Source organism: Streptomyces spinoverrucosus (assembly GCF_015712165.1).
Lineage (GTDB): Bacteria > Actinomycetota > Actinomycetes > Streptomycetales > Streptomycetaceae > Streptomyces > Streptomyces spinoverrucosus_A.
This window is the reverse complement of sequence record NZ_JADPZX010000001.1, coordinates 7772400-7827506: the sequence shown is the minus strand read 5'-3', so window position 1 is coordinate 7827506 and position 55107 is coordinate 7772400. Positions and strand designations below refer to the sequence as shown.

General features: G+C 72.8%; 44 protein-coding genes and 4 pseudogenes (1 of these 48 cut by a window edge). 33 read left to right on the top strand and 15 right to left on the bottom strand.

The window, feature by feature from the left end:
- Positions 1-90: 90 nt before the first annotated feature.
- On the bottom strand, positions 91-549 hold the full coding sequence (locus I2W78_RS35460; RefSeq protein ID WP_196464324.1) for an ATP-binding protein: 459 nt from the start codon (positions 547-549) through the stop codon (positions 91-93).
- Between the two features lie 212 nt (positions 550-761).
- Between I2W78_RS35460 and I2W78_RS35455 the strand changes: the two genes are divergently transcribed.
- Positions 762-1622: a helix-turn-helix domain-containing protein gene (locus tag I2W78_RS35455; RefSeq protein WP_196464323.1), complete on the top strand. Its 861-nt coding sequence runs from the start codon at positions 762-764 to the stop codon at positions 1620-1622.
- A gap of 9 nt (positions 1623-1631) precedes the next feature.
- On the top strand, positions 1632-1853 hold the full coding sequence (locus tag I2W78_RS35450; protein ID WP_196464322.1) for a DUF397 domain-containing protein: 222 nt from the start codon (positions 1632-1634) through the stop codon (positions 1851-1853).
- 52 nt (positions 1854-1905) lie between these two features.
- Here the strand turns inward: I2W78_RS35450 and I2W78_RS35445 are convergent, their stop codons facing one another.
- Positions 1906-3033: an 8-amino-7-oxononanoate synthase gene (locus tag I2W78_RS35445; RefSeq protein ID WP_196464321.1), complete on the bottom strand. Its 1128-nt coding sequence runs from the start codon at positions 3031-3033 to the stop codon at positions 1906-1908.
- Positions 3034-3189: 156 nt separating this feature from the next.
- Here I2W78_RS35445 and bioB point away from each other — a divergent pair, with 156 nt between their 5' ends.
- The 3 genes from bioB to bioD are packed head-to-tail and all read left to right on the top strand — an operon-like array spanning position 3190 to position 6419.
- Positions 3190-4413 carry a biotin synthase BioB gene (bioB, locus tag I2W78_RS35440; protein WP_196464320.1) on the top strand — a complete coding sequence of 408 codons (1224 nt, stop codon included), beginning with the start codon at positions 3190-3192 and terminating at the stop codon, positions 4411-4413.
- Entirely contained in the window at positions 4406-5686 is a 1281-nt protein-coding gene (locus tag I2W78_RS35435) for an adenosylmethionine--8-amino-7-oxononanoate transaminase (RefSeq protein WP_196464319.1), read from the top strand. Before bioB ends, I2W78_RS35435 begins: the two co-directional genes overlap by 8 nt.
- A 1-nt stretch (position 5687) precedes the next feature.
- The gene (bioD, locus tag I2W78_RS35430; RefSeq protein ID WP_196464318.1) at positions 5688-6419 is read left to right on the top strand and encodes a dethiobiotin synthase; all 732 of its coding nucleotides are present in this window, start codon (positions 5688-5690) and stop codon (positions 6417-6419) included.
- Positions 6420-6434: 15 nt separating this feature from the next.
- Here the strand turns inward: bioD and I2W78_RS35425 are convergent.
- A pseudogene (locus I2W78_RS35425) lies at positions 6435-6692 on the bottom strand (helix-turn-helix domain-containing protein); the annotation flags it as partial.
- A 28-nt stretch (positions 6693-6720) separates the two neighbouring features.
- On the opposite strand from I2W78_RS35425, the pseudogene I2W78_RS40875 reads away from it, so the two are divergent.
- Positions 6721-6974 (top strand): annotated as a pseudogene (locus tag I2W78_RS40875) (esterase/lipase family protein); the annotation flags it as partial.
- Positions 6975-7047: 73 nt separating this feature from the next.
- Complete coding sequence (locus tag I2W78_RS35420; RefSeq protein WP_196464317.1) at positions 7048-7728, top strand: class I SAM-dependent methyltransferase; 681 nt, start codon at positions 7048-7050, stop codon at positions 7726-7728.
- Positions 7729-7737: 9 nt separating this feature from the next.
- Here the strand turns inward: I2W78_RS35420 and I2W78_RS35415 are convergent, their stop codons facing one another.
- Both I2W78_RS35415 and I2W78_RS35410 read right to left on the bottom strand, forming a co-directional pair.
- Positions 7738-8112 carry a fic family toxin-antitoxin system, toxin component gene (locus I2W78_RS35415; RefSeq protein WP_196464316.1) on the bottom strand — a complete coding sequence of 125 codons (375 nt, stop codon included), beginning with the start codon at positions 8110-8112 and terminating at the stop codon, positions 7738-7740.
- Between the two features lie 5 nt (positions 8113-8117).
- Positions 8118-8375 (bottom strand): antitoxin, encoded by a 258-nt coding sequence (locus I2W78_RS35410; RefSeq protein ID WP_196464315.1) that lies wholly within the window; start codon positions 8373-8375, stop codon positions 8118-8120.
- A 230-nt stretch (positions 8376-8605) separates the two neighbouring features.
- On the opposite strand from I2W78_RS35410, the gene I2W78_RS35405 reads away from it, so the two are divergent.
- The 13 genes from I2W78_RS35405 (at position 8606) to mug (ending at position 25932) form a co-directional block, all read left to right on the top strand.
- Positions 8606-9418 (top strand): ABC transporter ATP-binding protein, encoded by an 813-nt coding sequence (locus tag I2W78_RS35405; RefSeq protein WP_196464314.1) that lies wholly within the window; start codon positions 8606-8608, stop codon positions 9416-9418.
- Positions 9419-9422: 4 nt separating this feature from the next.
- Complete coding sequence (locus I2W78_RS35400) at positions 9423-11990, top strand: ABC transporter permease (protein WP_196464313.1); 2568 nt, start codon at positions 9423-9425, stop codon at positions 11988-11990.
- A gap of 61 nt (positions 11991-12051) precedes the next feature.
- Entirely contained in the window at positions 12052-12942 is an 891-nt protein-coding gene (locus I2W78_RS35395) for an LLM class F420-dependent oxidoreductase (RefSeq protein ID WP_196464834.1), read from the top strand.
- Positions 12943-13085: 143 nt separating this feature from the next.
- Positions 13086-15941 (top strand): SpoIIE family protein phosphatase, encoded by a 2856-nt coding sequence (locus tag I2W78_RS35390; protein ID WP_196464312.1) that lies wholly within the window; start codon positions 13086-13088, stop codon positions 15939-15941.
- Positions 15942-16109: 168 nt separating this feature from the next.
- Complete coding sequence (locus I2W78_RS35385) at positions 16110-17657, top strand: sugar ABC transporter ATP-binding protein (protein ID WP_196464311.1); 1548 nt, start codon at positions 16110-16112, stop codon at positions 17655-17657.
- Positions 17654-18766, top strand: coding sequence for an ABC transporter permease (locus I2W78_RS35380; protein ID WP_196464310.1), 1113 nt, complete (start codon positions 17654-17656; stop codon positions 18764-18766). Before I2W78_RS35385 ends, I2W78_RS35380 begins: the two co-directional genes overlap by 4 nt.
- Positions 18767-18836: 70 nt before the next feature.
- Positions 18837-20003 carry a substrate-binding domain-containing protein gene (locus tag I2W78_RS35375; RefSeq protein ID WP_196464309.1) on the top strand — a complete coding sequence of 389 codons (1167 nt, stop codon included), beginning with the start codon at positions 18837-18839 and terminating at the stop codon, positions 20001-20003.
- A gap of 76 nt (positions 20004-20079) precedes the next feature.
- Positions 20080-20514, top strand: coding sequence for a GNAT family N-acetyltransferase (locus I2W78_RS35370; protein ID WP_196464308.1), 435 nt, complete (start codon positions 20080-20082; stop codon positions 20512-20514).
- A gap of 172 nt (positions 20515-20686) precedes the next feature.
- Positions 20687-22015, top strand: coding sequence for a hemolysin family protein (locus tag I2W78_RS35365; RefSeq protein WP_196464307.1), 1329 nt, complete (start codon positions 20687-20689; stop codon positions 22013-22015).
- Positions 22012-23025 carry a hemolysin family protein gene (locus I2W78_RS35360; protein WP_196464306.1) on the top strand — a complete coding sequence of 338 codons (1014 nt, stop codon included), beginning with the start codon at positions 22012-22014 and terminating at the stop codon, positions 23023-23025. Before I2W78_RS35365 ends, I2W78_RS35360 begins: the two co-directional genes overlap by 4 nt.
- 68 nt (positions 23026-23093) lie before the next feature.
- Positions 23094-23879, top strand: coding sequence for an SGNH/GDSL hydrolase family protein (locus I2W78_RS35355; protein ID WP_196464305.1), 786 nt, complete (start codon positions 23094-23096; stop codon positions 23877-23879).
- Positions 23880-23947: 68 nt separating this feature from the next.
- Positions 23948-25390, top strand: coding sequence for an adenylosuccinate lyase (purB, locus tag I2W78_RS35350; RefSeq protein ID WP_196464304.1), 1443 nt, complete (start codon positions 23948-23950; stop codon positions 25388-25390).
- A gap of 44 nt (positions 25391-25434) precedes the next feature.
- Positions 25435-25932 (top strand): G/U mismatch-specific DNA glycosylase, encoded by a 498-nt coding sequence (gene mug, locus I2W78_RS35345; protein WP_307783926.1) that lies wholly within the window; start codon positions 25435-25437, stop codon positions 25930-25932.
- 603 nt (positions 25933-26535) lie between these two features.
- Here mug and I2W78_RS35340 read toward each other — a convergent pair.
- Genes I2W78_RS35340 through I2W78_RS35330 form a run of 3 tightly spaced genes read right to left on the bottom strand, consistent with a single transcriptional unit; the run spans position 26536 to position 28656 of the window.
- Positions 26536-26967, bottom strand: coding sequence for a hypothetical protein (locus I2W78_RS35340; protein ID WP_196464303.1), 432 nt, complete (start codon positions 26965-26967; stop codon positions 26536-26538).
- 40 nt (positions 26968-27007) lie between these two features.
- On the bottom strand, positions 27008-27733 hold the full coding sequence (locus I2W78_RS35335) for an ABC transporter permease (protein ID WP_196464302.1): 726 nt from the start codon (positions 27731-27733) through the stop codon (positions 27008-27010).
- A gap of 2 nt (positions 27734-27735) precedes the next feature.
- Complete coding sequence (locus tag I2W78_RS35330) at positions 27736-28656, bottom strand: ABC transporter ATP-binding protein (RefSeq protein ID WP_196464301.1); 921 nt, start codon at positions 28654-28656, stop codon at positions 27736-27738.
- Positions 28657-28764: 108 nt separating this feature from the next.
- Here I2W78_RS35330 and I2W78_RS35325 point away from each other — a divergent pair, with 108 nt between their 5' ends.
- The 3 genes from I2W78_RS35325 to I2W78_RS35315 all read left to right on the top strand — a co-directional run bounded on the left by I2W78_RS35325 (position 28765) and on the right by I2W78_RS35315 (position 31856).
- Positions 28765-29919, top strand: coding sequence for a sensor histidine kinase (locus tag I2W78_RS35325; protein ID WP_196464300.1), 1155 nt, complete (start codon positions 28765-28767; stop codon positions 29917-29919).
- Between the two features lie 14 nt (positions 29920-29933).
- Positions 29934-30599, top strand: coding sequence for a response regulator transcription factor (locus I2W78_RS35320; protein WP_196464299.1), 666 nt, complete (start codon positions 29934-29936; stop codon positions 30597-30599).
- 99 nt (positions 30600-30698) lie between these two features.
- Positions 30699-31856, top strand: a complete 1158-nt coding sequence (locus I2W78_RS35315; RefSeq protein WP_196464298.1) for an ROK family transcriptional regulator — start codon at positions 30699-30701, stop codon at positions 31854-31856.
- Positions 31857-31973: 117 nt separating this feature from the next.
- Here I2W78_RS35315 and I2W78_RS35310 read toward each other — a convergent pair whose 3' ends face one another.
- Positions 31974-32735, bottom strand: a complete 762-nt coding sequence (locus tag I2W78_RS35310; RefSeq protein ID WP_196464297.1) for a GntR family transcriptional regulator — start codon at positions 32733-32735, stop codon at positions 31974-31976.
- Positions 32736-32935: 200 nt separating this feature from the next.
- On the bottom strand, positions 32936-33820 hold the full coding sequence (locus I2W78_RS35305) for an RNA polymerase sigma-70 factor (RefSeq protein WP_196464832.1): 885 nt from the start codon (positions 33818-33820) through the stop codon (positions 32936-32938).
- A 177-nt stretch (positions 33821-33997) separates the two neighbouring features.
- Between I2W78_RS35305 and I2W78_RS35300 the strand changes: the two genes are divergently transcribed.
- The 7 genes and pseudogenes from I2W78_RS35300 (at position 33998) to I2W78_RS35270 (ending at position 45624) form a co-directional block, all read left to right on the top strand.
- Complete coding sequence (locus I2W78_RS35300) at positions 33998-34849, top strand: alpha/beta fold hydrolase (RefSeq protein WP_196464296.1); 852 nt, start codon at positions 33998-34000, stop codon at positions 34847-34849.
- A gap of 64 nt (positions 34850-34913) precedes the next feature.
- Positions 34914-36362, top strand: a complete 1449-nt coding sequence (gene pdxR / locus I2W78_RS35295) for a MocR-like pyridoxine biosynthesis transcription factor PdxR (RefSeq protein WP_196464295.1) — start codon at positions 34914-34916, stop codon at positions 36360-36362.
- Positions 36363-36602: 240 nt separating this feature from the next.
- Positions 36603-38177 (top strand): alkaline phosphatase D family protein, encoded by a 1575-nt coding sequence (locus I2W78_RS35290; protein ID WP_196464294.1) that lies wholly within the window; start codon positions 36603-36605, stop codon positions 38175-38177.
- 400 nt (positions 38178-38577) lie between these two features.
- Positions 38578-39820: pseudogene (locus I2W78_RS35285) on the top strand (IS110 family transposase).
- Between the two features lie 124 nt (positions 39821-39944).
- Positions 39945-41357 carry an SWIM zinc finger family protein gene (locus I2W78_RS35280; RefSeq protein ID WP_196464293.1) on the top strand — a complete coding sequence of 471 codons (1413 nt, stop codon included), beginning with the start codon at positions 39945-39947 and terminating at the stop codon, positions 41355-41357.
- Complete coding sequence (locus I2W78_RS35275; protein WP_196464292.1) at positions 41354-44011, top strand: DUF7824 domain-containing protein; 2658 nt, start codon at positions 41354-41356, stop codon at positions 44009-44011. Before I2W78_RS35280 ends, I2W78_RS35275 begins: the two co-directional genes overlap by 4 nt.
- Before the next feature lie 215 nt (positions 44012-44226).
- On the top strand, positions 44227-45624 hold the full coding sequence (locus tag I2W78_RS35270; protein ID WP_196464831.1) for a GNAT family N-acetyltransferase: 1398 nt from the start codon (positions 44227-44229) through the stop codon (positions 45622-45624).
- Positions 45625-45865: 241 nt separating this feature from the next.
- Here the strand turns inward: I2W78_RS35270 and I2W78_RS35265 are convergent, their stop codons facing one another.
- A complete protein-coding gene (locus I2W78_RS35265; RefSeq protein WP_196464291.1) occupies positions 45866-47074 on the bottom strand; it encodes a trans-sulfuration enzyme family protein in 1209 nt (402 codons plus the stop codon).
- Between the two features lie 60 nt (positions 47075-47134).
- Here I2W78_RS35265 and I2W78_RS35260 point away from each other — a divergent pair, with 60 nt between their 5' ends.
- Positions 47135-47626 carry an Lrp/AsnC family transcriptional regulator gene (locus tag I2W78_RS35260; protein ID WP_196464290.1) on the top strand — a complete coding sequence of 164 codons (492 nt, stop codon included), beginning with the start codon at positions 47135-47137 and terminating at the stop codon, positions 47624-47626.
- Positions 47627-47659: 33 nt separating this feature from the next.
- A pseudogene (locus I2W78_RS35255) lies at positions 47660-49350 on the top strand (DUF885 domain-containing protein).
- Positions 49351-49367: 17 nt separating this feature from the next.
- On the opposite strand, the gene I2W78_RS35250 reads toward I2W78_RS35255, so the two are convergent.
- Positions 49368-50201 carry an SDR family oxidoreductase gene (locus tag I2W78_RS35250; RefSeq protein ID WP_196464289.1) on the bottom strand — a complete coding sequence of 278 codons (834 nt, stop codon included), beginning with the start codon at positions 50199-50201 and terminating at the stop codon, positions 49368-49370.
- 67 nt (positions 50202-50268) lie between these two features.
- On the bottom strand, positions 50269-50748 hold the full coding sequence (locus I2W78_RS35245; RefSeq protein ID WP_196464288.1) for a rhodanese-like domain-containing protein: 480 nt from the start codon (positions 50746-50748) through the stop codon (positions 50269-50271).
- 93 nt (positions 50749-50841) lie between these two features.
- Between I2W78_RS35245 and I2W78_RS35240 the strand changes: the two genes are divergently transcribed.
- Complete coding sequence (locus I2W78_RS35240; RefSeq protein WP_196464287.1) at positions 50842-51288, top strand: Lrp/AsnC family transcriptional regulator; 447 nt, start codon at positions 50842-50844, stop codon at positions 51286-51288.
- Here the strand turns inward: I2W78_RS35240 and I2W78_RS35235 are convergent.
- Both I2W78_RS35235 and I2W78_RS35230 read right to left on the bottom strand, forming a co-directional pair.
- The gene (locus I2W78_RS35235) at positions 51282-54272 is read right to left on the bottom strand and encodes an AAA family ATPase (RefSeq protein ID WP_196464286.1); all 2991 of its coding nucleotides are present in this window, start codon (positions 54270-54272) and stop codon (positions 51282-51284) included. The genes I2W78_RS35240 and I2W78_RS35235 overlap by 7 nt on opposite strands.
- Positions 54269-55107, bottom strand: the 3' portion of a protein-coding gene (locus I2W78_RS35230; RefSeq protein ID WP_196464285.1) for an exonuclease SbcCD subunit D. The gene runs 325 nt beyond the window's last position; the window shows 839 of its 1164 coding nt (coding positions 326-1164); its start codon lies off the right edge, out of view; its stop codon occupies positions 54269-54271. The genes I2W78_RS35235 and I2W78_RS35230 overlap by 4 nt, the downstream gene beginning before the upstream one ends.

Genomic DNA, 55107 nt, shown 5'->3' with positions numbered 1-55107 from the left:
CCCCCTCCGACTCGCGCAGTGTGACGCCCCGAGCGGCCCTCGGAACGGGTCTGCGCGTGGGCCGCGCGGCGCGACACGCCCGGCCTCGGACTACGGCTCGTGCGGGCCCGTCGCCCATGCCGGGCGTGCCGGGGCCGTCCACGGCAGTTCGATGGAGACCGTCTTGCCCCCCTCGCGGGTCGGGCGGACTCTCAGGCGGCCGCCGCACTCGGCGGTGAGCCAGCGGATGATGACCAGGCCACGGCCGTTGTCCTGCTGGACGGCGGCCGGGAGCCGCTTGGGGAGCCGCGGGTGACTGTCGGTCACCCCGATGCGGAGCCGCTCGTCGCGGTCGAGCTCCATCGCGACCGTGAAGGTGGGCGACTGACCGAACGTGTGCTGAACGGCGTTGGTGGCGAGTTCGGAGACGATGAGCCGGATGGTGTCGGCCACATCCGTCTCCGGTGGCAGGCCCCATTCCGCCAGGGTGCTGACCACGTAGGTGCGGGCGGTGGAGACCGAGGCGGGATCGCTCGGCAGAGTGACGGAGGCTTCCAGATGGTCTGCCATGGCGACGTCGTCCCTTTCCCACGGGACCGGAGTCCGACACGGAGCGGATGGTTCGAGTACGGTCCCGGACTGGTGCTTCGTCGCCAGACTGCCACTCATGGGCCGGTAGCGGTGGCGATCCACCAAGATATGCATATATCTGTCGCTCGAAGCGGTGAACTCTGCGACGGCAGAGCGTATTTGGGCGGCTCGGAAGGAGTAAGGAGTAGCCCATGCAGCACGGTCCCGCGGTGCGCCGCCGGAAACTGGGCGCCGAATTACGCACACTGCGAGGCCGCGCGGGCCTCACAAGCGGTGAGGCGGCCCGGCTGGTGGGCTGGCACCAGTCGAAAGTGAGCCGGATCGAGACCGGCGCCAGCGGCGTGAAACCGGCCGATGTGCGGTTACTCCTGGATGCCTACGGGGTTGACGACGCCCAACTCCGGGACCTCCTCCTGGCGTTGGCGGGCTCTGGCGGCGGCCACGGCCGGGACCACTGGTGGCACGCCTACAAGGGTGTGCTGCCGCCCACCTACCGGGACTTCATCAGCCTGGAGTCGCAGGCCGGCGCCATGCGCACCCTGGAGACCTCCGTCGTCCCGGGCCTGCTCCAGACCCCCGAGTACGCCCGCGCCGTGACCCGCGCCGCGGTGGAGGGCGTGACCGAGGACCGCCTGGACGCCCTGGTGGAGGTACGTCTGGCCAGGCAGGACGTGCTGCGGTCGCACCCCCCGCTGGCGCTCAGCGCGGTGCTCGACGAGGCGGTGCTGCGCCGGGAGGTCGGCGGCCCGGAGGTGATGGCGCGGCAGCTGGAACGGCTGGTGGACGCGGCCCGGCTGCCCCAAGTGCGCCTCCAGGTGCTGCCCTTCGCGGCAGGGGCGCACATCGGCATCACCGGGCCTTTCGTTATTTTCTCATTTTCGAGCACATCTGATCTGGACGTTGTTGTTCTCGACCACTTGACGAGTAGCCTCTACCTCGAACGGAAAGAAGACGTAGAGGCCTACACCGAGGCCTTCAACGCCCTTCAGTTCTACGCCCTTTCGCCCGAGGAATCGTTGGACTACATCGCCGGGATAGGTGACGGCGCGTAAGGAGGCACCATGACCGCTCTGCCTCGGAACGTACCTTCCAGCACTCAACTGCTCGGTGTGCACTGGCTGCGCAGCAGCTACAGCACCGGCGCCAACAACTGCGTCGAGACGGCCCGGCCGGCCCTTGGCCCGTGGGCCGGACTGCTCGCCGTACGCGACTCCAAGGACCCGGCCGGACCCGCGCTGCTCTTCTCCCCCGAGAGCTGGGCGGGGTTCACGGCTCACCTCTGACGGGTCCTGACTGCCCCTTCCGTAGCGCGGTGCACGGCCGTGGTTCGCCGACTCATGGTCGCGTGTCGCCAATGACACGTACAGCGCGTTCGATCTGGTCCCCGGAGAGGTCCGCGCGGGCCGTCAGCCGCAGCCGGGAGATGCCGTCGGGTACGGAAGGAGGTCGGAAGCAGCCCACGGCGAGCCCCCCGGCGCGGCAGTCGGCCGCCCAGCGCACGGCGCTCTCCGGGGACGGCGCGCGCACGGAGACGACCGCGGCGTCCGGCCGTACCGCCTCAAGACCCAGGGCCGTCAGCCGGGCGTGCAACTCGCCCGCCACCGCACGCGCCCGCGCCGCCCGCTCCGGCTCACCCCGCAGCAGCCGCAGGGCCGCGAGCGCCGCGCCCGCGGCGGCCGGAGCCAGTCCGGTGTCGAAGATGAACGTCCGGGCCGCGTTGACCAGATGGTCGATCACCCGTGCCGGCCCGAGCACGGCGCCGCCCTGGCTGCCCAGCGACTTGGACAGCGTGACCGTGACGACCACGTCGTCCGCGCCCGCGAGCCCCGTCGCGTACGCGGCTCCCCGGCCGCCGTCGCCGAGCACGCCGAGCCCGTGGGCGTCGTCCACGACCAGCCCCGCGCCACGCTCGCGGCACACCTGGGCCAGTTCGGTGAGCGGGGCCGCGTCGCCGTCGACCGAGAAGACCGTGTCGGACACGGCGACGGCCGGCCCGTCATGCGTGTGCAGGGCCTTGCGCACGGCGTCCGGGTCGGCGTGCGCGACGACCTGCGTGGTGCCGCGGGCCAGTCGGCAGCCGTCGATCAGCGAGGCGTGGTTGCCCGCGTCGGAGACGATCAGCGAGCCGTGCGGCGCCAGCGCGGTGACCGCGGCGAGGTTGGCGGCGTAACCGGAGGAGAAGACGAGCGCCGCCTCGAAGCCGCAGAAGGCGGCCAGCTCGCGTTCGAGTTCCGCGTGCAGTTCCGTGGTGCCGGTGACGAGGCGGGAGCCGGTCGACCCGCCGCCCCACCTCCGCGCGGCCCGCGCGGCGCCCTCGGTGACCTCGGGGTGCCGGGCGAGCCCCAGGTAGTCGTTGCTCGCCAGGTCCAGCAGCGGCGAGTCGGCCGGGCGGGGCCGCAGGGTCCGTACGAGTCCGGCGCGGCGGCGCAGCTGCGCCTGCTCGTCGATCCAGCCGAACGCCATGGGCTCCGCCCTCCGGGTGTTTTTTGTAGGCAGTGCACAGACCCTAGCGGCACCCAACGCAGCTCACGGTGTGGCAATACCCACACATCGAAGGGACCGTGTTGTGTGAAGTCTCCCCTTGGCCGGAGGCGGTGCGTTAGGACAGGATCATCTTCCATGGACCTGCTGAACACGCTGGTGGACAAGGGGCTGCGGCGCGAGACGCCGACCCGCGAGGAAGCACTGGCCGTCCTCGCCACTTCCGACGACGACGTGCTCGATGTGGTGGCCGCGGCCGGAAAGGTGCGCCGCCACTGGTTCGGCCGACGGGTGAAGCTCAACTACCTCGTCAACCTCAAGTCGGGCCTGTGCCCGGAGGACTGCTCGTACTGCTCCCAACGGCTCGGCTCCCAGGCCGGCATCCTCAAGTACACCTGGCTGAAGCCCGACGAGGCCTCGCAGGCCGCGGCCGCGGGGCTCGCGGGCGGTGCCAAGCGGGTTTGCCTGGTGGCCAGCGGGCGCGGGCCGACCGACCGCGACGTCGACCGGGTCTCCGAGACGATCCGGGCGATCAAGGAGCAGAACGAGGGCGTCGAGGTGTGCGCCTGCCTCGGGCTGCTCTCCGACGGCCAGGCGGAGCGGCTGCGCGAGGCCGGCGCGGACGCCTACAACCACAACCTCAACACGTCCGAGGCGACCTACGCGGACATCACGACCACCCACACCTACGCCGACCGCGTCGACACCGTGCAGAAGGCGCACGCCGCCGGGCTGTCGGCCTGCTCCGGGCTGATCGCGGGGATGGGCGAGTCGGACGAGGACCTGGTCGACGTCGTGTTCGCGCTGCGCGAGCTGGACCCGGACTCGGTGCCGGTCAACTTCCTGATCCCGTTCGAGGGCACCCCGCTCGCCAAGGAGTGGCACCTCACCCCGCAGCGCTGTCTGCGGATCCTGGCGATGGTGCGGTTCGTGTGCCCGGACGTCGAGGTGCGCATCGCCGGCGGCCGTGAGGTCCATCTGCGCTCGATGCAGCCCCTCGCCCTGCACCTGGCCAACTCCGTCTTCCTCGGCGACTACCTCACCAGCGAGGGCCAGGCGGGCAGGGCCGACCTGGAGATGATCGCCGACGCCGGATTCGAGGTGGAGGGCACCGACCAGGTGACGCTGCCGGAGCACCGGGCGGGCGGCGGATGCGGGTCGCACCAGGGCGCCGAGACCGGCGGGGCCGCCGGGTGCGGGTCGCACCAGGGCGCGGAAGGTGCCGGGTGCGGCTCGCACCAGGGCGCCGAGGGGGGCGGAATCTGCGGTTCCGCGTCCGTCCCGCAGGCCGCCGAGCCGCGCACGGACCTGGTCGCCGTACGCCGCCGGGGTGCCGGAACGGACCTCGCGCCCAATGCCTGAACTGCCCCTGCCCGAGCTGCTGGACCTCGACCGGCGGCACGTCTGGCACCCGTACGGCCCCATGCCCGGCCGGCGGGAACCGCTCGTCGTGGAGTCGGCGAGCGGGGTCCGGCTGCGACTCGCGGACGGCTCGGGCGAGCTGGTCGACGGGATGTCGTCCTGGTGGTCGGCGATCCACGGCTACAACCACCCGGTGCTGAACGAGGCCGCGCACGAGCAGTTGTCGCGGATGAGCCACGTGATGTTCGGCGGGCTCACGCACGAGCCCGCCGTACGGCTCGCGAAGCTCCTTGTCGACATGTCGCCCGACGGTCTGGAGCATGTGTTCCTCGCCGACTCCGGGTCGGTGTCGGTCGAGGTCGCGATCAAGATGTGCCTGCAGTACTGGCGTTCGCTCGGCCGCCCGGAGAAACAGCGCCTGTTCACCTGGCGGGGTGGCTACCACGGCGACACCTGGCAGCCCATGTCGGTGTGCGACCCCGAGGGCGGCATGCACGAGCTGTGGACCGGGGTGCTCCAGCGCCAGGTGTTCGCCGAACCGCCGCCGACCGAGTACGAGGAGCCGTACGCCGACCAGCTGCGGTCGCTGATCGAGCGGCATGCGCACGAGCTGGCCGCCGTCATCGTCGAGCCGGTGGTGCAGGGCGCGGGCGGGATGCGGTTCCACTCCCCCGCGTATCTGCGGGTGCTGCGCGAGGCGTGCGACGCGCACGACGTGCTGCTGGTGTTCGACGAGATCGCGACCGGGTTCGGCCGTACGGGCGCGCTGTTCGCGGCGGAGCACGCGGCCGTCACGCCGGACGTGATGTGCGTGGGCAAGGCGCTGACCGGCGGCTACCTGACGATGGCGGCGACGCTGTGCACCGCGCGGGTGGCCGACGGGATTTCCCGGGGCGAGGTGCCGGTGCTCGCGCACGGGCCGACGTTCATGGGCAATCCGCTGGCGGCGGCAGTGGCCTGCGCCTCGATCGGGCTGCTGCTCGGCCAGGACTGGCACGCGGAGGTCAAGCGGATCGAGGCGGGCCTGCGGGAGGGGCTGGCACCGGCCGCGGACCTCCCGGGGGTTCGGGACGTACGGGTCCTGGGCGCCATCGGGGTCGTCCAGCTCGACCACGAGGTGGACATGGCGGCGGCGACGCGGGCCGCCGTGCGCGAGGGCGTGTGGCTGCGGCCGTTCCGCGACCTCGTCTACACCATGCCGCCGTACATCACGGGCGACGCGGACCTGGCACGGATCGGACGCGCGGTGCGCGCGGCCGCGCGGGAGGGATGACATGCCGATCCTGGTGATCACGGGGACGGGTACGGAGGTCGGCAAGACGGTCACGACGGCCGCGGTCGCCGCGTCGGCGGTGGCGGCGGGGCGCTCGGTCGCCGTGTTGAAGGCCGCGCAGACGGGCGTACGGCCCGATGAGCGCGGGGACGCCGAGGAGGTCGCGCGGCTGGCGGGACCGGTCGCGGCTCGCGAACTCGCCCGTTATCCGGAGCCGTTGGCACCGGGTACCGCGGCGCGGCGCGCCGGGCGGGCGCCCGTGCATCCGCACGAGATCGCCGAGGCCGCGGCCAAGCTGTCCACCGAGCACGATCTGGTGCTGGTGGAGGGCGCGGGCGGGCTGCTGGTGCGGTTCGACCCGGCGGGCGGGACGCTGGCGGACGCGGCCGAGCTGCTGGCGGCGCCGGTGCTCGTGGTGGCCCCGGCGGGGCTGGGGACGCTGAACTCCACGGAGCTGACGGCGCGTGAAGTACGCCGCCGGGGGCTCGACTTGGTGGGAGTGGTCATCGGCAGCTGGCCCACCGAGCCGGACCTGGCCGCGCGCTGCAATCTGGCGGATCTGCCGGAGGTGGCGTGCGCGCCGCTGCTCGGGGCCCTGCCGGCGGGGGCGGGGGCGTTCGCGCCGGAGGTCTTCCGGAGGACGGCGCCGGGGTGGCTGGCGCCGCGGCTGGACGGGACGTGGGACGCGGAGGCGTTCCGGGTGCGGCAGCGGCCGCGGGCGTTGGAGCACTGACCGCGCGTCGTGAGCTCATGGATCGCCGGTGTCGGCCAGGAGGCGTACGAGGTCGATGCGGGAGGGGATGCCCAGGCGGGCGAAGACCCCGCGCAGGTGGTGGTCGATGGTGCGCGGGCCGAGGGCGAGGCGGGCGGCGATCTCGCGGTTGGTCGCGCCCTCGGCCGCCATGCGGGCCACCACCAGTTGCTGGGCGGTGAGGCGCGCGGTGGGGGTGTCGGGGGCGTGGGCCGGTTCCGTGGGTGCGCCGAGCGCACGTAGTTCGGCTCGCCACCGTGATCCGCGACGTGCTGAACCGGACGGCGCGTCCAAGGTCGACCTGGTCGTGCACTCGATGGGCGCGCTCAACTCCCGCTGCTACCTCAAGAATCTCGGCGGAACGTCTTACGTCGACGACTTCGTCTCGACCGCCGGCGTCAACCACGGGACGTCCTCGACCCTGACAGCACCGCCCCGTTGAACGGCGCGGCCAACGTCGGGGTGGGCTGCGTTTCGCACACCGACATGAACAACGACCACGGTGTCTACGAGCAGGTGCGCGACTTCGTGGCGTGAGCCGCGAGCGGGGGTGCACGGGGCGCTTCCGGGGGACAATCCCGGTATGGCCCGTCCTGCCCGGGAGGTTTCCATGCCGCTACGGTCCGTCGGCACCGGCAAGGTGACGCGGGATCCCGTGCACCACCCGCTGTTCGCCCGTTACTACGCCCGCCTCAGCGTGGCCGCCGAGACCCGGATGGGCATGGCCGGGGTACGCGACCGGCTGCTCGCCGGGCTGTCCGGGCGGGTGCTCGAAATCGGCGCCGGCAACGGTCTGAACTTCGCGCACTATCCGCGTGCGGTCGCGGAGGTCGTCGCCATCGAACCCGAGCGGAGTCTGCGGCAGCTGGCGGTGGAGGCCGCCCTGCGCGCCGAGGTGCCCGTCGACGTGGTGCCTGGCGCGGCGGAGGCACTGCCCGTCAAGAGCGAGGGTTTCGACGCGGTCGTGCTGTCGCTGGTGCTGTGCAGTGTGCGGGACGTGCCGCGCGCGCTCGGTGAGGTACGGCGGGTGCTGCGGCCGGACGGGCAGGTGCGGTTCTTCGAGCACGGCCGGGGCGGCGGGCGCGCCATGGGCTTCACGCAGCGGGCGCTGGACCGCACGGTGTGGCCGGTGCTGAGCGGCGGCTGCCATCTGTCCCGGGATCCGGTCGGCGCGCTCCGGGACGCCGGTTTCGAACTGGGCCCGTACCGGCGGATGCTGATGCCGGAGAAGGGGCCGGTGCTGCCGACGTCGTTCTGCGTGCTCGGCACCGCGTGGCGGTCGCAGCAGTAGGCAGGCGCCTCACAGGCTCCACAGGCGCAGCTCGCGCGCGATGTCGTGCACCGACGCCTCGCCGCTCTTGACCAGCCGGGCCAGGTCACGCACCTGCTCGGGCGAGGTGACGACCTTGGCACCGCTCGCGACGAGATAGGCGTACGCCACGGCGGAGGCGAACAGGGCGTTGGACCGCTCCAGCGCGGGGACGTGGATCAGCAGCTGGAGCAGGGCCGCGGCGCGGGCGTGCGGGGTGTCGTAGACGGGGACGTCGAAGATCTCGGCCTGGTGGCGCGCGACGGCGGCGACGAGGGCTCCCCAGTCGGTGACCTGGGGGTCTCCCGGCGTCTTCTGTTCGGCGAGCATGAGGAGCCAGGCGAGGTCGATGGTGAGGTCGCTCAAGGGGATCAGCGGCGACCTTCGCTCGCGTGGCTTCGGCTGACGCGGCCTTCATGCTCGGCGCCGAACTCCTCGGCGAAGACCGACTCGTACTGCTTCATGAAGTCGGCGGCGGCCTCCACGAAGGTGTGGCCGACCTCGCCGGTGTCCTGCTTGACGAGTTCCTCGATGTAGCGGTTGACGCTCATCCCGCGCGCGAGGGCGCGTTCGCGGGCCGCGCGTGCGGTGTCCTCGTCGACGCGGACGTTCAACTGGGTCTTGGCCATACCTCGAAGCTAGCGCCGGGGCGCTAGCACGGCAAGGGCGCCTGCGCGGCCGGGCGCGTGCCCCTTACACCCGGATCCGGCGCCCGACCTGGGCAGGAGACCGACCGGGACCTCCGGGGGATACCGTGTGTGCCGCACATCACATTACTGTCGGCCCCGCAAGGAGCGGCTGTCGGCCACGGCGAGGAACCCGGGACGTCCACGAGCGAGCTGCGACCAAGGAGGCACCTTTGTCCACACCTGCTGCGGAGCACGCCCCGGGGCTCGCCTCGGCCGACGGGGTCGCGGCCCGCGCCCGCGGTCTGACCAAGGCCTACGGCTCGGGCGAGACGACGGTGCTCGCCCTGGACTCGGTGGACGTCGACATCGCGCGCGGGCGGTTCACCGCCGTGATGGGCCCGTCGGGTTCCGGCAAGTCCACCCTCATGCACCTTCTGGCCGGGCTCGACACCGTCTCGTCGGGTCAGGTGTGGCTCGGCGACACCGAGATCACCGGACTGCGGGAGCGCGAGCTGACCCGGCTGCGCCGGGACCGGATCGGGTTCATGTTCCAGTCGTTCAACCTGATCCCGACGCTGAACGCGCTGGAGAACATCACCCTGCCCATGGACATCGCGGGTCAGAAACCCGACCAGAAGTGGCTGGACCAGGTCATCGACACCCTCGGGCTGCGGGACCGGCTCGGGCACCGCCCCGCGCAGCTGTCGGGCGGTCAGCAGCAGCGCGTGGCCTGTGCCCGCGCCCTCGCCTCGCGGCCGGAGCTGATCTTCGCGGACGAGCCGACCGGCAACCTCGACTCGCGCGCGGGCCTGGAGGTGCTCGGCTTCCTGCGCGAGGCCGTCGACGGACTCGGGCAGACCGTCGTCATGGTCACTCACGACCCGGGCGCCGCCGCCCATTCCGACCTGGTGCTGTTCCTCGGCGACGGACGGATCGTCGACGAGATGGCGCGGCCGACGGCGGAGGCGGTACTGGAGCGAATGAAACGGTTCGACGTGATCCGCCGTCAGTACGACGACGGCGCCCCCGCCGGGGAAGACTGAACCCGTGCTGAAGGCGACGCTCAGAAGCTTCCTCGCCCACAAGGGGCGGCTGCTCCTCTCTGCGCTTGCGGTGCTGTTGTCCGTCGCGTTCGTCGCGGGCAGCCTGATCTTCTCCGACACCGTCAGCCGCACGTTCGACCGGCTCTTCGCCTCGACCGCGGCCGACGTCACCGTCAGTCCCCGGGAGACCCTCGACGAGGCGGTGCCGTCCGGCGCGACGGCCACCCTGGCGGCGGACCTCGCCGAGCGGGTCGCCCGGGTCGACGGCGTGGCCGCCGCCCGCGCGGAGGTCGAGGTCCAGAACATCACCGTCGTCGACGACCGCAACGAGCCGGTCAGCCCGACGACCGGCGCGCCCACGCTCGGCAACAACTGGAACCCGACCGAGCGCAGCCCCGTGGAGCTGACCTCGGGTCACGCCCCGCGCGGGCCCACCGAGGCACTGCTCGACTCCGAGACGGCCGAGCGTGCGAACGTACAAGTCGGCGACACCCTGACGGTGATCGCGGCACCGGGCTCGTTCAAGGTCCAGGTCGTCGGCATCGTCACCTTCACCACCACCAACCCCGGTGCCGCGCTGCTGTTCGTGGACACGCCGACCGCGCAGACCAAGCTCCTCGCAGACCCTGAGGGCGCCACCGCCATCACCGTGGACGCGGCGCCGGGCGTCAGCGACGAAACGCTCAAGGAGCGCGTGGCGGCCACGCTCGGCACCGGCCGCTACGACTTCCGCACCGCCGGCGAACAGGCCCAGTCGGACGTCGAACAGCTCGGCGGCTTCCTCGACATCATCAAGTGGGTGATGCTCGGCTTCGCCGGGATCGCCGTGCTGGTGGGCGTGTTCCTGATCGTCAACACCTTCTCCATGCTGATCGCGCAGCGCACCCGCGAACTGGGCCTGCTGCGCGCGCTGGGCGCCGACCGCCGCCAGGTCCGCCGCTCGGTCCTCACCGAGGCGCTGCTGCTCGGCCTGGTCGGCTCGACGCTGGGCCTGGCCGCCGGGATCGCGCTCGCCGCCGGGCTGATCGAGCTGATGGGCGCGCTCGGCATGAACATCAAGTCCACCGAGATGGTCATCGCCTGGGTGACACCCGTGACGGCGTACGTCGTCGGAGTCGGCGTCACCTTCGTCGCCGCGTACCTCCCGGCCCGCCGCGCCGCCGCCGTCTCGCCGATGGCGGCGCTCGCGGACGCGGAGGTCGCCGGGGTGGGCCGGCCGCTCAAGGTGCGCGCGATCGTGGGCGCGCTCGTCGGTGCGGCCGGGGTGGCCGCGCTGGCGGGTTGTGTCGTGGCGTCCGACACCGGGTCGGCCGCGTCCCTGCTCGGCCTCGGGGTCGTCCTGACGCTGGTCGCGACCGTGATCGCCGGGCCGTTGCTGGTACGGCCGGTGATCCGGGTGCTGGGCGGGTGGTTCCCGGCGTTGTTCCGTTCGATCGGGCGGATGAGCCAGCGCAACGCCCTGCGCAACCCCCGTCGTACCGGCGCCACCGCTGCCGCGCTCATGGTGGGGCTCGCGCTGGTCGGCGGGATGTCGGTGGCGAGCGCCTCGATGACGAAGTCGTTCGACGAGCAGATCGACCGGACGCTGGGCGCGGACTTCGTGCTCCAGAACGCCAACTTCGTGCCCTTCCCGCAGGAGGTCACCCAGCGGGTGCTCGAGACCGAGGGCGTCGGCCTGGTGGTGCGCTCGCGGTTCGCGCCGATCGCCATGGCCCTCCCCGACGGCGACCGCGTCCGGACGACGGCCGCCGGCTACGACCCGGAGCTCGACGAGGTTGCCAACGTCACCTACGCCCAAGGCGACAGCGCCGCCGCGCTGGCCCCCGGGCGGATGGCGATGGACCGGGACTTCGCGCGGGACCACGGTGTGCGGGTCGGCAGCACGATCCCCGTCGAGTTCCAGGGCGGACGCACGGCGGAACTGACCGTCGGCGCGCTGACCGACCAGGCGTCCGGCGAGGGCTTCGGCATGCAGGGCGGGATCTACTTCGGGCTCGCCACCCTGGAGCGCCATGCCCCGGGCGCACAGGACTCCGCGCTGTACGTCAACGGCTCGCCCGGCACCGCCGCGGACGATCTGCGCGGCGGCCTGGAGTCGACGCTGGACGCGTATCCGCAGGTGCAGGTGCGGGACCTGGCCGACTACAAGCAGCTGGTCCACGACCAGATCGCGGTACTGCTCTACCTCGTGTACGCCCTGCTCGGGCTGGCGATCATCATCGCCGTGCTGGGTGTGGTCAACACCCTCGCCCTGTCCGTCGTCGAGCGCACCCGGGAGATCGGACTGCTGCGGGCCATCGGCCTCGCCCGACGGCAGCTGCGCCGGATGATCCGGCTGGAGTCGGTGGTGATCGCGGTGTTCGGCGCGGTGCTCGGGCTCGCCCTTGGGCTGGTGTGGGGTCTGTGCACCCAGCAGGTGCTGGCGCTGGAGGGCATGACGGCGCTCGCGATCCCGTGGGGCACGATCGTCGCGGTCGTGATCGGCTCGGCGGTGGTCGGGGTCGTGGCGGCGCTGCTGCCGGCGTTGCGGGCGTCGCGGATGAACGTGCTGGCAGCGATCGCGCACGAGTGATGGAATGGCGGCACATGCTCAAGTCGCTTGATCCCGAGGAGAGTTCATGCCGCGAGAGTTCATGCCGCGTCCGTTCCGCTTCGGCGTCAACCTCGTCAGTCCCGCGCCCGCCGGGGAGTGGCGCGCCAAGTGCCGCCGGGCCGAGGAACTCGGCTACGACGTCCTCCTCGTCCCCGACCACCTGGGCATGCCCGCCCCCTTCCCGGCCCTGGCGGCCGCCGCCGCGGCGACCGAGCGGCCGCGCCTCGGCACGTTCGTGCTCAACGCCGGCTTCTGGAACCCCGCCCTGCTGGCCCGCGAAGTGGCCACCACGGACGCCCTCACCGGCGGCCGCCTCGAACTGGGCCTCGGCACCGGCTACGTACAGGCGGAGCACGAGACGGCCGGGCTGCCCTGGGGCTCCCCCGGCGAACGGGTGGACCATCTGCGGCGCACCGTCGAGGAGCTGGAGCGGCTGCTCGGCTCGCAGGAGCACCAGCCTCGGCCCGTGCAGCGGCCGCGCGTACCGCTGCTGATCGGCGCGGGCGGCGACCGGATGCTGAAGCTGACCGCCGAGCACGCCGACATCGCGGCGTTCACCGGAGCGCGCTCCGTGCCCGGCAGTACGACGGGGGCGCTGGCGCCGGTCACGGCCGAGGAGCTCGACGAGCGCGTCGCCACGTACCGGCGGCTGGCCGAGGGGCGCAAGGAGCCCGCCGAGCTGAACGTGCTCATCCAGATGGTGGTCGTCACCGAGGACCGCGAGGGGGCGATCCGGCCGATGCTGCCCCATGTGCCGCACCTGAGCCCGGAGCAGGCACTGGAGCTGCCCATCGTCCTGATCGGGACGCTGGACGAGATCGTCGACCAGGTGCGGCGGCAGCGGGAGCGGTACGGGTTCTCGTATCTGACCGTGCTGGGGCCCTACATGGAGACGTTCTCGCCGGTGATCGAGGCGCTGCGCGGCGAGTGAGTGCCCCTTGCGACGACCGGACAGCCGGGTCACTGCGCCTGAGCAAGCTCTCGATCAATGACTCACGCCCCTAATGCCCGTATCCTCATGGTTGCCGGATATTTCCGAAAAGCGGATTGTGTAAGACGCGAGTGAGGCGAAGCGTGGTTCGGTTCGGCGGGGCACCGATACCGACGGGGCGTGCGGCAGGCGGCGCAGGGCCCGCCGGTTTCCGTGAGCGGTTTCTGCAGGGTGAGCCGATCGTCGGGGGTGTGCGCACGCCGATCCTGAGTTCCTGGCAGCGCTGCCGGTCCCTGGGGCTGTCGCCGGACCAGGCCGACCTGCCCTTCCGGGAGGACTTCGACGCGGACGACCGCATCGTCAGAGCGGCCCTCCCCGTGCTCGACCGGCTGCAGGCCAGGTTCGCCGGCAGCGCGATGAACATCTCCCTCGCCGACCCGAACGGTACGGTCCTCCTGCGCCGTTTCGGAGACGCGTCCCTGGCCAGAAGCCTCCCGGCGATCCAGCGCGTGCCGGGATTCGTGTTCGCCGAGCAGGTCGCCGGCACCAACGGCATCGGTCTCGCCCTGGTGGAACGGCAACTCATCCGGGTCTACGGCGCCGAGCACTTCGCCGAGCGCTCCCAGGCCAGCGCCTGCCGTGCGCTGCCCGTCCGTGACCCGCTCAGCGGCCACATCGAGGGCGTGCTGTGCTTCGGCTATCCGCGCACCGCCGAGGACCCGGCGCTGGCCGACCTGATACGCAAGGCGGCCGACGCCATCGAGCGGCGGCTGCTGGAGCAGAGTTCCCGGCGTGAGCGAGCTCTGCTGCGGGCGTATCTGGACACCGAGGCCCAGTCCGCCGACGGTCTGCGCCACAGCGTCGGGGTGGACGAACTGGCCCTCGGGCTGCACCCCCGTGACTGGGCGATCCTCATGGAGAGGGCCGCCGAGCTGATCTCCTGTGCGCAGCGCGCCGCCGTCGACGTGTCCCTGCCGGGCGGCCGACGGGTCACGCTGGTGAGCCGCCCGATGACGAGTGCCTCCGGAGTGGAGGGCATCGCGATCGAGGCCGTTGTCGCGGGCCCCTCACCGCGTGGGCCCCTCACCGTCCCACGCATGGTCGAGAAGCTGCCGGTCCTCCCCGCCGAGGCTGCCGTCCCCACCGCCGGCTCGCCGTCCGGGACGACCGCTCCCGCCGGGCGGCTCTTCATCTCCCAGGTGTCCGGTGCGCTCCCCGACGCCGTACCCGACGGGGTCGCCGCGGGCGGCCGCGGCGTCACGACCGTCGGGGCGGGCCGCGTACCGGGCGATCACCTCGGCCCCCCGCCCGCCACGAGAGGACTGGTGCTGCTGGGCGAGCCGCGCGTGGGGACGTACGCCGTGGCCGCGCGCCGCCGCCTGGAACTGCTGTCCGAGGCGAGCGCCCGCATCGGTACCACCCTGGACGTGCGCCGCACCGCCGAGGAACTGGCCGAGACGGCGGTCCCGGGACTGGCCGACTTCGTCACGATCGACCTGCCCGAGGCCGTGCTGCGCGGCGAGGAGGCCGCCGACCCCCTCGGCGATCTGCGCCGTACGGTGGTGCACGGCTTCCGCGACGACAGCCCCTTCCTCCCGGTCGGCAAGCAGGTCGGCCTCGACCCCACCGCGCCCCAGCTGCGGTGCCTGACGAGTGGGCAGGCAGTGCTGGAACCCGACCTGAACGCCGCCGCCGGCCGGATCGCCGAACGGCTGCCGGCCCACGTCCACTCCCTCATCGCGGCCCCCCTTCTCGCCCGGGGCGTCGTCCTGGGCGTCGCCAGCTTCTACCGCGCCCAGGACCCCGCCCCCTTCGGGGACGACGACCGCTCCCTGGCCCAGGAACTCGCCAACCGCGCCGCGCTGTCCATCGACAACGCCCGGCGTTACACGCACGAACGCACCATGGTCCTGGCCCTGCAGCGCAGCCTGCTCCCGCACGGGATACCCGACCAGGACGCCGTCGAGGTCGCCCATCGCTATCTGCCCGCCGAATCCGACGTGGGCGGGGACTGGTACGACGTCATTCCCCTCTCTGGCACCCGCATCGGCCTCCTCGTCGGTGACGTCGTCGGCCACGGCATGCTGTCCGCCGCCACCATGGGCCGACTGCGCACCGCCGCCCGCAGCTTCGCCGAACTCGACTTCGCCCCGGACGAGGTCCTCACCCACCTCGACAACCTCACCGTGCGCCTGGACCGGGAGGAACCCGACGCCGGCGGCACCGGCATCATCGGCGCGACGTGCCTGTACGTCGTCTACGACCCGACCTCACAGCGGTGCACCATGGCCCGCGCCGGCCACCCACCGCCCGCCCTGGTCCAACCCGACGGCACCGTTTCCTTCCCCGACCTGCCCGCCGGGCCCCCGCTCGGCCTCGGGGGTCTGCCCTTCGAATCCGCCGAGTTCCATGTCCCCGAGGGCAGTCAGCTGGTCCTCTACACCGACGGACTCATCGAGGACCGGCATCGCGACGTCGACGAGGTCCTCGACCAGCTGCGCATCGTCCTTGCCCACCCGGAGCGCGCACCCGACGACACCTGCCGGGCAGTCCTGGAGACGGTGGCGCCCGCGCACCCGCACGACGACATCGCCCTGCTCGTCGCCCGCACCCACGCCCTGGACCCCCGTCGGGTCGCCGCCTGGGACCTGCCCGCCGACCCCGCCCTCGTCAGCGACGTCCGCGCCTCGGCCGTTCGGCAGCTGGCCGACTGGGGACTCGACGAGGTGGCGTTCGCCGCGGAACTGGTGCTCAGCGAGCTGGTCACGAACGCCATCCGGCACGGCTCCGGGCCCATCCGGGTACGGCTGCTCCGCGACCGCGCCCTGATCTGCGAGGTCTCCGACACCAGCAACACCGCGCCGCATCTGCGCCGGGCGGCGAGCACCGACGAGGGCGGCCGCGGCCTGTTCCTCGTCGCGCAGCTCTCGCAGGGCTGGGGCACGCGCTACACGCCGGAGGGCAAGGTCATCTGGGCGGAATGCGGGCTTGTCGCATGAGGCGGATCCGGCGGGCGACCGCCCGCTGACCCGTCAGAGTCACAAAAGGCGGTAACAGAGCCGGAGCACCTGAAAACAGGTAATTCATCCCATTAGCATCACTTGTGGAACTCAGCATCACTTGTGGAACTCGGGAAGAACTCGCCAGGCCGACCCCCGGAGATGTCCGTGCACGACGCTCCCGGCACTTCTGCGAAGGCGGTTGCGCCCTTCGGGACAGAGCCTCTGGTCCGTATCCGCGGCCTCACCAAGCGGTTCGGCGGGACTCTCGCCCTGGCCGGGGTCGACCTCGATGTCCACGCCGGCAGCGTCCTCGCCCTCCTCGGCCCCAACGGAGCCGGAAAGTCCACGCTCATCAAGGTGCTCGCGGGCGTCCACCACGCCGAGGCGGGACAGATCAGCGTGGACGGGCACCCGCTCGGCAGTCACGCAGCCTCCCGCGGCATGTCCTTCATCCACCAGGACCTCGGTCTCGTGGAGTGGATGACGGTCGCCGAGAACATCGCCCTGAGCACCGGGTATCCGCGCCGTGCCGGACTGATCTCCTGGCGCCGGACCCGGGAGCAGTGCACCGAGGCCCTGCGCACCGTCGCCGCGCATCTCGACCCCGACGAGCCGCTCGCCCGGCTGGCCCCGGCCGAGCGTTCGCTGGTCGCCATCGCCCGGGCCCTGGCGGCGCGGGCGAAGCTCATCGTCCTCGACGAGCCGACCGCCCGGCTGCCCGCCACGGACTGCGCCCGGCTCTTCCGCGTCCTGCACGCCCTGCGCGACCGGGGGCACGGCATCCTCTACGTCAGCCACCGCCTGGACGAGGTGTACGAGGTCGCCGACACCTTCGCCGTCCTGCGCGACGGTCGCCTCGTCAGCCACGGCCTGCTCGCGGACCACAGCCCCGGCCGTCTGGTGCACGACATCGTCGGTGCGGAACTGACCGAACACCGCCCCGCCACGGTCCCCGCCGGCGGCGCCTCCGTCCTGACCCTGGACGGCGTACGGACCACCGGCGTGGGACCGGTCAGCCTGGAACTCGGGGCCGGGGAGGTGCTCGGTCTGGTCGGCCTCACCGGTGCCGGGCACCTGCAGTTGGGGCGAGCCCTCGCCGGCTGCCGGCCCGTCCTCGACGGGCGGGTGCTCCTCGACGGCAGGCCGTACCGTCCCCACAAGGTCGCCGACGCCGTCGGTCTCGGTGTCGGACTCGTGTCCGGCGACAGGCAGTTGGAAGGCTGCGCGGAAGACCTCACCGTAAGGGAGAACCTCCTTCCCAACCCCCGCGCCGAACGCTCGCCGGTACCGCACTTGATCAGTCCCCGCCGTGAACGCGCCGAGGCCGCCGCCCTGATCGAACGGTTCTCGGTGCGTCCGCGCGACAGCGAAGCCCCCATCGCGACCCTGTCCGGCGGAAACCAGCAGAAGGTCATGATCGGCCGCTGGCTGCGGCTGAGGCCGCGACTGCTGATCCTCGAGGAACCGACCGCGAGCGTGGACATCGGGGCCAAGGCCGCGATCCACCACCTGCTCGACGAGGCGCTGGCCGCAGGCCTTTCCGCCCTGCTCATCTCCTCCGACTTCGAGGAAGTCGCGCGCGTGTGCCGACGTGCCCTGGTCTTCGTGCACGGGTCCGTGGCGGCCGAGTTGAGCGGTCCGGCCCTGACGGTCGCCGGGCTCACCCGCGCGGCTTCGGCCGTGCCTCCCGAGGGAACCGTGACGAGCCCATGACCGGACCGCCCTCCGCGCCCTCACCCCGGCCACGACGGCGCCGACTCGGCCGCCCCGGCGTGCCGGGCGGGCACTTCATCGGTGCCTACGGCCTGCTGGCTCTCATCGCCGTGCTCGCCCTGGTCTTCTCGCTCGCCCTGCCGCGCACCTTTCCCACCGGTGACACCGTCGACGCGATCCTGTCGAACCAGTCGATCCCCGCCGTCCTCGCGCTCGCCGCCATGGTCCCCATCGTGACCGGGGCGTTCGACCTCTCCATCGGCTACGGCCTCGGCCTGGCCCACGTCATGGTGATGCAGCTCGTCGTCAACGCCGGGTGGCCCTGGCCGCTCGCCTGTCTCGCGGTGATCGTGGGAGGGGCGGTCGTGGGTGTCCTCAACGGCGTCATCGTCGAGTTCGGCCACATCGACTCCTTCATCGCCACCCTCGGGGTCGGCAGCATGCTGTACGCCGTGACCGGCTGGATCACCGACGGCGGCCGGATCGTTCCCGGCCCACAGGGCCTGCCGGCCGCCTTCACCGACCTCTACGACTCCACGTTCCTCGGCCTGCCCGTCCCGGCGTTCTACGTCCTCGCCCTCGCGGTCGTCCTCTGGCTGGTGCTGGAGCGACTGCCGCTCGGCCGGTACCTGTACGTCATCGGCTCGAACCCCCGCGCCGCCGACCTCGTCGGGATCCCGACCCGCAAGTACATCGTCTACACGTTCGCCGCCTCGGGACTGATCGTCGGCTTCGCCGGAGTCCTGCTCGCGGCCCAGCAGCAGATCGGCAATCCGAGTGTCGGCCTCGACTATCTGCTGCCCGCCTTCGCCGGTGCCCTCCTCGGCTCCACCGCGATCAAACCGGGCCGCCCCAACGCCCTGGGCACCGTCGTCGCCGTCGCCGTCCTCGCCGTCGGTCTCACCGGCATCGGCCAGCTGGGCGCCGACTTCTGGACGCTCCCCCTGTTCTACGGCGGCACCCTGCTGCTGGCCGTCGGCCTGGCCGGCTACTCCGCCCGCCGCCGACTGCGCACCGGCGCCGTCGCGGCCCGCGACTCGCCCACCGTGACGCCCGGGCCGCCGTCCTCCCCGACCCAGGGCGGCGGCACGGCGACCAGCGACCCCTGACCCACGCCATGAGCAGCCGCTCTGTGCCCCGGCCGAGTCCTCCTGCCCAACCCTCCGCGAGGAGTCTCCCGTGCACGGCAACCGCAAGGCCGCCGCCCCCGGCGTCCTCAAGGCCCGATCCGCAGCCACCGCCCTGCTGGCCGCGGCAGCCCTCCTGACCGGCTGCGAACGCGGCTCGTCGGACGGCCCGGGGGACTCGACACCGGCCCCGAACGGCTGCCCCGCGGCCTATGCCAGGGCCCGGACCGCCGTCGGACAGGCGGAGCAGACCGGCCTGGCCTGGACCGGACCGACCACCGGCCCCGCGGCAACGTCCGGCAAGACCATCGTCTACGTCGCCCAGACCATGACCAACCCCGGAGTCGCGGGCGCGGCCGAGGGCGTGCGGGAAGCGGCCCGGGTCATCGGCTGGAACGTCCGGGTGATCGACGGAGGCGGTACCCCCGCCGGCATCCAGGCGGCGATGAGCGAGGCCGTGGCGCTCAGGCCCTCCGGAATCGTCATCGGCGGCTTCGACCCCAACTCGACCTCGCGACAGGTGGCGCGGGCCAACTCGGCACGCATCCCGCTCATCGGCTGGCACGCGGTCGCCTCCCCCGGCCCCAGCGAGCGGCCCAGGCTCTTCACCAACGTCACCACCCGGGTCGAGGACGTGGCCGCGATCAGCGCACAGTGGATCATTTCGCACTCGGGCGGCCGTGCCGGGGTCGTGCTCATCACCGACGCCTCGATCCCCTTCGCCAGGGACAAGTCCGAGCTGATCAGGAAGGAACTCGCCACCTGCTCGGGCGTGCGGCTGCTGGCGCAGGAGAACATCCCGATCCCGGACGCGAGCAGCCGGATCCCCCGGGAGATTGCCTCGCTCCTGGCCCGCTTCCAGGACAGGTGGACCCACTCCGTCGCCATCAACGACCTGTACTTCGCCGATGCCGCACCCGCCTTCCGCGCGGCCGGCACGCCCGGTTCGGGCCCGCCCTTCAATATCGGCGCCGGTGACGGCTCCCCGGCCGCCTTCCAGCGCATCGACAGCGGGCAGTACCAGGCGGCCACCGTGCCCGAGCCGCTGTCCCTGCAGGGCTGGCAGATCGTCGACGAGTTCAACCGAGCCTTCTCCGACCGGCCCGCCAGCGGATATGTGGCCCCCGTCCACCTCACCACGGCCGACAACGTCAACGGCGCCACGACCTGGGACCCGCCGGGCTATCGGGAGGGGTACCGGAAGATCTGGGGGAAGTGACAACCGCCTCCTCGCCCCGAACCCCCGGCGCGGAAACCGTTCGCCAGGCCGGTCGGCGCTCTGCTTGGCTCACGCCATGAGCGATCTTCACATCCGCTGCGCCACCCTCTCGGACGTCGACGCCGTGCTGCGGTTCTGGCGCGAAGCCGCGGAAGGAACGAGCATCAGCGACGACCACGACGGAGTGGCCCGACTCATCGCGACGGACCCCGAAGCCCTGCTCCTCGCGGAGCGCGACGGCGTCGTCGCGGGGACCGTCATAGCCGGTTTCGACGGCTGGCGCTGTCACCTCTACCGGCTCGCCGTGCACCCAGAGCACCGCCGCCAGGGCATCGGCGGTGCGCTGCTGGCCGCCGCTGAGGAGCGTTTCGTACGACTCGGCGGGCGCCGTGGGGACGCGATGGTGCTGACCCGGAACGTGACCGCGCAGCACGCGTGGCGTGCGGCGGGGTACTCGCCGGAGGAGCAGTGGCGGCGTTGGGTGAGGCCGCTGACCGAATCCGACGCCTGACCGAATTCTGACGTCTTTTGCCGATCCTTTACCCTGGGAGGGCCACTCGGTCCTCCCAGGACCCGACCCTCAGTGAAAGGTGTGAGCGTCCGCCCATGGGCGAGCCTCCCAGTACCAGCAGACATCGCGCGATCCTCCCTGCCCCGTCGGAGCATGGGACGGGGGTGACCCGATGACCGAAGTGCTCCTCCTGCTGGTGGCGATCCTGCTCTCGCTCGCCTGTGGCGCCTTCGTCGCGGCCGAGTTCTCGCTGACCACGGTCGAGCGCAGCGAGCTGGAACGGGCCGTCGAGCGCGGCGAGCGCGGCGCCTCCGGTGCTCTGAAGGCCGTACGCAATCTCACCTTCCAGCTCTCCGGCGCACAGCTCGGCATCACCGTCACCAACCTGGTGGTCGGCATGCTCGCCGAGCCGTCCATCGCGCGGCTGATCGCGGGCCCGCTGCGCGCCATCGGCATCTCCGGGACCACGGCGTCCTCGATCGCGCTGGTGCTGGGCACGGCCCTGTCGACGGTGTTCCTGATGGTGGTGGGCGAGCTGGTGCCCAAGAACTGGGCGATCTCCTCGCCGCTGGCCGTGGCCCGGCGGGTGGGCAACGCGCAGCGCTGGTTCAGCGCGATCTTCCGGCCGTTCATCACCCACCTGAACAACACGGCGAACCGCCTGGTGCGCCGCTTCGGCATCGAGCCCGCCGAGGAGCTGGCCTCCGCGCGCGGACCGCAGGAACTGGCCGCGCTGGCCCGGCACTCCGCACGGGAGGGCGCCCTGGAGGCGGACACCGCCGAGCTGTTCGTGCGCACCCTGAACCTCGCGGACCTCACCGCGGAGAACGTGATGACGCCACGGGTGCAGGTCGTCGCCCTGGACGCGCAGGCGACCTGTGAGGACGTGGCGAACGCGACCCGGGCGACGGGCCTGTCCCGGTTCCCGGTCTACCGCGGCAGCCTCGACTCGGTCGTGGGCACGGCCCACATCAAGGACATCCTGACCGTGCCCGCGGAGCGCCGGCCCCGGGTGCCGGTGGCCGACATGATGCGTGAACCGCTGCTCGTGCCCGAGTCGCTCACCGTGGACCGGCTCCTCGACCGGCTGTCCGGCAAGCGCACGATGGCCGTGGTCATCGACGAGTACGGCGGTACGGCGGGCGTGGCGACCCTGGAGGACATCGTCGAGGAGGTCGTCGGCGAGGTGCGTGACGAGCACGATCCGCACGAGACCCCCGACCTCGCCCCGGTCGGCGCCGACGAGGACGGCCACGCCCTGTACTCGGCGGACGGCGCCGCCCGCATGGACCAGCTCGCGCGCGTCGGCCTGCGGCCTCCGGAGGGGCCGTACGAGACGCTCGCCGGTCTGGTCGCCGCTGAGCTCGGCCGTATCCCGGCCGTCGGCGACATCGTGGAGGTCGCCGGCTGGCGGCTCGACGTGCTGGACGCCTCCGGGCGCCGGGCGGCACGCGTCCTGCTGCACGCGCCCCTGGACGACGAGAAGGAGGCGCAGGCATGACCGTCGTACAGTTGCTGATCGGTCTCGCGACGCTGGTCGTGAACGCCTTCTTCGTGGGCGCCGAGTTCGCGCTGATCTCGGTGCGCCGCTCCCAGATCGAGCCGTACGCCGAGCGGGGCGACCGGCGCGGCAGGAGCGTGCTGTGGGGCCTGGAGCACGTGTCCCAGCTCATGGCGGCCGCGCAGCTGGGCATCACGCTGAGCACCCTGGTGCTCGGTGTCGTCGCGGAACCGGCGATCGCGCATCTGCTGGAGCCGGTGTTCCACGCGATGGGCGTGCCGAGCGGTCCGGGGCACGCGGTGTCCTTCGTGATCGCGCTGACCCTGGCCACGTATCTGCACATGCTGCTCGGCGAGATGGTGCCGAAGAACATCGCGCTCGCCGAGCCAGTGCGCAGCGCCCTGCTGCTCGGACCGCCGCTGGTCGCGCTGTCCCGGGCGCTGCGGCCGGTGATCTTCACCATCAACGCGTTCGCCAACGGGCTGCTGAAACTCCTCCGGATCGAGACCAAGGACGCGGTCACGGCGAGCTTCTCGGACGCGGAGCTGGCCCGGATGGTCCAGGACTCCGGCGCCGCCGGGCTGCTCGACGACCGTGCGCAGGAGCGGCTGCACGACGCCCTGGAACTGGGCCACCGGCCCGTGCGGGATGTCGTACTGCCGCTGGAAAGCATCGTGTACGCGCGCGTGGGGGTCACTCCGGAGGAGTTGGAGGGGCTGTCGGCCCAGTCCGGGTTCTCCCGCTTCCCCGTCGTGGACGAGGGGCGCCGGATCGTCGGCTACCTCCATGTGAAGGACGCGCTGGACGCTTCGCCGCGCGACCTGCCGTTCCGGCTGCGCGACATGCGGCCCATCGCGCGCGTACGGGAGACCACGCCGCTGGACGACGTTCTCACCGCGATGCGGGGCAGCCGTACGCATCTTGCGGCCGTGCTCGGTTCGGACGGGCGGCTGGCGGGGCTGGTGACCATGGAGGACGTGCTGCGGGAGCTGTTCGGTCAGTGGGCGTGAGGCCGAGGGCGGCGCGGAGAGGGTGACCGACCGGCGGGTATGCGCCTCGGGATACCATCTCTGACGCCATGCATACGAACGCCTCTCCCACGTACACCAGCCTGGTCGCCGTCGGCGACTCCTTCACGGAGGGCATGTCGGACCTGCTGCCCGACGGCACCTACCGGGGCTGGGCCGACCTCCTCGCGGCGCGGATGGCCGCGAGCACGCCCGGCTTCCGGTACGCCAACCTCGCGGTGCGCGGCAAGCTGATCGGGCAGATCGTCGACGAGCAGGTGGACGTGGCGGCCGCGATGGGCGCGGACGTGATCACCCTCGTCGGCGGCCTCAACGACACACTGCGGCCCAAGTGCGACATGGGCCGGGTGCGCGGGCTGCTGGAGGAGGCCGTGGAGCGGCTGGCCCCGGCCTGCAAGCAGCTGGTGCTGATGCGCAGCCCGGGCCGGCAGGGGCCGGTGCTGGAGCGGTTCCGGCCGCGCATGGAGGAACTGTTCGCGTGCGTCGACGAGCTGGCCGCGCGGCATGGCGCGGCGGTGGTCGACCTGTACGGGGCGGCGTCCTTGAGCGACCCGCGCCTGTGGGACGTGGACCGGCTGCACCTGACGGCCGAGGGGCACCGCCGGGTCGCGGAGGCGGTGTGGCAGGCGCTCGGGTACGAGGCCGAGGACCCGCACTGGCGGGTGCCGATGCCGGCCACGCTGCCGCCGGGATGGGTGATGCGGCGGATGGCGGACGTCCGGTTCGCCCGGCAGCATCTGTTCCCGTGGATAGGACGCCGGCTCACGGGCCGCTCCTCCGGGGACGGCCGCCCCCCGAAGCGGCCCGAGCTGCTGCCGTACAAGGATCCCGCGTAGGTCTCGTAGGTTCCGACGAACCCACCCGTGGCGCTGGCCTGCACGAACCGCCAGTAGAATCCGGTTACGTGACTTCTGCGCCCGCCAAGCCCCGTATCCCGAACGTCCTCGCCGGACGCTACGCCTCCGCCGAGCTCGCCACGCTCTGGTCGCCCGAGCAGAAGGTGAAGCTGGAGCGGCAGCTCTGGCTCGCCGTGCTGCGGGCCCAGCAGGACCTCGGGATCGAGGTGCCGGACGCGGCGATCGCCGACTACGAGCGCGTCCTCGACCAGGTCGACCTGGCCTCCATCGCCGAGCGCGAGAAGGTCACGCGCCACGACGTGAAGGCGCGGATCGAGGAGTTCAACGACCTCGCCGGGCACGAGCAGGTCCACAAGGGCATGACGTCCCGCGACCTGACCGAGAACGTCGAGCAGCTGCAGATCCGGCTCTCGCTGGAGCTGGTGCGCGACCGCACCGTGGCCGTGCTGGCGCGCCTGGGCAAGCTCGCCGGGGAGTACGGCGAGCTGGTCATGGCCGGCCGCTCGCACAATGTCGCCGCGCAGGCCACCACCCTGGGCAAGCGGTTCGCGACCGCCGCCGACGAGCTGCTGGTCGCCTACGGGCGGATCGAGGAGCTGCTCGGCCGCTACCCGCTGCGCGGCATCAAGGGCCCGGTCGGCACCGCGCAGGACATGCTGGACCTGCTCGGCGGGGACGCCGCCAAGCTCGCGGACCTGGAGCAGCGGATCGCCCGGCACCTGGGCTTCTCGCAGGCGTTCACCTCGGTCGGTCAGGTCTACCCGCGCTCCCTCGACTACGAGGTCGTCACCGCGCTCGTGCAGCTGGCTGCCGCTCCGTCGTCGCTGGCGAAGACGATCCGGCTGATGGCCGGGCACGAGCTGGTGACCGAGGGCTTCAAGCCGGGCCAGGTCGGCTCCTCCGCGATGCCGCACAAGATGAACACCCGCTCCTGCGAGCGCGTCAACGGCCTGATGGTGATCCTGCGTGGCTACGCCTCGATGACCGGCGAGCTGGCGGGCGACCAGTGGAACGAGGGCGACGTGTCCTGCTCGGTGGTGCGCCGGGTGGCACTGCCGGACGCGTTCTTCGCGCTGGACGGGCTGCTGGAGACGTTCCTGACGGTGCTGGACGAGTTCGGCGCGTTCCCTGCGGTCGTGGCGCGGGAGCTGGACCGCTATCTGCCGTTCCTCGCGACGACCAAGGTGCTGATGGCCTCGGTGCGGGCGGGTGTAGGCCGTGAGGTCGCCCACGAGGCGATCAAGGAGAACGCCGTGGCGTGCGCCCTCGCCATGCGTGAGCAGGGTGCCGAGCGCAACGAGCTGCTGGACCGGCTCGCCGCCGACGAGCGCATCCCGCTCGAGGGGGCACAGCTCGACGAGCTGATGGCCGACAAGCTCTCCTTCACCGGTGCCGCCGCCGACCAGGTGGGGGCCGTGGTCGGCCGGATCGAGGAGATCGTGAAGCAGCGCCCGGAGGCGGCGGGCTACACGCCGGGAGCGATCCTCTGACGCGGTTCACTCCACAGGAGCTGGAGGCCGCCCGCGACCGTCTGGTGCCGGACGTGGTCGCGGACGGCCTGCGCGTGCTGTTCTGCGGTATCAACCCCGGTCTGATGACCGCGGCGACGGGCCACCACTTCGCGCGCCCCGGCAACCGCTTCTGGCCGGTGCTGCATCTGTCCGGCTTCACGCCCCGGCTGATGAAACCGTCCGAACAGGGCGAGTTGCCGTCGTACGGGCTCGGCATCACGAACGTGGTGGCGCGGGCGACTGCCCGGGCCGACGAGTTGAGCGCCGAGGAGTACCGCGAGGGCGGCCGGCTGCTGTCGCTGAAGGTGGCGCGGCTGCGGCCGCGTTGGCTGGCGGTGGTGGGGGTCACCGCGTACCGGGCCGCCTTCGACGACCGCAAGGCGCGGGTGGGGCCGCAGATGCGGAGGATCGGGGACACGCGGCTGTGGGTGCTGCCCAACCCCTCCGGGCTGAACGCCCATTGGACGGCTCAGACGATGGCGGAGGAGTTCGCGCGGCTGCGGGTGGCTGCGGAGGGCTGAGACCGGTCGGGTGGGGCCATTTCCGTGCGGAGGCTGAGACCGGTCACGTGTGCCACTTCCGTGCAGAAGCTGAGACCGGTCACGCGGGACCGCCTCCGTGCGGAGGGCTGCGACCAGTCACGTAAGGCCACCTCCGTGCAGAAGCTGAGACCGGTCACGTGGGACCGCCTCCGTGCGGAGGGCTGCGACCAGTCACGTAAGGCCACCTCCGTGCGGAGGCTGAGACCGGTCACGTGGGACCGCCTCCGTGCGGAGGGCTGCGACCAGTCACGTAAGGCCACCTCCGTGCAGAAGCTGAGACCGGTCACGTGGGACCGCCTCCGTGCGGAGGGCTGCGACCAGTCACGTAAGGCCACCTCCGCGCGGAGGCTGAGACCGGTCACGTGGGACCGCCTCCGTGCGGAGGGCTGCGACCAGTCACGTAAGGCCACCTCCGTGCAGAAGCTGAGACCGGTCACGTGGGACCGCCTCCGTGCGGAGGGCTGCGACCAGTCACGTAAGGCCACCTCCGCGCGGAGGCTGACACCGGTCACGTGGGACCGCCTCCGTGCGGAGGGCTGGCAGGTCAGCGCCAGGGCAACTGCCGTGCGGAAGGTCGGCCAGTCACTCGGGATCCACCTCCGTGACGACGGCGAGCAGCCGGGCCGGGTCCGCCTCGTCGCCGTGGGCGATGCCGAGCGCCACCCATCGGCCCGTTCCCGTCGCCTCCCACACGTACAGGTCGTCCGCCTGGGCGCTGATGCTCGCCCACGGCTCCGGTATCTCCTCGCCCCGCTCGCCGCGCACCCGGAGGGTGAGCATGCCCCACAGGGGCTTCGCCCCCCACCGTTCGTCGAGTAGCTGGGCGATCCCCTCCCTGAACGCCTCGACGTCCTCGGCCGTGCGCTCCCCGTGTGCGCACTGCGGGTCCGCGGCTCCTAACTCCGTTATGTAGTAGCCCGGTCCTTCTCGGCCGACGTCCGACCGGCCGTGCTCCGCGGGAAAGGGGCGGGAGCACAGCCGGTCAATCGTGTCCAGGCACCGTGCGATGTTCATGCGTCCAGTAAACCCGGCACCACTGACAATTGGCGCCGCGTCAGGCGTCCCGCCGCCGAACCCTCCACGCACCGGCCGCCACCGCGCCCGCCGTCCACGCCGCGGTCACGGCGAGCCCGGTCCACGGCCCCAGGGAGCCCTCCCATGTGCTGTGCAGGACGACCTGGCCGGCGCGGTCCGGCAGGAAGTCGGTCACGCCGCCCGCGGCGTCCCCGATCACGAAGGACACGACCAGGAGGAAGGGGATCAGGATGCTGAGCGCGCCGATACCGCTGCGCAGCAGGGCCGCGAGTCCGGCCGCGAACAGGGCCATCAGCGTGAGGTAGACGCCGCAGCCCAGGATGGCGCGCAGTTGCTCGCCGACGGTGAGTCCGTCCGCCGCCGCGCCCATGCCGGCGCGGGCGGCGGCCAGCGAGGCGCCGCCGGTGACCAGTCCGACGAGGAACACCGGTACGGCGACGGCGGTCAGCTTGGCCGCGAACCAGCGGCCCCGCTGCGGCACCGCCGCGAGGGCGAGGCGCAGCCCGCCGCCAGTGAACTCGGAGGAGACGGCGAGGGCACCGAAGGCGACGGCGGCGATCTGGCCGGGCATCATCCCGAGAAACGCCGTGAACAGGGGGTCGAACCCGGGGTCGGACGCGCCGTCCGTGGCGGCGATCGCGGAGAACGCCGTGGTCGCGGCGAACAGCGCGACGAGCGCGCCGCACAGCGAGCGCAGGGTTCGGATCTTCAGCCACTCGGCGTGCAGGACGGGGGTGAACGGCATGGTCAGGCCTCCTGGGGCTGGGCGGTGAACTCGGTCTCGGCGGCGGTCAGATCAAGGTAGGCCTGTTCCAAGGTCCCTTCCTGGGGGGCCAGTTCAAGGACGGGCACCCGCGCCTCGGAGGTGAGACGGCCGATGTCCTCCACGCGCGCGTGCTGCACGATCCACCCGCCGTCGTCGCCCGGGGCGGCCTCGTAGCCGTGCCGGGCGAGCAGCTCCCGCAGGGCGGCGTCCTGGGTGGTGCGCACCCGGACGCGTGGCTGCACGCGCGCGTGGATGAACTCACGCATCGGCATGTCGGCGAGGAGGCGTCCCCGGCCGAGGACCACCAGGTGGTCGGCGAAGGACGCCGTCTCGTTCATCAGATGGCTGGACACCAGCACCGTGCGGCCCTCCTCGGCGAGCCGGCGCAGCAGCGTGCGGATCCAGATGATGCCCTCCGGGTCCAGGCCGTTGGAGGGCTCGTCGAGCAGGACGACGGGCGGGTCGCCGAGCAGTGCGGCCGCGATGCCGAGGCGCTGGCGCATACCGAGGGAGTACGTCCTCACCCGGCGGCGGGCCGCGGTGGCCAGGCCCGTCTCCGCCAGCACCTCGTCCACCCGGGACAGCGGGATGCGGTTGCTCGCGGCGAGGGTGCGCAGGTGGTCGCGTCCGGTGCGCGAGCCGTGCGCGGCCTGGGCGTCGAGCAGGGTGCCGACCTCGCGCAGCGGCTCGTGCAGCGTGGCGTAGGCGCGGCCGCCGACGGTGGCGGTGCCGGAGGTCGGCCGGTCGAGGCCGAGCACGAGCCGCATGGTGGTGGACTTCCCGGCGCCGTTGGGCCCGAGGAAGCCGGTGACCCGGCCGGGCTCGACGGTGAAGGTGAGGTGGTCGACGGCGCGCCGGGTGCCGTACTCCTTGGTGAGGTCTCGGACGTCGATGCTGGTCATGGCCCCAGCCTGGCCGCCGCCCCGGGCGCCGTGCCTCCCCTGTGCGGGGAGATCGTCTCCCCCGCTCGGGGGAGGCTCGTTGTCAGTGCCGGCTGGCACGATGAGGCGATGGTCCGCCCTCTGCGCCCGCTGCTGCGCGGGACGACGTACACGCGCCTGCTGCACCTGTGGGTTCCGGTGCTGCTGTACAGCGTGTGGATGTTCATCGACATGTCACGGCCGTGGGTGCCCGCGCTGCTGTTCGTCCCCGTCGGACTGATCCCTGCCGTGCGGCGGGGCGAGGGACTTCAGGCGAAGTTCATGCTGACCCCGGACGAGTCGGACTCGGGGATCTCCACAGCGCCGTCGACGACCTGGAGCGACCGGCTGCGCACGGTGCTGTGGCTGGAGGTTCGGACGGTTCTCGCCGCGGCGACCGCGTTCACGACCATATGGATGCCGGTCTTCGCCCTGGACCTGGCCTCGGCGGCGCTCGGCCGGCCGCAGGACGACAACCCGCTGTTGCGCATCGACGAACCGCACTGGGCGTTCGCCCTCCTGGTCCCGCTGCCCCTGATCGTGATGGCCGCGGCGGTGGTGGGCCTCGGCGAGCTGATCACCGCGATCGCGCGCCGGCTCCTCGGGCCGTCGGCGGCCGAGCGGCTGGCCGCCCTGGAGGAGCGCACCGAGCAGTTGCTGGAACGCAACCGGATCGCACGGGAGTTGCACGACTCCATCGGGCACGCGCTGACCGTGGCGGTGGTCCAGGCGGGCGCCGCGCGGGCGGCGGGCGATCCGGCGTTCACGGACCGGGCGCTCGGCGCGATCGAGGAGACCGGGCGGGCCGCGCTGGAGGATCTGGACCGGGTGCTCGGCATCCTGCGCGAGGCGGAGCGTCCGGTGAGCAGCCGCCCGACGCTCGTCGAGGCGGACCGGCTGCTGGAGTCCGCGCGCGCCTCCGGGGCGAAGGTGGACGCCGAGTTCACCGGACCACTGGCCACGGTGCCCGGTCCGGTCTCCCGGGAGGGTTACCGCATCCTTCAGGAGGCGCTGACGAACGTGCTGCGGCACGCGGGCGGTGTCCCGGCGCGGGTGCGGGTCGGGGTCGCGGACGGCCGACTCGACCTGGAGGTGCGCAATCCGCTGCCCGCGCCGATACCCGGGCCCGGCCGGGGCAGCGGGCTGCGCGGGATACGGGAACGGGCGGCGCTGCTGGGCGGCCGGGCGCACACGGGCCCCGACGACGGCGACTGGCAGGTGCACGTCGAGCTGCCGCTGGGCTGATCTACGCTGGCGGGATGCCGCCGATCACCGTTCTCCTCGTCGACGACGAACCCCTTGTACGAGCGGGTCTGCGGGCCGTGTTGGAGGCGCAGCCCGATCTGGAGGTGGTCGGGGAGGCCGCGGACGGGGCGGCGGTGATTCCGCTGGTGCGGCAACTGCGGCCGGACGTGGTCGCCATGGACGTGCGCATGCCGCTGCTGGACGGCATCGAGGCCACGCGCGCGGTGCTGCGCACCGTGCCGGATCCGCCGAAGATCCTGGTGGTGACGACCTTCGAGAACGACGAGTACGTCTACGAGGCGCTGCGGGCGGGTGCCGACGGGTTTCTGCTGAAGCGGGCCCGGCCGGCGGAGATCGTGCACGCGGTGCGGCTGGTCGCCGAGGGCGAGTCCCTGCTGTTCCCGGCGTCGGTGCGGCAACTGGCCGCCGAGCACGGCGACGGGGGCGGGAACACGGCGGCGCGGGCCGTGCTGGAGCGGGCGCAGCTGACCGAGCGGGAGGCGGAGGTGCTGCGGCTGATGACCCGTGGGCTGTCGAACGCGGAGATCGCCGGGCAGTTGGTCGTCGGCACGGAGACGGTGAAGTCGCACGTCAGCGCGGTGCTGGCGAAGCTCGGGGCGCGGGACCGCACGCAGGCGGTGATCACGGCGTACGAGTCGGGGTTCGTCTCTCCCGGCTGAGCCGGGTCCTGAGCGGACTGGGGGCTTACGGCACTCGCCGCTTTCCGCCGGTGCCGAGTACGATCCGGCCAACACGCGCACGAGCTGGGAGGACGGACGTTGGGGCGGCTGACCGGCGGGGATCCCTCGCTGCTGCGAAGGATCAATTCCGCGGTGGTGCTGCACGCGCTGCGTGCCACGGACTGCGCGACGCTGACGGAGATCACCCGGGTGACCGGGCTGTCCCGGCCGACGGTCGAGGGGGTCGTCGAGGGGCTGATCGAGGCCGGTCTCGTGGTGGAGAAGGCGGCCGAGGAGGGCGCCACGCGGCGTCAGGGGCGGCCGGCGCGGCGGTTCCGGTTCCGGGCCGAGGCCGGGCATCTGCTGGGGCTGGAGATCGGGCCGCACCGGGTCGCCGCGCTGCTCGCGGACCTGGACGGGCGGATCGTCGGCGCGCAGGCCAAGGACGTCGACGAGACCGCTCACGCCGACGAGCGGCTGGAGCGACTGCGCACTGCGGTGGCCGAGCTGCTGCGCCGGGCCGGGGTCGCACGGAGCTCGCTGCGGGCGGTGGGGGTGGCGACGCCCGGGATCGTCGAGGCGGACGGGACCGTACGGCTGGGTACCGCGCTGCCCGGCTGGACGGGGCTGCGGCTCGGGGAACGGCTGGGCCGCTCCTTCAAGTGCCCGGTGCTGGTGGAGAACGACGCCAACGCGGCGGCCGTCGCCGAGCACTGGAAGGGGTCGGCCACCGAGTCCGACGACGTGGTGTTCGTGCTGGCCGGGCTGAGCCCCGGCGCCGGCGCGCTGATCGGCGGGCGGCTGCACCGGGGGTACGGCGGGGCGGCCGGTGAGATCGGCGCGCTGCATCTGCTGGGCCGGGAGGCGACGCCGGAGACGCTGCTGTCCACCACGGACGAGCCCCTGCATCCGCTGGACGAGCAGGCGGTCGCCAAGGTCTTCGCGCAGGCCCGCGAGGGCGACCAGCGGGCCAGGGCCGCCGTCGACCGGTTCATCCAGCGGCTCGTGCACGACGTGGCCGCCCTCGTACTGGCCCTCGACCCGGAGCTGGTCGTCATCGGCGGCTGGGCGGCGGGACTGGACGGCGTACTCGATCCGCTGCGGCGGGAACTGGCGCGGTACTGCCTGCGGCCGCCGAAAGTCGCGCTTTCGTTGCTGGGGGAGGCGGCTGTGGCGACCGGGGCGCTGCGGCTGGCCCTGGATCACGTGGAGGAGCAGCTGTTCGCGGTGGAGGGGACGGTGACGGCGCGGCGGTGAGGGGCGCTTCGTCCCCCGCCTGAGAGGCGGCGCCCCGGACTCGACGCCCGACTCGGGCGACGCGCGGCGCCCCCGGGAGTGCTCCCGGGGGCGCCGTGCGGTAAAGGCCTGCGGCGTTCAGGACGCCCGGCGCTGCGGGTCCTCGTGGATCTCCACGCCGCCCGAGTCGCCGAACGTCAACCGGCACGTGTCAGCGCGATACGTCGCCACGGAGACCGCCGCGGTGCGGCCCGCGGCGACGAAGCGGGCAGTGACGACCAGGACCGGCGCGCCCGGCAGGCGGTCGAGTTCCTTGGCGTCGTCGGCGCGGGCCGAGCCGAGTTCGACGGCGCGGTCCTGGCCCTCCAGCTCCAGGCGCTGCAGCTCGCGCAGCACGGCACGCGCGCGTGCCGGTCCGGCCGGGGTGTCGATGGCGGACAGGTCGGGCACCGACGCCGCGGGGATGTAGAGCAGTTCGGCGGCGACGGGCTGGCCGTGCGTCGTGCGGGTGCGCCGCACGATGTGCACGGGCTCGTCGCGGCCGGTCTCCAGGGCGTCGGCGACCGCGGCAGGCGGGGCCGCGACGGTGCAGTCGACGGCCTGCCAGGCGTCACCGGGACCGCCGGGCCAGGCGTGTTGTTCGGTGCCGACGGCCACGCCCACGCGCGGCGGGGCGACGGTCGTACCGACACCGCGGCGGCGTTGCAGCCGGCCTTCCAGTTCCAGCTGTTCCAGAGCCTGGCGGAGCGTGGCGCGGGCGACGCCGAAGCGGGCGGCGAGGTCGCGCTCGTTGGGCAGGATCTCACCCACCGAGAACTCGGAGTCCAGTGCCTGCGTGAGCACGGTTTTGAGATGCCAGTACTTAGGTTCCGGCACCGATTCCAGCTGCGTGGTCCCCACCCTGTCCTCCGCAATCGCCGTGATCCGGCGGCGTTTTAGCGCCCTTGTTTATTAAAGGTTGTTGTACTTATCTGCGACCATAGGACGGCCCTCACCCTTGGTCAAGACCAATCCTCGATCCCTCGGGCGCCGCACCGGTGGGATGCGGCCGAGGGTTCACGGGCCGTTCGCACCGCGCCACATACGTGACACAACGGCGTCTACGCGGTGGCCAGTGATCGCAGCTTGTCGGGGTTGCGGATGACGTAGACGGTCTGGACGCGGCCGTCGAGGACGTCCAGCTGGAACACGGCGTCAGGCTTGTCGCCGGACAGGAGGAGGACCGCGGGACCGCCGTTGAGTTCCAGGAAGCGGTACGACATGTCCGCAATCCCCTTGGCGGCGGCGCCGACGAGGAAGCGGCCCACGTGGTCGGCGCTCTCCAGCACCCGCAGCGGCGCCTTGGCCTTGCCGCCGCTGTCGCCGACGAGACGGACGTCAGGGGCGAGCAGCGCCATGAGGCCGTCGATGTCGCCGTCCCCGGCGGCGGCCAGGAACCGCTCGGTGAGGTCGCGGCGCTGGTCGGGATCGACGTCGTAGCGCGGCCGCCGCTCCTCGACGTGCCTGCGGGCACGGCCGGCCAGCTGCCGTACGGCGGGTTCGGTGCGGTCGAGCATGGCGGCGATGTCGGCGTGGGGGTAGCCGAAGGCCTCCCGGAGCACGAACACCGCCCGCTCCAGCGGCGACAGCGACTCCAGTACCACCAGGACGGCGAGGGAGACGGAGTCGGCGAGCACGGCCCGCTCCGCGGTGTCCGGGGCGGTGTCCGCGAACTCGGTGACGTAAGGCTCGGGCAGCCAGGGGCCGACGTACGCCTCGTTGCGGGCCTTGATCTGGCGCAGCCGGTCGAGAGCGAGGCGGGTGGTGACGCGTACCAGGTACGCGCGCGGGTCGCGCACGTCGGCGCGGTCGGCGCCGGACCAGCGCAGCCAGGCGTCCTGGACCACGTCCTCCGCGTCGGCGACGCGGCCGAGCATGCGGTAGGCGACGCCCAGGAGGACGGAGCGGTGCTCTTCGAAGACCTCGGTGGCGGTGTCGGCGGTCACCACCTCATCCCATCCGACCTGTCCGGTCGTGTCCATCTGTTTGGGGTGTGGGGGCTACCCGTCGGTCTGTTCGGAGTGCCGGGGGCTACCCGTCGGTAGCAGTTGCTGACAAGGTGTCTACACCATGTCCGGTCCGGGCCCTCGGGGTCCGGCCCCGAGTCCTCGGCGAGGAGCTGTATGTCCGCCACCGTCTCCTTCAAGGTCCCCACCCCGCACGGCCCGCGCAGCATGAGCCTGGCGTACGCGCGCGTGGGCACAGGTGAACCACTGGTTCTGCTGCACGGCATAGGTCACCACCGGCAGGCATGGGATCCGGTCGTCCCCGTCCTGGCGGCCGAACGGGACGTCATCGCCGTGGACCTGCCGGGGTTCGGAGAGTCCCCGGCGCTCCCCGACGGCCTCGCGCACGACCTGCCGACGATGACCACCGTGCTCGCCGCGCTGTGCGAGGCGCTGGGGCTCGAACGGCCCCACGTGGCGGGCAATTCCCTGGGCGGCCTGCTGGCCCTCGAACTCGGCCGGGACAACCTCGTGCGGTCGGTCACGGCCCTGTCGCCCGCCGGGTTCTGGTCGCAGGCGGAGCGCCGTTACGCATTCACCGTGCTCATGGCGATGCGGCAGCTCGCCCGGCGGATGCCGCCGCCCGTCGTCGAGGCGCTCGCCCGCCCCGCGGTGGGCCGCACGCTGCTGACGAGCACCATCTACGCCCGTCCTGGCCGCCGTTCGCCCGAGGCGGTGGTCGCCGAGACCCTCGCACTGGCCCGTGCCCAGGGGTTCTCGGAGACCCTCCGCAGCGGCCGGGACGTGCAGTTCACCGACGAGATCACCGGCATCCCGGTCACCGTGGCCTGGGGCAGCAGGGACCGGCTGCTGGTGCCCAGGCAGGGCATCCGCGCCAAGTACGTGCTGCCCAAGGCCCGGCTGATCCGGCTCCCCGGCTGCGGCCATGTCCCGATGAACGACGACCCGGCACTCGTCGCGCGCGTGCTGCTCGACGGCAGCCGGCCCGTCGCGAGGGCCACTCCCTGAGGACCTCCTCCAGGACGATCATCCGGCGGCGGTGCCCTCGGTCCGCGCCGCTAATGTCCCCTCCATGAAGCCCTCGCCAACCCATGGGGCGGAACAGGTGGGCTCCGCCGCCTGGGAGTTGCTGCTGCCCGCCGCCTCGGCACCCGCACGCGCGCGTGGTCGCGCGTTGCAAGCCGCGCTGCGGGCCGCGGTCCGCTCCGGGCGCCTCGCGCCGGGCACGCGGCTGCCGTCCAGCCGGGACCTCGCGGCCGATCTCGGCGTGTCACGCGGACTGGTCACAGAGGCGTACGAACAGCTGACGGCCGAGGGCTATCTGCGCAGCGGCCGGGGCGCGGGGACCTGGGTGGGCGACGCCGTCCGGGCCGCGCACCCGCGCGCGCGTGACCTCGCTCCCCGCACCTGCGGCGCGCGCGCCGATTTCGTGCCGGGGACGCCCGACCTGTCACTGTTCCCGCGCGCCGCCTGGGTCGCCGCACAGCGCCAGGTGCTGGCGGAGCTGCCGCACCACGGCCTCGGCTACCCCGATCCGCGAGGGCTCCCCAGGCTGCGCACCGCACTCGCCGAACTGCTCGGCCGCCGCCGGGGCGTGGTCGCCGACCCGGAGCGCATCGTGGTGGTCTCCGGCGTGACCCAGGCGACGGCACTGCTCGCGATCGTGCTGCACGCGCGCGGTATGCAGGCGATCGGCGTCGAGGATCCCGGCAGCCCGCAGCACGACGGCGTGTACGCCTCGGCCGGCGTCACCTCCGCGCCGCTGCCGCTGGACGAGGAGGGCCTCGCCATGGGTCCGCTGCGGTCGTCCGGGGTACGGGCCGTGGTGACGACGCCGGCGCACCAGTACCCGACCGGGATCGCGTACTCCGCGCAGCGCCGCGCCGAACTGCTCGACTGGGCGCGGTCCGTGGACGGGCTCGTCCTGGAGGACGACTACGACGGCGACTTCCGCTACGACCGGGCACCCGTGGGCGCGCTCCAGGGCCTCGACCCCGAACACGTCGCCTACATGGGGTCGGTCAGCAAGTCCCTCGCCCCGGGGCTGCGGCTCGGCTGGCTGCTCGTACCGGAATGGCTGGCCGACGACGTCATCGCCCGCAAGCGGACCAACGACCTCGGCCATCCCACCCTCGACCAGGCGCTGTTCGCCCGGTTCCTGGAACGCGGCGACTACGACCGCCAGCTGCGGCGCTGCCAGCGCGCGTACCGCGAACGGCGTGACGCCCTGGTGGCCGCGCTCGACGAGCACTTCCCCGGCGCCGAGGTGTCCGGAATCGCCGCGGGACTGCACGTCATCGCGACGCTGCCGGAGCGGTACGGGCCGCCGGAGCGGTTCCTCGCGCGCGTGGGGGCGGCTGGGGTTGCCGTACGGGCGCTGTCGGAGTGCACGTATGCGCGTGCGGGCGTTTCGGGGGGTGGGGACGCGGCGGTGCGGCTTGTTCTCGGGTACGCGCACGTGTCGCCGGGGCGGATTCGGGAGGGGGTGCGGGTGATGGCGGAGGCGGTACGGGGCGGGTAGGGGTGTACGGCGCGTTTGGCCACGTCCGCCTGAGGCATCGCGCCTGGGTCATCCGTCGCCGTGCTCCTGGGGCATCCGTCGCCGGAACGCACCGCCGCGTCACAACATCCCCCGGCGTCACATTTCGCTCCCCGTGTCCCCGCGGTCCGTTGTTCACTCCTGGTTTGCGTATGCGCTGCGGCATCCCAGTAGTTGTGGCATGGCAACTGGCCGGATCCGTCCTGTCCTGGAGGCGCACCCATGTCACACCGACCCCTGCCCGGCCGCCGCAGTGTTCTGCGCGGCTCTCTCGCCGCGTCGGCGGCCCTGACTCTGCCCGTCGGTCTCGGCGCGGCGCCGGCCCTCGCCCTGTCGGGGCGTCCCAAGGCGGGCTGGGGCGTGCAGACCGGCGACGTGACCGCGCACTCCGGGCTGGTGTGGGTGCGCTCCGACCGCCCGGCCCGGATGGTCGTCGAGACCTCCGCGACCGAGTCGTTCCGCAACCCTCGCAGGTGGTACGGCCCGCTGCTCGGCAAGGACTCCGACTTCACCGGCACGACCCTGCTGCGCGGTCTGCCGTCGGGCGAGCAGATCCACTACCGCGTACTGCTGGCCGACCCGGACGACCCGCGCCGTACCGGGGAGCCGGTCACCGGCACCTTCCGTACGGCGCCCGCCCGGCGGCGTGACGGCGTGCGGTTCGTCTGGTCCGGCGACCTGGCCGGCCAGGGCTGGGGCATCAACCCGGAGCTCGGCGGCTACCGGATCTACGACGCGATGGCCGCCCTCGACCCGGACTTCTTCATCTGCAGCGGCGACAACGTCTACGCCGACGGCCCGCTCACCGAGACCGTGGCGCTGCCCGACGGGCGGACCTGGCGGAACATCACCACCGAGGAGAAGGCGAAGGTCGCCGAGACGCTGGCGGAGTTCCGCGGCAACTTCCGCTACAACCTGCTGGACGAGAACCTGCGCGCGTTCAACGCCCGAGTGCCGTCCATCATCCAGTGGGACGACCACGAGGTCACCAACAACTGGTACCCGGGCGAGATCCTCTCCGACAGCCGGTACACGGAGAAGAACGTCGACGTGCTCGCCGCGCGCGCCCGGCAGGCGTTCTCGGAGTACTTCCCCATGTCGACGCTGCGCCGCCCCGAGGGCCGCGTCTACCGGGTGCAGCACCACGGCCCGCTGCTGGACGTGTTCGTCCTGGACATGCGCACCTATCGCAACGCCAACTCGACGGACGACCAGACCACCGACCCGCAGGGCATCCTCGGCCGCGAGCAGTTGCAGTGGCTCAAGCGGGAGCTGTCCCGGTCGCGTGCGGTGTGGAAGGTGATCGCCTCCGACATGCCGCTCGGTCTGGTCGTGCCGGACACCGGCGACGGCAAGCCGAACATCGAGGCGGTCGCGCAGGGCGACCCGGGCGCTCCGCTCGGCCGTGAGTTGCAGATCGCCGAGCTGCTGCGGTTCATCAAGCACCGGCGGATCACGGGCACGGTGTGGGTGACGGCCGATGTGCACTACACGTCGGCGCAGCACTACCAGCCGTCGCGGGCCGCGTTCACCGACTTCGAGCCGTTCTGGGAGTTCGTGTCCGGACCGCTCAACGCCGGTGCCTTCCCGGCGAACGCCCTCGACAACACCTTCGGTCCGGAGCGGGTGTTCGTGAAGGCGCCGACGACCGCCAACGTCTCCCCCGCGAACGGCTACCAGTTCTTCGGCGAGGTCGACATCGACGGCGACACCGCCGAGCTGACGGTCCGCCTGCGCGAGCAGGACGGCACCGTGCTGTTCACGAAGGCGCTGCAGCCGGGGCGGGTCGGCCAGTAGCTCCCGTACCCTCGTGAACGCGTGCCGCGCACCGGCGTCATCCCCCGGGGCGCGGCACGGTCGTATCGGCCTCAACGCCCGTGCCACCGAGGTGTTTTCGCAGGTCAGCGAACCAGCGCACCTTTGGTGCGCGCCGGGGGCGTGGTAAATCCCGTGGCGTGCGCCGAAGGTGCTTCCGTCTGCCCTGACGTGGGGTGATGCCGGTCCGGGACGCTGGAGGGGTTCGTTCCGGCCGAAGCCGATGTCTCTGTGATGCCGGTGAGCTCGCAGGTCAGCGTGGCACTGAGGGCCGTCCACGGGAACCGTGGAGTGTTGCTGTGAGCACGTGCGTCAGAATTCCTGTTTCGCCCTGGCCCTCCCGGAACGGTGTACCGGTTGCCGGCTGGGAGGGAGCAGAGCTGTGGACGTGCTGCACGAACGCTGCGCTGGTGTGGACATCAGCAAGAAGGACGCCAAGGTGTGCGTTCGCACGCCGACTGCGAAACGGCGGGGGTCGTTCACCACCGAGACCACGACGTGGGGTTCGACGACGAACGCGGTCCTTGCGCTGCGGGATCACCTGCTCGCCGCCGAGGTCACCCTGGTGGTGATCGAGGCAACCAGCGACTACTGGAAGCCGTTCTACTACCTGCTGTCCGAGGACTTGGCCGTGATCCTGGTCAACGCCCGGCAGGTCAAGAACCTGCCCGGCCGCAAGACCGACGTCTCCGATGCGGCCTGGCTGGCCCAGCTCGGCGCCCACGGCCTGGTCAGGCCGTCGTTCGTGCCCGACCAGCCCGTGCGTGAACTGCGGGACCTGACCCGCGCCCGCACCCAGCTCACCCGCGAGCGCGGCCAGATCGTCCAGCGCCTGGAGAAGCTGCTGGAGGACACCGGGATCAAACTTGCCGCGGTTGCCTCCGACATCATGGGCGTCTCCGGCCGGGCCATGCTGGAGGCTCTCGTCTCGGGCGAACGCGAACCACAGACCCTCGCGGAGCTGGCCAAACGCAAGCTCCGCAACAAGATTCCCGAACTCACCGAGGCCCTGACCGGCCGCTTCCGCGACCATCATGCCTTCCTGGTCCGGCTGCACCTGGACCACTACGACCAGCTCACGGATGCGGTCGGGCAGCTGGATGCGCGGATCGAGGAGGCGATGGCCCCCTTTCGAGGCGCCCTCGACCTGCTCGACACCATCCCCGGGATCAACCGCGCGGTCGCCGAGGTGATCGTCGCGGAGACCGGCGGCGACATGGCCCGCTTCGCCTCCGCCCGGCACCTCGCCTCCTGGGCCGGGGTCTGCCCCGGCCACCACGAGTCCGCCGGCCACCAAGAACACCAAGGTCCGCCCCGGCAATCCCTACCTGAAGGGAGCACTCGGGCTCGCGGCGTTCGGCGCGGTGAGAACCAAAGACACCTACCTGCAAGCCCGTTACAAGCGGCTCACCGCCCGCCGCGGCCCGCTCAGGGCCCTGGTCGCCGTCGAGCACTCGATCATCACCGCGATCTGGCACATGCTCACCGACCACGTCACCTACCGCGAGCTCGGCGGCGCCTACTTCACCCAGCGCGACCCCGAACGCGCCACCCGCCGCGCGATCAACGCCCTCAACCAGCTCGGCTACACCGTCACCCTCAACCCGCTGGGAACCACAGCCTGACCACCCCACGACCGCCCGGCAGCCCCTGCGGCCACCGGACGCTCAGCCCTGCCCAAACAACCCCTGACCTGGACCTATTTACGCGTCAGAGCCGATTGTCAGTGGTCGCCTCTACGGTTTTCCCATGACGCGATCTTTGCAGGCCGTGGCCTATCGGCGACCCTCCGTGCTGGAGTCCGCGGCGGACGGACAGCGCCTGGGTCTGGAGACCTCACGAGGTGCGACGCCCTCGGGCGTGCAGGACCATCCGCAGTTCTTCGCAGGTTTTCTGACGGCACCTCAAATTGCTGCGGCGGGGCTGCTGGCGGTGGCGGACGTGGCGGCGGCGCGGTACTACCAGCGGCAGCTGCGCGCCTCGCTCGATCCGGTCGTGACGGGCAACGGCGACCGACTGCGCTTCGAGTCGTTCTCCGGCTGCGGCGGGGTGTACGCGCGCCTGGACGTCCTGGAGGCGGGCCTCGACGGCGACGCGGTGGGGCACGGGACGACGAACGTCGACGTCAACAACCCGCTGCGCGAGGCCCTGTCGAGGATCGGCTCGACCGACCCGCTCCACCTCCGGGTCGGCCCGGACGAGCTGGCGGTGACCACGCTGGACGGCCCGGTCGTGGAGAAGAAGGTCCCGCTTCCCGACCGTTGGCTGCGGGGTTTCGCCGAGGCCCAGGTCATCGCCGCCGGCTTCGACCTGCGGGCGGAGCTGCCGGCCGCCGAGGCGGTGCGGTTCCTGCGGTCGCTGCCCCGGGGCGGCGGTCGCGGCGCGTCGGGCGGCGCCCGCTGGGTGGTACCGGCCGGTCGCGGGCTGCGGCCGAGCACCCGGGCCGTGCCCGGCGCGGTGTGCCTGCCCGGCCCGGAGCGGCTGATCGCGCTCCAGCGAGTGCTGCGGCACGCGACGGCCCTGCGGGTGTACGGCCCCGCGGTCACCGGCGACGCCGCCGCCACGGCCGCCGCCTGGGAGGCCGTCCTGCCGGGCATGCGGCTCACGCTGACGCTGTCCCCCGACGCCTCGCGCGGGTTCTCCGGCGAGGGCGGCGTCCTCGACGCGCTGGCCACCGACGAGGCCGCCGAGGACGCGGAGCTGATCTCGGTACTGCTGGCGTGGGAGCCTCGCGTCGACGTCTCCGACCTCGCCGCCGCCTCCGGGCTGAGCGCCGAGCGCGTCCGGGCGGCTCTGGTCCGCCTCGGCACCTCGGGGCGCGTCGGGTACGACGTGGCGGAGGCGGCCTACTTCCACCGCGAACTGCCCTACGACGCCGAGCGCGTGGAGCGGCACAACCCGCGACTGCGGTCCGCCCGCGCACTGGTGGCGGCGGGCGCGGTCGCGCTGGACGGCGCGGTCGCCACGGTGACGGCCGAGGACGGCCATGTGCACCGGGTGCGCGAGCAGGCGGGGGTGCTGAGTTGCAGCTGTCTGTGGTGGGCGAAGTACCGGGGCGGGCGCGGGCCGTGCAAGCACGCGCTGGCGGTGCGCATGGTGCGGCGCGGGGTCGCCGTGGGGCAGGTCGGGCAGACGGAGCGGGTCGACGGGGGTGTGCGATGAGTGAGCTGATGGAGTTGGTGCGGGCGGGCCGTACGGCCGAGGTGGTGGGCCTGCTGGACGGGATGACGGACGCCGAACGGCGTGCGCGGTTTCCCGAGTTGAAGGCGCTGCGCAAGGAGTTGCGGGTGGCGCCCTGGGAGTCGGACGCGCGTCGCGCGTACCCCGCGCTGCACGCGGCAGGGGCGGCGTGCCAGACGGGTGCGGCGGGAGTGGCGAGCTGGATCGCCGCCGCCGACCTGCGCTGGTCGCAGGTGTCGCCAGGTGTGCTGCTGCATGTCCTGGGCGACCGGGAAACGGACTGGTTGGCGGATGTGACGCATCGACTCGCGCAGCGGCCGGTCACCGCCTGGGTGCCGTACGAGCTGATGGCCGGTCTGGTTCGGCTGTCCGGCTGCCCGGTGCCGACGACCGACGCCTACGTCCAGGGCTGGGTCGATCACCTGCACGGCTCGTGGCAGCGCGGGGGCACGCTGCTCGACCGGTTGCGGCAGGATCCGCATCTGCGCGAGCTCGTCGCCGCACTGTTCGAGACGGCCGACATCGGCAGCCGGCTGCAGTGGCCGAACCACGACGGCCCGGACAGCTGGACCGGCGCGCTGGCGCAGCTGACCGTCGAGGGCGCCCTCGACCGCGGGGCGACGGTCGACGCGTGCGTGGCCCGGCTGCTGCGGGGTGGTCCGGTCGCCGATCAGCGAGTGTTCCTGCGCCTGCTGAAGAGTCTCGCGCTCACCCGGAACGAGGAGCGGGAGCGGACGGCGGACTGGCTGGCGCTGGCCTCGGACGCGACGTCGACGGTGGCCTCGTACGCCCAGTCCGTCCTCGGGGCCCTGGCTCTGGACGGCGAGCTGGAGTCACGCCAACTGGCCGAGATGTCGGACGCGGTGCTGTTCCGGACCGAGAAGAAGCTGGTGAGGGCCCAGCTCGTGCTGCTGGGCAAGGTACTCACGCGGGACCCTTCGGCGGCCGGGGAGCTGCTGCCGTCCGTCGCGCAGGCCTTCGGACACGAGGACGCGGAGGTCCAGGAGCGGGCACTGAAGCTGGTGGAGCGGCATGCCAAGAAGCTCGACCCGGTGGAGGCACGGGCGGACCTGGCCATGGCCGCCGAGCAGTTGATTCCCGGCCTGCGCGCCCGGGCGGTCCGGACACTGGGCACGGCACCCGCGGATCCCGAGCCGACGGGCTACGAGGAGCTGCTGCCCCCGGCACCGCGGCCGACGCGTCTGGCCCCCGCCGCCGCGTCCGCCGTGGAACTGGCCGAGGAGGTCGGGGCGGCGCTGGCCTCGGAGCCGGGAGTGACCGCGTTCGAGCGGGCCCTGGAGGGCCTCGTCCGGCATGCGCACCAGGACCGCGAGGCCCTGCTGGCAGCCCTGGAGCCGGTGATCACCCGGCGCTGGTGGGACGGCACCGACGGCGCCACGCCGCGCGACATCTTCGGCAGCTCGTACGGCGGCATGACCGAAGCCGCCGACGGCCTCGACCTGCTCCTCGCCACCCTGCGCGGCAGGATCGGCACGGCCACGCTGCACGCGCGCGTCCAGCGTGGTTCCACCTCCTCCCATGACTGCGCGCACGGTGCCCTCAACCGAGCCTTCGAAAGCCGCCTGTGGGAAGTGGCGTACCGGCTGCGCACCGATCCACTGCCCTTCCTGCTGTCCACCCCGACCTGGAGCACGGGCCTGCTGGAACCGGCCGAGCTGGTCGACCGCCTCGACACCTACCGGCGACTGGGTGCCCGGGTCGCGGCCACCGACTTCGCGCAGGCCCTGCTGCGGGTGCGCCGCGCGGACCGGGAGGCGGCCGAGTCGGCGGCCCGGCGGGCGTCCGCTCTCGGCACGGAGGAGGGGACACGGCTCGCCGCCTGGCTGACGAGCGCGACCCCCGCGCTCCCCACCGTCCAGAGGCGGACCTCCGGTCCCCGCGTCCTGGTCGAGCTCGACGAGGTCCCCGATCTGCAGCAGGACTTCCCGGCGGAGTTCCAGCCGCTGGGCAGGCCGACGAGCGTCCTCCAGAAGCAGCGGTGGTGCTACCACTGGGACGACGACATACGGCAGCACTGGTCGGCCCTGCTCCCGGAGGCGCGGGAGCTGGTGGCGGCGCGGCTGCTGCGGGACCTGTCCGACCTCGCCGTGGACGACTCCCGAGGTGCCGCCGCCGCACTGCCGCCGCTCGCCGAGTCCGACGGCGAGGCGGGCGAGGCCGTCCACCTGGGTCTGGCCTACGGGCTCGGGGCGCGGCATGCGGAGGACCGGCTCGTCGCAGTGGACGCGCTGCTGGTGCTGGCCGCGCGCGGGCAGTTGGACGCGGCTCGGCTGGGCACGGACCTCGGACAGCTGGTCCGGAGCGGCGCGGTGAAGACACAGCGGCTGGCCGAGTCGGCGCGGACGGCGGCCGCCACCGGCGCCAACGCCACCATCTGGAGCGTCCTCAGCCGGACCCTGCCCGTGCTGCTCGCCGATCTCTCGACCGGCGGGACGGCCGCGCCGGCCCGGGGGCTCGGGGAGTTGCTGGCGGTGGCGGCCGAGTGTGCCGAGCGGTCGGGGGCGCGGGGCGATCTGCCGCACCTGGCGCAGACGGCGGCCCGGCGTGGCTCCTCGCGTCTGGTGGCACAGGCGCGCCGGCTGCGCAGTGCGCTGGGCGAGGAGGTGGCCGCATGACGTAGGCCGGTTGGTACAGGACGGTGACTGGACAGGCACGTCGTCCCAGGTCAACCTTCCGCGGCAGCACAGCCGTAGAAAGAGCAACAAAAGGGGCAGATCCACGCTTTACCGATCAGTCACAAAGCGTTCGTGATCACGCAACACCCTTCCTTCACAGTGGGTCCATGAGTCGAGACATGTCTGATGTGACGCGCGCGAAACACGGCCGCCCCGTGCACCACTGGCGACGGGACGTCGTGGAACTCGCCGCCCTGTTCACCGCCGTCGCGGTGGCGGACGCCGTGGCGAACCTGATCGGCCACGGCCCCGACGGCCCGGCGCTGCTGGTGATCTCCGCGATCGCCCTGCTCGCCACGGCGGCGTTCCACATCTGGTGGTCACGCCGCCATGGTCACGCACCGCCGACCAGTGATACCGGCGCCCGGCCGCCCTCCCCGGAGCGGCAGGCCGGGCCGTTCACGCCGGCGTCCTCGGCGAACCCGGAGTCGGAGTCCGGGGAGGGCGCGCTGTGGCGGATGCGGACGACGGTGAAGGACGAGCCCGGGTCGCTGGCCGCGCTGTGCACGGCACTGGCCGGGCACCGGGTCGACATCCTGAGCCTGCAGACGCATCCGCTGGGTGACGGCACGGTGGACGAGTTCCTGCTCCGGGCCCCCGCCGGGCTCGCGGCGTCCGAGCTGACCCGGGCGGTGTCCCAGGCGGGCGGTAGGGGCACCTGGATTGAGCGGGCCGACGCCCACGACCTGGTGGACGCGCCGACCCGGGTCCTGGGCCTGGCCACCCGTACGGCGCTGGACGCCGCCGAACTACCGCTCGCGCTGCGGCAGTTGCTCGGCCGGTGCACGATCCGTTCGCTGCCCGCGGCCCCGGTGGGCGGCGGCCGAGCGGCGGACGGCGTGCCGGTGGAGGGGGTTCTGGAGGACACCGTGATGCGGCTGCGGGCACCGGAAGGCGGAGTGATCACCGTGGAGCGGCCGTATCTGCCGTTCACGCCGACCGAGTTCGCGCGGGCGCGGGCCCTGGTGGAGTTGGACGCCCGGCTCGGGCCGCGCGTACCGCGCGGCCAGGACGTGCTGACGCTGCCGCAGGGCAACGCCATCACCGTGCGCCGGGCCGACATCGGTGACCTTCAGGCCGCCAAGGCGATGCACGACCGGTGCTCGGCGCGCACGCTGTCGATGCGCTACCACGGGCCGGTCGGGGACGCCGACCGCTACCTCAACCACCTGCTCAGCCCGCGCTTCGGCCGGACGCTCGCCGTGCAGAGCGCATCGGGGCGGATCGTCGGGCTCGGCCATCTGCTGTGGGACGGGGACGAGACGGAGGTCGCGCTGCTCGTCGAGGACGAGTGGCAGCGCCGGGGTATCGGCGCCGAACTGCTCGGCCGGCTGGTGGCGATGGCGGTCGAGGCGGGCTGCGAGAGCGTGTACGCCGTGACGCAGTCGTCCAACACCGGGATGGTCGCCGCGATGCGCGGACTGGGCCTGCCCCTCGACTACCAGATCGAGGAGGGCACCCTGGTGATCACGGCCCGGCTGGACGCGACGCCGGTTCGTTCGGGGCTGCCGTACGACGAGGAGCGGCTCGGCGAGCGGATCGTACGGGAGTGAGCTGACCGACGGGTCGGGGGCGGCACGGTGACGGACGCCGGTCCGCCCTCCGGCCGCCCCCGACGGCGTCTCGCAGGGCAGCACGATGACGGAAGCCCCGGCCGCCCCCCGGCCGCCCCCGACGGCCCCTCGCAGGGCAGCACGATGACGGAAGCCCCGGCCGCCCCCGACGGCATCATGCAAGGCAGCACGGTCATGAGCTCCCAGCCATCCCCAACCGCCCCCAACGCCATCACACGGCTCAGGCGTGCCACACCCGGGCCGCCGCCCGCGCCTGCACCGGCTCCCCCAGCGCACGGTCCAGATCGGCCCAGAGGTCGTCGACGTCCTCCAGTCCCACCGACAGCCTGAGCAGCCGATCGCCGACCCCGGCGCCCCGGCGGTCGTCCGCGTCCACGATGCGGTGGCTGATGGACGCCGGGTGCTGGATGAGGGTGTCGACGCTGCCGAGACTCACGGCGGGGGTGATCAGACGGACGCCCGCGATGACCTGGTGCGGGTCGCCATGCACCTCGAAGGCGATCATCGCGCCGCCGATGCGCGGGTAGTGGACGCGGGCGACGCGCGGGTCGGCGGCGAGGCGGCGGACGAGTTCGGCGGCGTTCGCGGACGCGGCCCGCACCCGCACGGGCAGGGTCGCGAGCCCGCGCAGCAGCAGATAGCCGGCCAGCGGATGCAGCACCCCGCCCGTGGCGAACCGCACCTGCCGCAACCGCCCCGCGAACTCCTCGTCGCAGGCGACGACGCCGGCGAGTACGTCACCGTGCCCGCCGAGGTACTTGGTGGCACTGTGCAGGACCAGTCGCGCGCCCTGTTCGGCGGGGCGCTGGAGTACGGGTGTGGCGAAGGTGTTGTCGACGAGCAGCGGTACCGAGCCGCAGGCGCGCGCGGCGGCCCGTAGGTCGAGTTCGGCGAGGGTCGGATTCGCCGGGGACTCCACCAGGACGAGCCCGGTGTCGGGGCGCAGCGCGTCCGCGATGCCGGCCGGGTCGGTCCAGGTCACCTCCGAGCCGAGCAGACCGGCGGTGAGGAGGTGGTCGCTGCACCCGTACAGGGGCCGTACCGCCACGACGTGGCGCAGGCCCAGGGAGGCCCGTACGAGCAGGACCGCGCTCAGCGCGGCCATGCCGCTGGCGAAGGCGACGGCGGACTCGGTGCCTTCGAGGCGGGCGAGGGCGGTCTCGAAGCGGGCGACGGTCGGGTTGCCCAGCCGGGCGTAGACGGGCGGGCCGTCCGGTTCGGCGCCGGTGGTGGCGAAGGCGTCGATGCGGACGGCCTCGGCCCGGCTGTCGTACGAGGGATAAGTCGTGGACAGGTCTATGGGCGGGGTGTGCAGGCCCTGCCGGGCGAGATCGTCCCGCCCGGCGTGCACGGCTTCGGTGGCCAGCGCTCTCGGTGTTGTCGATGGGGTGCGTACGTCGTCGTAGGCGTCCCTGATCACGGAGTCCATGCCCTGCAGAGTGAACAGCGACCGGGTCACAAGGAGCCGAACCCGTGTTACGTTCGGCCAATGGCCGAATCTGTCGTACTGGATCCGGTGGACCTCGATCTGCTGCGGCTGTTGCAGAACGACGCCCGGACGACCTACCGCGACCTCGCCGCGCAGGTGGGCGTCGCGCCGTCGACCTGCCTGGACCGGGTGACCCGGCTGCGCCGCGCGGGCGTGATCCTCGGACATCAGCTGCGGCTGGATCCGGCCAAGCTGGGGCGCGGGCTGCAGGCCCTGCTGTCCGTGCAGGTCAGGCCGCACCGGCGGGAGCTGGTGGGGCCGTTCGTGGAGCGGATCCGGGCGTTGCCGGAGTCGCGGACGGTCTTCCACCTCACCGGTCCCGACGACTACCTGGTGCATGTCGCGGTCGCGGACATGGCCGATCTGCAACGACTGGTGCTCGACGAGTTCACCGCCCGCGGTGAAGTGGCCCGGGTCGAGACCCGGTTGATCTTCCAGCAGTGGGACTGCGGCCCCCTGCTGCCGCCTTCGCCCTCGGCTCAATCCGGGTGACGCACCGTGGCCCCTCGTACGAGGATGGTCCACATGTCACAGACCAAGAGCCCGCTGCCCCGAGAGGTCGCCGACGCCTACGTCGACGAGCTCATCGCCCTCGACCCGGTCACCGGTACCTATCTCGGCGTGAAGGAGAGTTCGAGCCGCCTGCCCGACATCTCGCCCGCGGCCAGGAGGCGCTCGCCGAGCTGGCGCGGGCGACCCTCGCGAAGCTCGACGAGGCCGAGCGCGCGCCCGGCGCGGACAGTGACATCGAGCGCCGGTGCGCGCGCCTGCTGCGCGAACGGCTCACCGCCGAACTCGCCGTCCACGAGGCCGACGAGGGGCTTCGCTCGGTCGGCAACCTGGGCACGATCGTGCACCCGATGCGCGAGGTGTTCACCGTGACGCCGGCGGAGACGGCGGAGGACTGGGCCGCGATCGCGGAGCGGCTGCGCGCGGTACCGGCCGCGCTGGCGGGCTACCGCGAGTCCCTCGCGCTGGGTCTGGAGCGCAAGCTGTACGCGGGCCCGCGCCCGACGGCGACGCTCATCGACCAGCTCGGCGAGTGGGCGGACACCGACGGCAGTGGGCGCGGCTGGTTCGAGGACTTCGCCTCGGCCGGTCCCGAGTCGCTGCGCGCGGAGCTGGACGAGGCCGCCCGTGGCGCGACCGCGGCCGTGGTGGAGCTGCGGGACTGGATGCGTGAGGTGTACGCGCCGACGGTCGAGGGCGCGCCGAACACCGTGGGCCGGGAGCGGTACGCCCGCTGGTCGCGCTACTACAACGGCACCGACCTCGACCTGGACGAGGCGTACGCGTACGGCTGGGCGGAGTTCCACCGCATCCTCGGCGAGATGAAGCAGGAGGCCGAGAAGATCCTGCCGGGCGCCGAGACGCCGTGGGTGGCGCTCGCCCACCTCGACGAGCACGGCAAGCACATCGAGGGCGTCGACGAGGTCCGGCAGTGGCTGCAGGGCCTGATGGATCAGGCGATGGACGCGCTGGACGGCACGCACTTCGAACTCGCCGAGCGGGTACGGAGGGTGGAGTCGTGTATCGCCCCGCCCGGCAGCGCCGCCGCGCCCTACTACACGCCCCCGTCGGAGGACTTCTCCCGCCCGGGCCGCACGTGGCTGCCGACGATGGGCCAGACGCGGTTCCCGGTCTACGACCTGGTGTCGACCTGGTACCACGAGGGCGTCCCCGGCCATCACCTCCAGCTCGCGCAGTGGACGCACGTGGCCGGCAACCTCTCCCGCTACCAGGCCACCGTCGGCGGCGTCAGCGCCAACGCCGAGGGCTGGGCGCTGTACGCGGAGCGTCTGATGGACGAGCTCGGCTTCCTCACCGACCCGGAGCAGCGGCTGGGCTACCTCGACGCGCAGATGATGCGGGCGGCCCGGGTCATCGTCGACATCGGTATGCACCTGGAGCTGGAGATCCCGGCGGACTCTCCCTTCCACCCGGGTGAGCGCTGGACCCCCGAGCTGGCGCAGGAGTTCTTCGGCGCGCACAGCAGCCGCCCGGCCGACTACGTGGAGAGCGAGCTGACCCGCTACCTCACGATCCCCGGCCAGGCGATCGGCTACAAGCTGGGCGAACGCGCCTGGCTGCTGGGCCGCGAGAACGCCCGCGAGCGGCACGGCGACGCCTTCGACCTCAAGGCCTGGCACATGGCCGCCCTCTCCCAGGGCTCCCTGGGCCTGGACGACCTGGTGGACGAGCTGTCGCGCCTCTGACGGTCACCCCCTGACGATCAACGCCGGAAACCGCCCTCGGAGTTGATCACCTGACCGGTGACCCAGTCCGCCTCGTCCGTCGCGAGCCAGGCGATGAGGCGGGCCGGGTCGTCGGGCATGCCCCACCGTCCGGCGGGGAAACGCGCGGCGACGGCCGCGTAGTCCTCGCCGATCATGTAGTCCGTGTCGACGGGCCCCGGGTTGACGGTGTTCACCGTGACCCCCTGCTCGGCGAGCGTCGTCGCCAGCGAACGCGTGATCGAGGCGAGCGCGCCCTTCTGGAGGGCGTAGGCGATCTCGCCGGGCATTCCGCCCGCGATGTCCTGCCCCGACGTCATCATCACCACGCGCCCTGCCCGGGGTCGGTTCGGCTGCCGGGCGTAGGCCTGGATCAGAAGCAGCACCGACCGGGTGTCGACCGCCCAGTGCGTGTCGAGCATGGCGGCGTCGATCGCGTCGAGCGGCCCGTCGGATCCGCTGAGGGCGTGATTGGCGACGAGGATGTCCAGCCGTCCGCCGAGCGCCGCCGTGGCCGTGGCGATCAGCTCGGCGGGCGCGGCCGGATCGGCGAGATCGCCGGGACCGGCGACGACCAGCGCCTCCGGGTCACCGGCGGCCGCCCGCACGGAGGCGACCACGTCCTCGATCCGGTCGGCGCCCCAGGGCATGGCGGCGTCGTGCGGCACATGGTGGTGCAGATAGACGCTCGCGCCGTACGCGGCGAGCCGCCGGGCCACGGCATGGCCGATGCCACCGCGCCTGCTGGCCCCGGTGACCAGGGCCGTACGGCCGCGCAGGGGCAGGGGGTCGCGGCGGAGGTCTTCGGGGGAGGGATGCGGCAGGTGAGGCATGGTCGATCATGATGGGCGACGAGGGGGCGGGACGCACGCGGTTTTCACACCACCGAGGGACGGGCCCTCAGCACCCGCAGTCCTCCGCGTCCACCGGCGCCGTCAGCGGATCGGCGGCCCGCCGCTCACGCCCCTGCCAGGTCTCGTACTCGAAGCCCTCGCGCGCCCAGTACTCGAAGCCGCCGAGCATCTCCTTGACCTGATAGCCGAGTTCGGCGAGGGCGAGCGCGGCCCGGGTGGCGCCGTTGCAGCCGGGTCCCCAGCAGTACGTCACCACCGGCACGGACTTGTCGAGGAGGTGCTCGGCCTGCTCGGGGATGAGCGCGGTGGGGAGGTGGATCGCGCCGGGGATGTGGCCCTGGTCCCAGGATTCGGTCGAGCGGGAGTCCACGACGACGAACCCGGGATCGCCGCCCGCCGCGAGTGCGGCGGCCACGTCGGAGACGTCGGCGTGGAAGGCGAGGCTCGCGCGGAAGTAGGCGGCGGCCTCGTCGGGGGTGGCCGGGGCGACGCGCAGGACGGGGTTGACGGTGGTGTTCGAGGTCATGGCAGAAAACTACGGCCGTTGATCAACTCACTGAAGGAACAATCCCCGGCGTTCCCCTTGATCAGCCGGGGCTTGCCCTGCTATCCATCCGGGATGACCGCGTTTTCCCCGGACGCCACCGACTGGCGCATCCTCGACGTCCTCCAGCGGGAGGGCCGGGCCAGCTTCGCCGAGCTGGCGCGGGCCGTCTCCATGTCCGCGAGCGCGGTCACCGAGCGGGTGCGGCGGCTGGAGGAGGCGGGCGTCATCCAGGGTTACGCCGCCGTCGTGGACCCCGAGCGGCTGGGGCTGCCGATCCTGGCGTTCGTCCGGCTGCGCTATCCGACCGGCAACTACAAGCCGTTCCACGACCTCGTCGCCGCGACGCCCGAGATCCTTGAGGCGCACCACGTGACGGGCGACGACTGCTTCGTCATCAAGGTCGCCGCCCGCTCGATGCGTCACCTGGAGGAGGTGTCGGGCAGGATCGGCGCGCTGGGCTCGGTGACGACGAGCGTCGTGTACTCCTCTCCCCTGCCCAGGCGCCCCCTGGGTCAATGACCGACGTCGCGCTGCCGCAGCGCCGACCCCGACCTCCCCTTCACCACCTCCAGCTGCGCGTGAATCCGCCGCCGCAGGTCGGCCACATGACTCACGATGCCGACACTGCGGTCCCGCTCGCGCAGTGAGTCGAGCACGTCCAGCACCTCGTCCAGCGTCTGGTCGTCGAGGCTGCCGAATCCCTCGTCGATGAAGAGGGTGTCCAGCCGCACCCCGCCCGCCTCGTCCGTGACGACGTCCGCGAGGCCGAGGGCGAGGGCGAGCGAGGCGAAGAACGTCTCGCCGCCCGACAGCGTCGACGTGTCCCGCTCCCGCCCGGTCCAGGCGTCGACGACATGCAGCCCGAGGCCACTGCGCCCGCGCCCCGACCGGTCGTCGGAGTGGACGAGCGTGTAGCGGCCGGACGACATCCGTTGCAGCCGTACGGTCGCGGCGGCCGCCACCTGCTCCAGGCGGGCCGCGAGGACGTACGACTCCAGGCGCATCCGGCGTTCGTTCTCGGCGGAGGTGCCGGCCGCGAGCCCGGCCAGCCGGGCCACCCGGTCGTACTCCTCGCGCAGCGGCCCCAGCCGTCGTACCCCGGCGGCGGCCCGGGCGGACAGCCGGTCGAGTTCGGCGCAGCGGCGGGCGGCGGCATCGCACGCGGAGGCGGCGTCGCGCACCCGCCGGCCCGCCGCGGCGGCGGCCGCCTCGGCCGCGGCGAGGTCGGCGGGCGGCTGCTGGGCGGCGGCCGCGGTCTCGGCCTCGGCGAGGACGGCCCGTACGGCGGCCTCCTCGGCCTGCCGGGCGTCGAGCCGTCGTTGCAGCTCGCGGTGGGTGGCGGCGTCCAGCAGGGCGGCGGCCGCGACCTGCGGGGTGTCGAAACCGGCGCGGAAGGCGGCGTCGGCGAGGCGGGCGTCGGCGTCCTTGAGACGCTGGGCGGTGTCCTCGGCGTGCCGGACGGCCTCGGCCGCCTCGGTGAGCCGGGCGGCCCGGCCCTCGAGTTCGGCGGCGCGCGCGGCCACGCTCCCGGAGGAGCCCCGCGCCTGCGCCAACTCCCCCTCCAGGGACGTCCTCTCCCGTTCCAGGGCCTCCCGGCGGGCCAGCCGGGACGCCGCCCTCAGCTCGGCCTCCCGGCGCGCGGCGGTCCTGCGCTCGTGCTCCTGTTCGGCCCGGCGCAGCTCTTCGCGCGCGGCATGCAGCCGGGACGCCTCCTGCCGAGCCTGCGCGTGCAGCCGCTCCAACTCCTCGGCTTCTTCGACGAGTTGGCCGGTCGGCGTGTCGCCCGCCTCGGCGGTCGCGGCGGCCAGCGCCTCTCGTACGACGCCCAGGCGCCGCTCGTCCTCGGCGTGTGCATCCTCCGAGCGCTGGTAGGCGGCGAGTGCCCGCTCCTCGGCCTCCCGGTCGACGTGCCCGGCGACCCTCCGTGCCGGGGCGGGGTGTTCGGTGGCGCCGCAGACCGCGCAGGGTTCGCCGTCCTGGAGATTGGCGGCCAGTTCGGCGGCGATGCCGTTGAGACGCTGTTCCTTCAGGTCGAGCCAGTGCGCACGCGCCTTGAGCGCCCGGTCGCCCGAGGCGAGGGCCTGCTTGTGGGCCGCCTCGGTGTCCCCGGCCAGCTGGTCGCGTATCCGGGCGGCGCCGAGCCGCTGCTGCACCGGCTCGCGGCGCACGGCCAGTTGCTCGGCCCGGTAGGCGGCCTCCTGAGCGGCGTCGACACGGTCCTGGAGGCCGGTGCGGGTCGCTTCCCACCCGGCGAGCCAGAGTTCGGCCTCGTGCCGCACGTCCTCGTCGGCGCGCTCCTGCCGGTCCAGGTCGGCGCGCTCGGCGCGGACGTCGGCCAGCCGCCGCTCGGCCCGGCGGGCGGCGTCGAGCCCGCCCAGCTCCTCGGCGGTCCGGCGCGCGGCGGCCGCGAGCCCGGCCGCGCCCGCCTCGGCGAAGCTCTCCGGCAGCGCCGCACGCGCGCGTGTCTCCGCCGCAGCCGCCGCACGGTGCTCGGCGTCGGCCGACTCCCGCAGCTCCAGCGCGGGCGCGACCGCCTCCGCCTTCCGGGCCCGCTCCAGGCGCTGTCGGTCCGTCCGGTGGGCGTCGCCCCGCTCCTCCAGCTGCCGGGCCCGCTCCCGCGCGTCCGCGAACCTGCGTTGCAGACGCGCCACTTCGCGTACGTCGTCGAGGGCACGGTCGGCAGCCGCCTGGGCGGACTCGGCGGCGGCGAGCCCGCACCGGGCGACCGTCAGCTGTTCCCGCGCGGTGCTCCGTGCGACGGCGGCGGCGCTCAGCACGGCCTCGGCCAGTCCCGGGTCACCGGGCGCCAGCTCGGGCAGCTCCATCGCCTCGCCCGACGCCTGCTGCATGCGGTGGGCGTCGGCCAGCAGCTCCGCGTCGCCGTCGCGCACGCCCGCCTCGGTGGCACGCCGGCGCTCCGCGAGCCGCTGCTCGACCTCCGCGAACCGGTGGGTGTCGAAGAGACGGCCCAGCAGCCGGCCGCGGGCCTCGGCGTCGGCGCGCAGGAACCGGGCGAAGTCGCCCTGCGGCAGCAGGACCACCTGGCAGAACTGCTCACGGCTCATGCCGAGCAGCTGGGTGATCTCCTCGCCGATCTCCTGGTGGGAGCGGCTGAGGTCCTTCCAGGAGCCGGCGTCGTACTCGCGCAGCCATGTCTGCGCCTTGTCCAGCGTGGTGCCCGTGCCGCGCTTCTTGGGGCGCTCCCAGGGCGGCTGCCGCGTGATCTCCAACCGGCGTCCGGCGACGGTGAGTTCGAGCGTCACGGAGGTGCGCGTGCCGGGCGCGGCGTGGTCGCTGCGCAGGGCGGTGCCCTGGCCGTTCTGCCGGGCGCCCGGTACGGAGCCGTACAGGGCGTAGCACACGGCGTCGAGGACGGAGGTCTTGCCCGCGCCGGTCGGTCCGTGCAGCAGGAAGAGTCCCGCCGTGGACAGTGCGTCGAAGTCGACGCTCTGGGAGCCGCCGAAGGGGCCGAAGGCGGTGATGTCGAGCCGGTGCAGCCTCACCGGGCCACCTCCCGCAGGGTCCGGTCCGCGCGCACGGCGTCGAACGCGTCCCGCAACACCGCCTGTTCGTGCTCGTCGGGCCCCGCCCCGCGCACGTGCGCCACGAAGTCCTCGGCGATCTGCTGGTCGCTGCGGTCCGCGAGGCGGCCGGCGTACGACGTCCCGGGCTCGTCGGCGGCGCGCTCGGGGGCGAAGGCGAGGCTGAGGGTGTGCGGGAAGCGCTCGGTGAGGCGGGCCATGGGGTCGGCCGGGCGGACCGGGTCGGTGAGGGTCGCCTCGACCCACGCCTCCTCGTGCCGGTCGAGGGACGGATCGGCGAGCAGTTCCTCCAGCGGCCCCCGGATCCGGGCCAGGGGACGCGGCACCGGGCAGTAGAGCCGCTCGGCGGTGACGGCTCCCCCGGCGTCGAGGTCGACGAGCCACATGCTCTTGCGGTGCTCGGCCTCCGAGAAGGAGTACGCCAGCGGGGAACCGGAGTAGCGCACGCGTTCGGTGATGGTCTGGCAGCCGTGCAGATGCCCCAGCGCCACGTAGTCCACCCCGTCGAAGACGCCGGACGGCACCGCCGCCACCCCGCCGACGGTGATGTCCCGCTCGCTGTCGCTGGCCTCGCCGCCGGTGACGAAGGCGTGCGCGAGGACGACGGACCGCGTGCCACGCGCGCGTGCGGCGAGGTCGGCCCGGACCCGCTCCATGGCGGCGGCGAGCACCGTCTCGTGACCGGCCTTCTCCACGCCGAACTCGTCCTTCACCAGGGCGGGTTCGAGATACGGCAGCCCGTAGAAAGCCACCTCGCCGAACCCGTCCTGAAGCACCACCGGTGTGCCGCACGCCG

What these genes read in the sequence shown, in the direction of transcription:
- I2W78_RS35245 (WP_196464288.1), bottom strand. Translation starts at nt 50,748, where the DNA reads ATGACCTCGAACACCACCGTCAACCCCGTCCTGCGCGTCGCCCCGGCC.
- I2W78_RS35460 (WP_196464324.1), bottom strand. Translation starts at nt 549, where the DNA reads ATGGCAGACCATCTGGAAGCCTCCGTCACTCTGCCGAGCGATCCCGCC.
- I2W78_RS35445 (WP_196464321.1), bottom strand. Translation starts at nt 3,033, where the DNA reads ATGGCGTTCGGCTGGATCGACGAGCAGGCGCAGCTGCGCCGCCGCGCC.
- bioD (WP_196464318.1), top strand. Translation starts at nt 5,688, where the DNA reads ATGCCGATCCTGGTGATCACGGGGACGGGTACGGAGGTCGGCAAGACG.
- I2W78_RS35410 (WP_196464315.1), bottom strand. Translation starts at nt 8,375, where the DNA reads ATGGCCAAGACCCAGTTGAACGTCCGCGTCGACGAGGACACCGCACGC.
- I2W78_RS35265 (WP_196464291.1), bottom strand. Translation starts at nt 47,074, where the DNA reads ATGGACTCCGTGATCAGGGACGCCTACGACGACGTACGCACCCCATCG.
- I2W78_RS35320 (WP_196464299.1), top strand. Translation starts at nt 29,934, where the DNA reads ATGCCGCCGATCACCGTTCTCCTCGTCGACGACGAACCCCTTGTACGA.
- I2W78_RS35275 (WP_196464292.1), top strand. Translation starts at nt 41,354, where the DNA reads ATGAGTGAGCTGATGGAGTTGGTGCGGGCGGGCCGTACGGCCGAGGTG.
- I2W78_RS35250 (WP_196464289.1), bottom strand. Translation starts at nt 50,201, where the DNA reads ATGCCTCACCTGCCGCATCCCTCCCCCGAAGACCTCCGCCGCGACCCC.
- I2W78_RS35435 (WP_196464319.1), top strand. Translation starts at nt 4,406, where the DNA reads ATGCCTGAACTGCCCCTGCCCGAGCTGCTGGACCTCGACCGGCGGCAC.
- I2W78_RS35360 (WP_196464306.1), top strand. Translation starts at nt 22,012, where the DNA reads ATGACCGTCGTACAGTTGCTGATCGGTCTCGCGACGCTGGTCGTGAAC.
- I2W78_RS35280 (WP_196464293.1), top strand. Translation starts at nt 39,945, where the DNA reads ATGACGCGATCTTTGCAGGCCGTGGCCTATCGGCGACCCTCCGTGCTG.
- I2W78_RS35455 (WP_196464323.1), top strand. Translation starts at nt 762, where the DNA reads ATGCAGCACGGTCCCGCGGTGCGCCGCCGGAAACTGGGCGCCGAATTA.
- I2W78_RS35370 (WP_196464308.1), top strand. Translation starts at nt 20,080, where the DNA reads ATGAGCGATCTTCACATCCGCTGCGCCACCCTCTCGGACGTCGACGCC.
- I2W78_RS35325 (WP_196464300.1), top strand. Translation starts at nt 28,765, where the DNA reads ATGGTCCGCCCTCTGCGCCCGCTGCTGCGCGGGACGACGTACACGCGC.
- I2W78_RS35355 (WP_196464305.1), top strand. Translation starts at nt 23,094, where the DNA reads ATGCATACGAACGCCTCTCCCACGTACACCAGCCTGGTCGCCGTCGGC.
- I2W78_RS35260 (WP_196464290.1), top strand. Translation starts at nt 47,135, where the DNA reads ATGGCCGAATCTGTCGTACTGGATCCGGTGGACCTCGATCTGCTGCGG.
- I2W78_RS35420 (WP_196464317.1), top strand. Translation starts at nt 7,048, where the DNA reads ATGCCGCTACGGTCCGTCGGCACCGGCAAGGTGACGCGGGATCCCGTG.
- I2W78_RS35290 (WP_196464294.1), top strand. Translation starts at nt 36,603, where the DNA reads ATGTCACACCGACCCCTGCCCGGCCGCCGCAGTGTTCTGCGCGGCTCT.
- I2W78_RS35365 (WP_196464307.1), top strand. Translation starts at nt 20,687, where the DNA reads ATGACCGAAGTGCTCCTCCTGCTGGTGGCGATCCTGCTCTCGCTCGCC.
- I2W78_RS35330 (WP_196464301.1), bottom strand. Translation starts at nt 28,656, where the DNA reads ATGACCAGCATCGACGTCCGAGACCTCACCAAGGAGTACGGCACCCGG.
- I2W78_RS35300 (WP_196464296.1), top strand. Translation starts at nt 33,998, where the DNA reads ATGTCCGCCACCGTCTCCTTCAAGGTCCCCACCCCGCACGGCCCGCGC.
- I2W78_RS35240 (WP_196464287.1), top strand. Translation starts at nt 50,842, where the DNA reads ATGACCGCGTTTTCCCCGGACGCCACCGACTGGCGCATCCTCGACGTC.
- I2W78_RS35380 (WP_196464310.1), top strand. Translation starts at nt 17,654, where the DNA reads ATGACCGGACCGCCCTCCGCGCCCTCACCCCGGCCACGACGGCGCCGA.
- I2W78_RS35450 (WP_196464322.1), top strand. Translation starts at nt 1,632, where the DNA reads ATGACCGCTCTGCCTCGGAACGTACCTTCCAGCACTCAACTGCTCGGT.
- I2W78_RS35340 (WP_196464303.1), bottom strand. Translation starts at nt 26,967, where the DNA reads ATGAACATCGCACGGTGCCTGGACACGATTGACCGGCTGTGCTCCCGC.
- I2W78_RS35395 (WP_196464834.1), top strand. Translation starts at nt 12,052, where the DNA reads ATGCCGCGTCCGTTCCGCTTCGGCGTCAACCTCGTCAGTCCCGCGCCC.
- pdxR (WP_196464295.1), top strand. Translation starts at nt 34,914, where the DNA reads ATGAAGCCCTCGCCAACCCATGGGGCGGAACAGGTGGGCTCCGCCGCC.
- bioB (WP_196464320.1), top strand. Translation starts at nt 3,190, where the DNA reads ATGGACCTGCTGAACACGCTGGTGGACAAGGGGCTGCGGCGCGAGACG.
- I2W78_RS35335 (WP_196464302.1), bottom strand. Translation starts at nt 27,733, where the DNA reads ATGCCGTTCACCCCCGTCCTGCACGCCGAGTGGCTGAAGATCCGAACC.